General features: G+C 66.4%; 45 protein-coding genes (1 of these 45 running past the window's edge). 22 read left to right on the top strand and 23 right to left on the bottom strand.

Going from position 1 to position 57671, the window contains the following annotated elements; all coding sequences use genetic code 11:
- A protein-coding gene (locus E4L96_RS00380) for an acyltransferase family protein (protein WP_229414158.1) crosses the window boundary here: on the top strand, positions 1–896 show its final stretch. Its footprint begins 1111 nt before the window's first position; the window shows 896 of its 2007 coding nt (coding positions 1112–2007); its start codon lies off the left edge, out of view; the stop codon is at positions 894–896.
- A gap of 9 nt (positions 897–905) precedes the next feature.
- On the opposite strand, the gene E4L96_RS00375 is transcribed toward E4L96_RS00380, so the two are convergent.
- From E4L96_RS00375 to E4L96_RS00340, 8 genes are all read right to left on the bottom strand, one after another.
- Complete coding sequence (locus tag E4L96_RS00375) at positions 906–4091, bottom strand: glycosyltransferase (protein WP_135205260.1); 3186 nt, start codon at positions 4089–4091, stop codon at positions 906–908.
- Entirely contained in the window at positions 4088–5434 is a 1347-nt protein-coding gene (locus tag E4L96_RS00370) for a class I SAM-dependent methyltransferase (protein WP_167758553.1), read from the bottom strand. Before E4L96_RS00370 ends, E4L96_RS00375 begins: the two co-directional genes overlap by 4 nt.
- Complete coding sequence (locus E4L96_RS00365; RefSeq protein ID WP_135205258.1) at positions 5431–6648, bottom strand: ABC transporter ATP-binding protein; 1218 nt, start codon at positions 6646–6648, stop codon at positions 5431–5433. The genes E4L96_RS00370 and E4L96_RS00365 overlap by 4 nt, the downstream gene beginning before the upstream one ends.
- Positions 6648–7442: an ABC transporter permease gene (locus E4L96_RS00360; protein WP_135205257.1), complete on the bottom strand. Its 795-nt coding sequence runs from the start codon at positions 7440–7442 to the stop codon at positions 6648–6650. The genes E4L96_RS00365 and E4L96_RS00360 overlap by 1 nt, the downstream gene beginning before the upstream one ends.
- Positions 7443–7551: 109 nt before the next feature.
- Positions 7552–8298: a Crp/Fnr family transcriptional regulator gene (locus tag E4L96_RS00355; RefSeq protein ID WP_135205256.1), complete on the bottom strand. Its 747-nt coding sequence runs from the start codon at positions 8296–8298 to the stop codon at positions 7552–7554.
- A 9-nt stretch (positions 8299–8307) separates the two neighbouring features.
- Positions 8308–8634 (bottom strand): VanZ family protein, encoded by a 327-nt coding sequence (locus E4L96_RS00350; protein WP_135205255.1) that lies wholly within the window; start codon positions 8632–8634, stop codon positions 8308–8310.
- A gap of 61 nt (positions 8635–8695) precedes the next feature.
- Positions 8696–9937 carry a tetratricopeptide repeat protein gene (locus E4L96_RS00345; protein ID WP_135205254.1) on the bottom strand — a complete coding sequence of 414 codons (1242 nt, stop codon included), beginning with the start codon at positions 9935–9937 and terminating at the stop codon, positions 8696–8698.
- Positions 9937–11763 carry a CHASE2 domain-containing protein gene (locus tag E4L96_RS00340; RefSeq protein WP_135205253.1) on the bottom strand — a complete coding sequence of 609 codons (1827 nt, stop codon included), beginning with the start codon at positions 11761–11763 and terminating at the stop codon, positions 9937–9939. Before E4L96_RS00340 ends, E4L96_RS00345 begins: the two co-directional genes overlap by 1 nt.
- Positions 11764–11986: 223 nt before the next feature.
- On the opposite strand from E4L96_RS00340, the gene E4L96_RS00335 reads away from it, so the two are divergent.
- The 5 genes from E4L96_RS00335 to E4L96_RS00315 all read left to right on the top strand — a co-directional run bounded on the left by E4L96_RS00335 (position 11987) and on the right by E4L96_RS00315 (position 21231).
- The gene (locus tag E4L96_RS00335) at positions 11987–13348 is read left to right on the top strand and encodes a FecR family protein (protein WP_135205252.1); all 1362 of its coding nucleotides are present in this window, start codon (positions 11987–11989) and stop codon (positions 13346–13348) included.
- 379 nt (positions 13349–13727) lie between these two features.
- Positions 13728–16466: a DUF4214 domain-containing protein gene (locus tag E4L96_RS00330; RefSeq protein WP_135205251.1), complete on the top strand. Its 2739-nt coding sequence runs from the start codon at positions 13728–13730 to the stop codon at positions 16464–16466.
- A gap of 198 nt (positions 16467–16664) precedes the next feature.
- Positions 16665–18530 carry a type I secretion system permease/ATPase gene (locus tag E4L96_RS00325; RefSeq protein WP_135205250.1) on the top strand — a complete coding sequence of 622 codons (1866 nt, stop codon included), beginning with the start codon at positions 16665–16667 and terminating at the stop codon, positions 18528–18530.
- Positions 18531–18532: 2 nt separating this feature from the next.
- On the top strand, positions 18533–19888 hold the full coding sequence (locus tag E4L96_RS00320; RefSeq protein WP_135205249.1) for an HlyD family type I secretion periplasmic adaptor subunit: 1356 nt from the start codon (positions 18533–18535) through the stop codon (positions 19886–19888).
- Between the two features lie 2 nt (positions 19889–19890).
- Entirely contained in the window at positions 19891–21231 is a 1341-nt protein-coding gene (locus E4L96_RS00315; RefSeq protein ID WP_135205248.1) for a TolC family outer membrane protein, read from the top strand.
- A 73-nt stretch (positions 21232–21304) separates the two neighbouring features.
- On the opposite strand, the gene E4L96_RS00310 is transcribed toward E4L96_RS00315, so the two are convergent.
- Complete coding sequence (locus E4L96_RS00310; RefSeq protein WP_135205247.1) at positions 21305–22174, bottom strand: sulfurtransferase; 870 nt, start codon at positions 22172–22174, stop codon at positions 21305–21307.
- A 56-nt stretch (positions 22175–22230) separates the two neighbouring features.
- Positions 22231–23766: a class I SAM-dependent methyltransferase gene (locus E4L96_RS00305; protein ID WP_135205246.1), complete on the bottom strand. Its 1536-nt coding sequence runs from the start codon at positions 23764–23766 to the stop codon at positions 22231–22233.
- 150 nt (positions 23767–23916) lie between these two features.
- On the opposite strand from E4L96_RS00305, the gene E4L96_RS00300 reads away from it, so the two are divergent.
- The 3 genes from E4L96_RS00300 to E4L96_RS00290 all read left to right on the top strand — a co-directional run bounded on the left by E4L96_RS00300 (position 23917) and on the right by E4L96_RS00290 (position 29112).
- On the top strand, positions 23917–24546 hold the full coding sequence (locus tag E4L96_RS00300; RefSeq protein WP_135205245.1) for an HAD hydrolase-like protein: 630 nt from the start codon (positions 23917–23919) through the stop codon (positions 24544–24546).
- Between the two features lie 68 nt (positions 24547–24614).
- Positions 24615–28166, top strand: coding sequence for a DNA polymerase III subunit alpha (dnaE, locus tag E4L96_RS00295; RefSeq protein ID WP_135205244.1), 3552 nt, complete (start codon positions 24615–24617; stop codon positions 28164–28166).
- Positions 28156–29112, top strand: coding sequence for a glycosyltransferase family 9 protein (locus E4L96_RS00290; RefSeq protein WP_167758552.1), 957 nt, complete (start codon positions 28156–28158; stop codon positions 29110–29112). Before dnaE ends, E4L96_RS00290 begins: the two co-directional genes overlap by 11 nt.
- Before the next feature lie 16 nt (positions 29113–29128).
- On the opposite strand, the gene E4L96_RS00285 is transcribed toward E4L96_RS00290, so the two are convergent.
- Positions 29129–29947: a glycosyltransferase family 2 protein gene (locus E4L96_RS00285; protein WP_135205242.1), complete on the bottom strand. Its 819-nt coding sequence runs from the start codon at positions 29945–29947 to the stop codon at positions 29129–29131.
- A gap of 61 nt (positions 29948–30008) precedes the next feature.
- Between E4L96_RS00285 and E4L96_RS00280 the strand changes: the two genes are divergently transcribed.
- The 9 genes from E4L96_RS00280 (at position 30009) to E4L96_RS00240 (ending at position 41600) form a co-directional block, all read left to right on the top strand.
- A complete protein-coding gene (locus tag E4L96_RS00280) occupies positions 30009–31259 on the top strand; it encodes an O-antigen ligase family protein (RefSeq protein WP_135205241.1) in 1251 nt (416 codons plus the stop codon).
- Positions 31249–32973, top strand: coding sequence for a lipid A export permease/ATP-binding protein MsbA (gene msbA / locus E4L96_RS00275; RefSeq protein WP_135205240.1), 1725 nt, complete (start codon positions 31249–31251; stop codon positions 32971–32973). Before E4L96_RS00280 ends, msbA begins: the two co-directional genes overlap by 11 nt.
- An 8-nt stretch (positions 32974–32981) precedes the next feature.
- Positions 32982–34001 carry a lipopolysaccharide heptosyltransferase II gene (gene waaF / locus E4L96_RS00270; RefSeq protein ID WP_135205281.1) on the top strand — a complete coding sequence of 340 codons (1020 nt, stop codon included), beginning with the start codon at positions 32982–32984 and terminating at the stop codon, positions 33999–34001.
- A gap of 79 nt (positions 34002–34080) precedes the next feature.
- Positions 34081–35772: an NAD(P)H-dependent oxidoreductase subunit E gene (locus E4L96_RS00265; RefSeq protein ID WP_135205239.1), complete on the top strand. Its 1692-nt coding sequence runs from the start codon at positions 34081–34083 to the stop codon at positions 35770–35772.
- Complete coding sequence (fdhF, locus tag E4L96_RS00260) at positions 35769–38579, top strand: formate dehydrogenase subunit alpha (RefSeq protein ID WP_135205238.1); 2811 nt, start codon at positions 35769–35771, stop codon at positions 38577–38579. The genes E4L96_RS00265 and fdhF overlap by 4 nt, the downstream gene beginning before the upstream one ends.
- Positions 38576–39424, top strand: a complete 849-nt coding sequence (locus tag E4L96_RS00255) for a formate dehydrogenase accessory sulfurtransferase FdhD (RefSeq protein WP_135205237.1) — start codon at positions 38576–38578, stop codon at positions 39422–39424. Before fdhF ends, E4L96_RS00255 begins: the two co-directional genes overlap by 4 nt.
- The gene (locus tag E4L96_RS00250; protein WP_135205236.1) at positions 39415–40122 is read left to right on the top strand and encodes an ABC transporter permease; all 708 of its coding nucleotides are present in this window, start codon (positions 39415–39417) and stop codon (positions 40120–40122) included. Before E4L96_RS00255 ends, E4L96_RS00250 begins: the two co-directional genes overlap by 10 nt.
- Complete coding sequence (locus tag E4L96_RS00245; RefSeq protein ID WP_135205235.1) at positions 40119–40778, top strand: energy-coupling factor ABC transporter ATP-binding protein; 660 nt, start codon at positions 40119–40121, stop codon at positions 40776–40778. Before E4L96_RS00250 ends, E4L96_RS00245 begins: the two co-directional genes overlap by 4 nt.
- Positions 40779–40799: 21 nt before the next feature.
- A complete protein-coding gene (locus E4L96_RS00240; RefSeq protein ID WP_135205234.1) occupies positions 40800–41600 on the top strand; it encodes an ABC transporter substrate-binding protein in 801 nt (266 codons plus the stop codon).
- A gap of 5 nt (positions 41601–41605) precedes the next feature.
- Here E4L96_RS00240 and E4L96_RS00235 read toward each other — a convergent pair whose 3' ends face one another.
- Entirely contained in the window at positions 41606–42253 is a 648-nt protein-coding gene (locus E4L96_RS00235) for a TetR family transcriptional regulator (protein WP_135205233.1), read from the bottom strand.
- Between the two features lie 118 nt (positions 42254–42371).
- Here E4L96_RS00235 and E4L96_RS00230 point away from each other — a divergent pair, with 118 nt between their 5' ends.
- Both E4L96_RS00230 and E4L96_RS00225 read left to right on the top strand, forming a co-directional pair.
- A complete protein-coding gene (locus E4L96_RS00230; RefSeq protein ID WP_135205232.1) occupies positions 42372–42869 on the top strand; it encodes a hypothetical protein in 498 nt (165 codons plus the stop codon).
- Between the two features lie 19 nt (positions 42870–42888).
- Positions 42889–43287: a DUF4345 domain-containing protein gene (locus tag E4L96_RS00225; protein ID WP_135205231.1), complete on the top strand. Its 399-nt coding sequence runs from the start codon at positions 42889–42891 to the stop codon at positions 43285–43287.
- Positions 43288–43457: 170 nt separating this feature from the next.
- Here E4L96_RS00225 and rng read toward each other — a convergent pair whose 3' ends face one another.
- Genes rng through E4L96_RS00185 form a run of 8 tightly spaced genes read right to left on the bottom strand, consistent with a single transcriptional unit; the run spans position 43458 to position 50309 of the window.
- On the bottom strand, positions 43458–44921 hold the full coding sequence (rng, locus tag E4L96_RS00220; protein ID WP_135205230.1) for a ribonuclease G: 1464 nt from the start codon (positions 44919–44921) through the stop codon (positions 43458–43460).
- A gap of 10 nt (positions 44922–44931) precedes the next feature.
- Complete coding sequence (locus E4L96_RS00215; protein ID WP_135205229.1) at positions 44932–45558, bottom strand: Maf family protein; 627 nt, start codon at positions 45556–45558, stop codon at positions 44932–44934.
- Positions 45559–45567: 9 nt separating this feature from the next.
- A complete protein-coding gene (rlmH, locus tag E4L96_RS00210) occupies positions 45568–46038 on the bottom strand; it encodes a 23S rRNA (pseudouridine(1915)-N(3))-methyltransferase RlmH (protein WP_135205228.1) in 471 nt (156 codons plus the stop codon).
- Between the two features lie 9 nt (positions 46039–46047).
- A complete protein-coding gene (gene rsfS, locus E4L96_RS00205) occupies positions 46048–46734 on the bottom strand; it encodes a ribosome silencing factor (RefSeq protein ID WP_135205227.1) in 687 nt (228 codons plus the stop codon).
- Positions 46735–46740: 6 nt separating this feature from the next.
- Positions 46741–47397, bottom strand: coding sequence for a nicotinate-nucleotide adenylyltransferase (locus tag E4L96_RS00200; protein ID WP_135205226.1), 657 nt, complete (start codon positions 47395–47397; stop codon positions 46741–46743).
- Complete coding sequence (hemF, locus tag E4L96_RS00195) at positions 47394–48302, bottom strand: oxygen-dependent coproporphyrinogen oxidase (protein WP_135205225.1); 909 nt, start codon at positions 48300–48302, stop codon at positions 47394–47396. Before hemF ends, E4L96_RS00200 begins: the two co-directional genes overlap by 4 nt.
- 16 nt (positions 48303–48318) lie before the next feature.
- Complete coding sequence (purD, locus tag E4L96_RS00190; protein ID WP_135205224.1) at positions 48319–49587, bottom strand: phosphoribosylamine--glycine ligase; 1269 nt, start codon at positions 49585–49587, stop codon at positions 48319–48321.
- Complete coding sequence (locus E4L96_RS00185) at positions 49584–50309, bottom strand: YebC/PmpR family DNA-binding transcriptional regulator (protein WP_135205223.1); 726 nt, start codon at positions 50307–50309, stop codon at positions 49584–49586. The genes purD and E4L96_RS00185 overlap by 4 nt, the downstream gene beginning before the upstream one ends.
- 205 nt (positions 50310–50514) lie before the next feature.
- On the opposite strand from E4L96_RS00185, the gene E4L96_RS00180 reads away from it, so the two are divergent.
- Positions 50515–52695, top strand: coding sequence for a hypothetical protein (locus tag E4L96_RS00180; RefSeq protein WP_135205222.1), 2181 nt, complete (start codon positions 50515–50517; stop codon positions 52693–52695).
- 41 nt (positions 52696–52736) lie between these two features.
- On the opposite strand, the gene E4L96_RS00175 is transcribed toward E4L96_RS00180, so the two are convergent.
- Complete coding sequence (locus E4L96_RS00175) at positions 52737–53642, bottom strand: prolipoprotein diacylglyceryl transferase (protein ID WP_135205221.1); 906 nt, start codon at positions 53640–53642, stop codon at positions 52737–52739.
- A gap of 45 nt (positions 53643–53687) precedes the next feature.
- Positions 53688–54896, bottom strand: coding sequence for an MFS transporter (locus E4L96_RS00170; protein ID WP_135205280.1), 1209 nt, complete (start codon positions 54894–54896; stop codon positions 53688–53690).
- Positions 54897–55002: 106 nt separating this feature from the next.
- On the opposite strand from E4L96_RS00170, the gene E4L96_RS00165 reads away from it, so the two are divergent.
- Positions 55003–55911 (top strand): LysR family transcriptional regulator, encoded by a 909-nt coding sequence (locus E4L96_RS00165; RefSeq protein WP_135205220.1) that lies wholly within the window; start codon positions 55003–55005, stop codon positions 55909–55911.
- Here E4L96_RS00165 and E4L96_RS23430 read toward each other — a convergent pair.
- On the bottom strand, positions 55869–57671 hold a 1803-nt coding region (locus E4L96_RS23430), incomplete at its 5' end, for an EDSAP-1 family PEP-CTERM protein (RefSeq protein WP_167758551.1). The two genes, E4L96_RS00165 and E4L96_RS23430, sit on opposite strands and share 43 nt — an antisense overlap.

Below are 57671 nucleotides of genomic sequence, written 5' to 3'. Positions count from 1 at the left end.
TGCGCTATTCGTCGTCACGCCGCCGCGTGCGCGTGGGCGGGCTGGTGGCTGCCGTATGTGCGCTCGGTGGTCTGGGTGCATTCATCTACCAGTCCGACGGCCTGCCGCAGCGTTCCGCAGTGGTCGATACGGCCTTGCAGCAGAAGGACCTGGTGCTGGTGGAAGACGTCGAGAATGCGAAGGCTTGCAAGGCGCGCTTCGGGTTCGATTCTTTTTACCGCTACTGTCTGATGGACGACGTGAAGCGCGAGCCGACCGTGGCGCTGATCGGCGACAGTCACGCGTATCACATCGTTGCGGGCCAGATGAAGTATTGGCACTCCCGCGGCGAGAACCTCGTCAAGTTCGGTACGCGGGTGCCGTTCATCGGGCTGCCCGGTACCGGAGACGAGTACCAGCTGGCGACTCCGGGCATGCTGGAACTGGCGCTGAATACGCCGTCGATCAAGACCGTGATCCTGTCGACCGCCCTGTCCCTGCACCAGGGCGCGGACGAGAAGGCGCGTCTGCTGCCGGCGCTGCGCGAAACGCTGCGCCAGTTCACCGCGAAGGGTAAGCGTGTGATCTACGTGGCCGATACGCCCAAGCTGGAATGGGAACCGCGCACCTGCATCGGCCGCGGCGCCGTGCCCACCTCCAAGACCCGCGTCGACTGCGCCATCCCGCGTTCCGCCTACGCCGCGCAGCTGGCGGCGAACGCCGATGTGATGTCTGTGTTGAAGGAGTTCCCGTCCGTGCTGGTGTTCGACCCCTCGGCCGCCTTCTGCGACGACCGCAAATGCCACGTCAAGCAGGACGACATCGTGATCTACCGCGACACCCACCACCTCAGCTACCGCGGCGACCTCCTCGTCGGCGAGGAATTCGCCCGCTGGGCAGCAGACAAGCTGCGCTGAGGTGCCGCGTCAGTGGCCGGTTAGCGCGGCCAGCAGGCGCTGGGCGTTCTCGCGCCAGGTGATGGAGCCCATGGCCTCGGGCTTCGGGTGGCGGGCGGCGTGGAAGTCGTCGAGCCAGGTGCGGATAGCATGAGCCAGGTCGGCGCCGGTGTCGCCTTCGAAGTAGGCGGCGGCAGTGCCGCCAACTTCGCGGAAGACGGGGATGCCACGTGCCAGCACGGGCAGCCCGTGGTGGGCGGCTTCGATCAGGGGGAGGCCGAAGCCTTCGCCTTCGCTCGGGGCGAGCAGGCAGGTGCTCTGGCGGTAGACCTGCTCCAGCACGGCGTCGCTCACGCCATCGAGCCAGAACAGGCGCTTGTCCAGTTCGTGGTGCTCGCGCAGGCGTGACATGATGCGCGGGATCGTACGGCGCTCGTCGTCCGGCAGGCCGCGCCAGCCCTCGCGGCCGACGATCACGAGGTGCGCGTTCACGCCCTCGCGCCAGAGCTGCTCGAAGGCGTCCAGCGCCTGCAAATGCCCTTTGCGTGGCTCGATCGTGCCGACCATGAGGAAGCACGGGGCTTTGCCCATGCGGGCCAGCAGCTCGGCATCGGCCTGGCCCGCGACCGTGGGGGCAGGCGCTTGGCCCAGGTCTGCGCCGTGGTGGACGACGGCATAAGCTGGTGCGTTGTCGCCAGAGTTGGGACGGTCCTTGAACCATGCCTGCGCTTCCTGCCGCACGGCGTCCGAGATGCACACCAGCCGGTCCGCGTTGGCGTGGATGGTGTCCAGCCATGTGGCGTGGCGCGCGTCGGCGCCAGGCGGGAAGAACTCGGGGCGCAGGACGGGCAGCAGGTCGTGGATCAGGAAGGCGGTCTGCACACCGCGCGCGCGCAGGTTCGCGTATACGCCTGCGCGCGCGGCTTCGACCGTGGCGGCAGGTTCATAGTCGGGTGCGTAGAGGATGTCGCCGGGGAGCAGGTCCACCGGGGCGTCGACGCCCACCACCTGCTCCATGCCGAGGATGCGGCAGCAGTACTGCGGCGCGTAGCGGTTGTGCCAGCGGCCGCCCGTACTCGAGAGGTACACGGCTTCGACGCGCAGGCCGGTGGCCCTCTGCGCGAGCAGTTCCAGCAGTTGCATGCGGACCACGCGTTCGATGCCGGTGCCCAGGTCATGGCGTACGATATTGGTCACGTCCACCAGCAATTGACGGGGGCGGGGTAGCGGTGCGCCGGTCGTGGCGAGCAGGGCGCCGGCGGCGCGCACGGAGTCGTCGTCCTGCGGGACGATGGCGGCGAGGTCGCGCAGCAGGGCGGGCAGGGTCTGATCCTGCACGGCCAGCGTTTCGTCCAGCACCTGGGCGTAGGTGCGCGCGGCGTGTTCGGGGCGGTGTTCGCGGGCGATGACGGCCAGCGCGTTCTGCGACAGCGTCGCGCGGCGCTCGGCGTCGCGGTACAGGGCCGTCAGCGCATCCGACAGGTCGGAAGTCTCGAATTCTTCGGCGAGTTTGACCACGGCGTCATTCGGCAGCGCGGCCATGGAGCCGCTGGCGTTGACGATGGTCGGCAAGCCGTAGTTCATGCAGTCCAGGACCGCGGCCGAAGTCTCGCCGCGCGACTGGCTGCGCAGCTGCACGCCGACATCCGCGGCTTGCAGGTACTGCTGGTAGACCGGTTCGTCCGTCCAGCCGGCGATGCGGATGCGCTGGCCGAGGCCTGCGTTACGGATCGTCTCTACCATTCGGTTGCCGAAGGTATCGGCGTGGTTGGAGCCGACGAACACCAGCTCGCAGCGCGGATCCTGTGCCAGCGGGGAGGCAAGGAAAGCGTCCAGCAGGCGGTGGCTTTGCTTGCGGCGGTCGACGAAGCCGAAGGTGCAGATCACGAAGGCATCGGCGGAGATGCCGAGGGCGGCGCGGGCGGCGGCGCGGTCCAGCGCGGGCGGCGTGGAGCGCGGCAGCGGGACCATGTGCCAGTTGCGGTCTGCGCCCGGGCCGTACCATTCGCTGGCCATGGAGCGGGCGTGCTCGGAGTGGACGATGACGGCCGTCGCGCCTTGCAGCACGTCGAGGTTGCAGGGGTAGGCCGCGGTGGCGGCTTCCGTGCCGCCGGGTTGCAGGGCGGCGCGCACGGCGGCGTAGCCGTGCGAGTGGAACAGGGCGTCGGTCCACACGTGCGGCATCGCCTGCGTCATCTGCTCGTACGCCAGGACGCTGGACAGGAAGAAGTCGTGCAGCACCACCACGCCCGGGTGCCGCTGCAGGAGGCCGAACATGTGGGAGTGGAAGGGGCTGTTGCCGAACTGGTAGAGGACCTGGTCGTACTCGTGGGCGTGGGCGTCGAACCAGTCGACGTCACGCTGGGGGAGGTCCTTGCACTCTTCGGGGAGGTCGACTTTGCTCTGCTTGAGTATGAGGTCGATGTCGAACCATTCCATCAGCGCGGGCAGGCATTGGGCCATGTAGTCGGCGATGCCGGTGCGCTCGGGTGGCAAAGGGGAGACCAGCGCGAGCTTGCGGCGGGCGCGGGGCGCGGCGGCTTGCGGGTGCGTGGCGTGCCAGGCGGCGATGGCTTCCAGGGCGGTGCCGGCGGCTTGGGCGTCGTCGGAGGACAGCGTGGTCACGGCGTTCGATGGAAGCTGCCAGCGGTCGGCCAGGGTGTGCGCTGCGGGAGCGCTCGCGGGGGCGGTTTCCAATGCCGGCGAGGGCCCGGCGGTGCTTGTGCTGGTGCTGTCGGTCGGCGTCGCCGCGGCGGCGATGACTTGGCCGGTGGCAGTGCTTTGGGTACGGGCCAGCAGGTGGGCGGCGGCGCCGGGCGCAGCGTGCGTTGACGCGGCGGCCAGCAGGGCGAAGGTGCGGTCGTACCAGGCGGACGAGGTGCGGACAGTGGCGCTGTTCGGCGGTGCATCGAGGCCGGTGGCGATGATCGCGTCCGGCGCGATCGTCGCGAGCACGAAGTCGCGCACACGCTCGTTGGCGCGCGCCTGCCACGACAATGCGTCTGCGGGTGGCGCGATGTAGTCGAGGACCTGGACGCGGGCGTTCGGAGCGACGCGCAGGGCCGCGGTACGCAGGTCAGCGAGGCCTGGAAGGGCTGCGTTCAGAAGAAGCTGGACTTCGTGCGTGTCCGCGGCTGCGGCGATGGCCAGGGCCAAGGTGCGGACATCGTCGGCGCCAGCCAGCTGGGCGCCCTGCAAGTCGATGGCGAGTTTCATGCTTTAGGTTGCTCCTGCTCGGCGACGCGTGGAGGCCTGCCTGCGCTCTGCTGTTCCTGCTGGGCGGCGCGGAGGGCGGCAATCATGCGCGACGTGCGTGGCGAGATGTCACTGGGCGGCGCGGCGGAGGGCATCGTGACGACGGGCGCCTGGAACATGGCGCGGCGCAGTTTTTCTTCGACCGAGGGGAACGCGCGCAGCACGCGGCGGGCGATGCGCTTGGCGGCCGGATTGCGCAACACGACCCGACCGCCTGCGACGACCACGCGCAGCACGCGGCGCTTCACGGCGGCACCCACGCGGCCCTCACGTACGGCAGCACGCAAGCGGTACCAGCGATCCGCCGCCGCGCGCAATGGCTCTGTCACTTTCCACGATGTGCTCTCCAGCAGATCGATCACCCGCTGCGCCATCGCATCGGCGCGCGCGTCGGAGGCCGCCAAGCGGCCATCGAGCCAGTGAATCGCCTTGTCCAGTTCATGGTTTGCCTGCCGTAGCTCGGCGATGTGCTGGCGCTGGTGTTCCAGCTCGTCCAGCACGGACGGGAAGCGCGCGTCCACTTGCGCGATGCGCGCATGCGTCTGCTCCAGGTGGCGCGCCTGCGTGGCCTCCTGCCGCGAGGCCAGGTCGTGCATCGCAATGCCGTAGTGGCGCCCGAAAGCCTCGTCAAATCCAGCCAGCAGCTCCGCAGGACCATCCTTCTGCCCCACCACGCTGTAGTCCGGGCTCGCCCCGCGCAGCACATCGGCCACGGTGACATCCGCCCGCCCGCGCAAGGCCGGATCTTCCTGCAAGCGCATCAAGCTGCGGCGTGGGAAGCCCTCGTACTCCACCGCAAACGACAGCAGTTCCAACGGCACCGGCCGCAGGTGCGACGGGTCGCTGTAGAAGGTGCTGGCGCCCACCACCAGGTTCTCCGGATTCGGCGTCTCCAGCACCAGCAGCCCGCCCGGCACCAGCGCACGGCGCGCCTCCGCAATGAGCGTGCGCACATCGTCAAACGGGATATGCTCGACCAGGTGAAAGGCCGAGACCAGGGCCAGCGACCCATCCGCCGCCGCCCGCAAGGCGGACAGCGCATCCCCGCGCTCCGCCTGCAGCCCGCGCGCGCTGCACGCGGCCAGCATGCCATCGTCCAGATCCACGCCGTGTGCATCGAAGCCGAGCGAGGAGGTCAGCTCCAGCCACTCGCCGCGCCCGCACCCGAGGTCCAGCGCACGCCCTTGCGGGTACGCGGCCACCAGCGGCTCCAGGAAGGGGAGATAGGCGCGCAGCCGCTCCATGATCACCTCGCGCGAGCCGCGGTAGCGGTCCTCGAACGCGCGGTAGAAATTGTCGCTCATCGGATGATCTCCACGGTCGGCTCGATCCAGCTGGAGCCCACGAACTGGCGCCGGTTCAGGTTCACCACCACGAACACGTGGGCCAGGTCGCGCCATTCATAATTGTCGGTCAGGTGGGTCTCGGTGCTGGTCAGCGCCGTGGTCACGGAATAGCTGCCGGGACCCAGGTTGAGCGGGAAGGCGAAGCGGAATTCGATCTCCTCGCCCGCCGGCACGTCGCTCAGCACCTGGTCCATGTGGTGGGTGTTGGTGCCGTACATGGGCTGGCCGAGGCGGTCCTTGATCATGTAGCCCAGCACCAGCCGTGCCACCGGCTTGAGCACCTGCGCGCGCACGCACAGCGTCACCGGCTCGCCCACATTGACGGCTTCCACCGGCTCGCCTTGCGCATTTTCCAGCCACACCTTGCTGACCGTCGCTTCGCCGGTGCCGGAGCTGGTCTGGATGCGCCCATTGGCCTCGCTCTGCACGATGCTGCTGCCTTCGCGCTCCGCGATCAGCGCGTTGTAGTAGTCCATCACCTGCTCGGGTGGGCCCTGGACCTCGACGCGGCCGTTGTTCAGCAGGACCACGCGGTCGCAGATCGCCATCATCGCCGCGCGGTCGTGGCTCACGATCATGAGGGTGGTGCCCTGGCTGCGGAACTGGCGCACACGCTCGAAGCTCTTGTGCTGGAAGTAGGCGTCGCCCACGGACAGAGCTTCGTCCACGATCAGCACGTCCGGCCGGCGCGCGGTCGCCACCGCGAACGCGAGCCGCACCTGCATACCGGACGAGTACACGCGCACCGGCTGGTCGATGTAGTCGCCGATTTCGGCAAAGGCTTCGATGTCCGGCATCGCCGCGCGCAGCTCCTCCACCGACATGCCAATCAGCTGGCCCGCCATGAAGACGTTCTGGCGCCCGGTGAAGTCGGGGTGGAAGCCCATGCCCAGTTCCAGCAGCGCGGCCAGGCGGCCGTGCACCTCCACGTGGCCTTCGGTTGGCTGGGTGGTCCCGGTGATCAGTTTGAGCAAAGTGCTCTTGCCCGCGCCGTTGACGCCGATGATGCCGACCGCTTCGCCGGGCGCCAGCGAGAGGTCGATATCGCGCACGATCCATTTGAGCGAATGGCGCGGCACCTTGCCGGGCACCAGCCATTCGGCCAGCCGCGCCCAGCGCGTGGGGTACTGTTTGTAGGCCTTGCCCAGGCCCTGTACGCGCACGCTGCCCATCAGAGTTCGTCCACCATTTCGCCGACGCGCCCACGGAACAGGCGCATGCCGAGGGCGCACAGCAGCACGCCGAGAATCGCCGCTGGCAGGAGGCCGGACCACTCAGGCCAGGCGCCATCCACCAGCACGCGCTGGAAGCCGGCGATCACGCCGTACAGCGGGTTCCAGGACAGCAGGCCGCGCACTTCCACCGGCAGCGCGGTGGCTACGTAGACCACGGGCGTGAACCAGAACCAGAACTGCAGCACGATAGTGAAGGCCTGTCCCACGTCGCGAAAGAACACGTTGAGCACCCCGAGCACCATGCCCAGGCCGATGGCAAACAGCACTTCCACCAGCAGCAGCGGCACCAGCGCGGCCAGCGGCCAGCCAGGCAGGTTGCCGCTGACGGCGAGGAAGGCGATGAACAGGCCGAAGATGATCCCGAAGTTGACCAGCGCATTGAGCACCACCACCACGGGCAGGCAAATGCGGGGAAAACTGAGCTTCTTGATCAGGTTCGCGTGTTCGATGAAGACGTTGGTGGAGCGCGTGGTGATCTCGGCGAACAGCGCCCAGGTGAAGATGCCCGCGCACAGGTAGATGCTGTAGGCGAAGCCGCTCGCGTGCCCGGCCAGTCGGTTGCCCATCACGCTGGAGAACACCAGCGTGTACACCAGGATCATGGCGAGGGGATTGAGCACGGTCCACAGGGCACCGAGCAGCGAGTTGCGGTAGCGGGTCTGGAATTCGCGCTGCACGCTGCCGGAGATGAAGCCGCGGTACTGCCAGATGGCAGCCAGCATGAGCGGCATTCTCATTGTCGGGCGCGGGGGCAGGGCGCGAATCGGATCATGGCAGGGGCGCGGTGCGCCGGCGAAAAAAAGCGGTCCGGATTATAGCACGCGCACTGTTGCCGCCCGGTCAACTCTGCGCCAGTTTCTTCAGCTCATCGGGCTTGATGATGATGAGCTGATGGGTGCCCTTCTTGATGATCCCTTGCTGGGCCAGCATCAGCAGCGTGCGGGTGACCGTTTCGCGGCTGGTGTTGATCATGTTGGCAATGTCCTGGTGGGTCGGCAGGTTCTCCACCACCGCGCCTTCGCCTTCCTTTTCCTTCTTCATCAGGTCGATGTAGCTGACGATGCGCTTGGCGGTGTTATGGATGCTGAGCAGGGCGCGGAATTGGGAGTCGCGCTGCACCTTCTCGGCCAGGAACTTGAGCATCTGATTAGCCACCGACGGCGAGTGCGAAAACAGGTGCAGGGCGGTGGCGCGCGGCAGCAGGGCCACCAGGCAGGGCGTGAGCGCGACCACCGAGGCCGAGCGGATCGAGCCGGTGATGACGGCGATTTCGCCGAAGAAGTCGCCCGGCTGCAGGATGCGCAGGCCGATGGCGCGGCCGTCTTCGGTGATGTCGATGACCTGCAGGCTGCCGGTGATGCAGAACAGCAGGGCGTCGCCGGTGCCCCCTTTTTGCAGGACGATGTCGCGCCGCGCGTACTCGCGGAAGCGCAGTTCGCCCTTCACCAGCTTCATCTCCTCCTCGCTCAGGTTGGCGAGCAGGGGGATCTTGCGCAGGTGGACCTGGACCTCGACCTGTTGCGGGGTCGGCGCGGCCGTGCCGGAGTCGGCGGGCAGGGCCTCGGGTTGTCGGTTCTCGTCCGTCATGTGTTTCGATTATCCAATGTGCGGAGCGGCGAGGGCCACACCCGCAGCGGCGATGCCAGCTGCGTTGGCGGCCATGTCCCGCCAGCAGAAGGTGCGTCCGGGCACCAGTTTCTGCAAGAGCTCGATACCCCAGCTGGCGGCCAGCACGGCGGCCAGTACGGCCACGGTGGGCCAGAGGCCGTCCACCAGGCGTCCGGCCAGCCAGGCGGCAAATCCGAAGCAGCCGAAGTGCAGCAGCTTGTCATGCGGCAGGATCGGCAGCTTGCCGACCGGCGTCAGGCAGCCGATGGCGATGCCGAGGGCGCTGGCCAGCAGCAGGATCACTTCCCAGCGCATCAGGGCCCGTCCCGGCGCACCGACCGCTGGACGGCGTGACCATGTTTTAAATTTTGACGCCTCACGGTCCGTCCCAGCGCCAATTCAGCTGAACAGCATGGCCATTATATTGAAACAGCGAGATGTTCTCGCGGTTGTGGATGTCCCGCCACTCAAACTGCAGGCTGTTGTGCTTGTTGATCTGCCAGCTGCCGCCCAGGCGCCACTGGCGCGTGCTTTGGTGCCGCACCACATCGATCAGTCCTTCGGAATAGACGGTCTGGCCATGCCAGTCCTGCCTGCTCCAGCCCAGTTCGCTACTGAAATGTTCATTGATACGCCACTGGTACAGGGCCGAGCCGTACCAGCCATGCCGGTTGCCGCCGAGACGCGCGGTGGCACCACGGTCCGCCATCCGCCCCAGGCCCAGCTGCAGCTGCTGGCCCTCGCCACGCCGCTGCAGCATGACGCCCGCCTCGCCATTGTCGGCGTCGAAGGCATGCCGGCTGACGTACTGCACGTGGCCCAGCGCACCCGACAGCGCAAAGTCGAACTGGCCCGGCAGCTTGAACGGCGGCGCCAGCTGACCCTGCACCAGCGCCTGGCTCTGGTACATCTTGCCACCCAGCGTGACGGCGCTGACGCTGCCGCTGGCCCGCGCGCCCCAGTTGCCGATGGTGAACGGACGCAGCACGCCCGCCAGCACGGCGGCGGTGTCCTGTGCGCGCAGCGAGTCGTAGCGGCGGGCCCGCACCTGGGCAAAGGCCAGCGTGCCCTTCTGGCTCAGCTCGCGCGTAAAGTCGAGTGCCAGCTGGGCATAGCCGTCGCTTTGCGGCAGATAGTCTGGCGAGAGGGTCTGCTCGACCTGATTGGACCCGCTGCCGATCACGAACACCGGGTTGCTGGCGCCCTGGTTGACGTTGTCATCGAAGCCACGCGTGAGCACCGCGCCCCAGAAGCTGCGCGGCTGCCACCCGCGGCAGCCGGTCTGGCGGTTGGTATTGATGACTTCCAGGATGCCGACCGAGGGGGCGAAGCGCACTTCGATCTCGCGGAACAGGCGCTCGGCTTCCACCGCGTGTCCCAGCGAGCATTGGCTGATGGCCAGGTCCAGCCAGGCGCCCGCGTGCTGGGGTTCCAGCTCGATCAGGTGCTCCAGCGCCGCGCGGGCCTCTTCCAGCTTGCCTTCGCCCATCAGCTGGACGGCCTTCAGGTACAGCTCCTGTTCCTTTTCCGGCGGCGCCGTCTCGTTGGCCAGCGCGGGCAGGGCGCAGGCCAGCAGCAGGGCGGCGAATCCGGCACGCAGCCGGTGCATCCAGATCATCAGGCCGCCTCCCGCGCCGGGAGGTCGAAGGTGTAGACCGTGACCGGTTTTTCTTTGCCGCGCAGCATGCGCTCGCCCAGCGTCAGGAAGCGGTGGCGCCTGGCGCGCGCCACGGTGCCCTGGCCGATGATGACGTCGTACGGGTAGTCGCGCGCGGCTTGCTCCAGGCGGGCGGCGGTGTTCACGCTGTCGCCGACGGCAGTGTAGATGCTGCGCAGGCTGCTGCCGTAGTCGCCTGCCATGGCGGTGCCGCTTTCGATGCCGATGCGCACGCGCAGGCGCGATTTGCCGTCGCGCTCGCGGGCGGCGGAGAAGCGTTGGACCTCCTCCAGGATGGCGAGGGCGGCGTCCAGGGCCAGGTCGGCGTGCTCGTCCTGCGGCAGCGGGGCGCCCCAGAAGGCAACCAGGCCGTCGCCGGTGTACTTGTCCAGGGTGCCGTGCTTGTCCAGTACCGGGCGGGTCAGGCAGTCGAGGAAGCCGGTGGTCAGGCGCGCGGCCTCTTCCACGGGGAGGGCTTCGACGTGGGTCGTGTAGCCCTCGAGGTCGGCGATCAGGGTGGTGACTTCCAGCTGGCGCGGGGCCAGCGGATCCTTCAGGTCGCGGCGCAGCAGCTCGTCGACCACCGAGGTGGCCACGTACTGGCGCAGCGTGCCCAGCAGCTGGCGCGACTTGCGCTGGGCCAGCTGCCAGTGGAAGGGCACGGCCACGCCCAGCAGGAACAGGGCGGCCAGCAGCGGGCCGGCGGTCGAGAACGTCGGGTCGTGCGGCGCGGCCGCATAGGCCACGCCGAGCCACAGGGCGGCGGCGCCGGCCAGCAGCAAGACATTGGTGACGGCCGAGAAACGCGGCAGGCTCAGGAAGGCGAGGCCGGCCAGGCCGAGGCCGAACAGCATCCCCAGCGTGCGGCCGGGCCAGGGCGTGGGGGCGGTCCCGGCCTGCAGGTCCAGCAGGCCGGACAGCAGTTCGGCGTGAATCAGCAGGCCCGGGGTGTAGGAGCCCAGCGGGCTGGCGACCTTGTCGCCGATGGACAGGGCGCTGGAGCCGATCAGGACCAGCTTGCCAGCGGCCTGGGCCTGGCTCAGGCGGCCGTCCAGGACATCGCCGGCCGAGACGTTGGCGTAGGCTTCGGGCGTGCGCGCCAGCGGCACCCGCATCACGTTGGGGACCTCGGGCACCGGCCCGGCGCAGCAGCCGAGCAGGGCCAGGGTCAAGGTCGGGTAGCGGCGGCCCTGGAACCAGCTGTACATGGGCACGCGGCGCAGGATGCCGTCGCGGTCCGGCTCGATGGTAATGTTGCCCGCGTACTGGGCGTGGGCCAGCCCGGCGTGGTTGGCCAGGAAGCCGGAGGCCGGCTTGCCGTTGCCCGCGGGCGCCGGCTCGCCGCCCACCAGCACGCCGCCGCGCAATGGATCGGGCCCGGGCGCAAAGTCCAGCAGCTGGGCCAGCACCAGCGGGGCGTGTCCGGCCAGCGCGGCCAGGCGGGCGTCGCCCTCGGGGTCGGCCGGTTCCTTGAAGGTGATGTCGAGCGCCACCCCGCGCGCGCCGGCCTGGAGCGTGTTCTCGATCAGGTCCGCCATGCGCGCACGCGGCCAGGGCCAGGGGTGCCGGCCCAGGGTGGCTTCGTCGATATCGACCATCAAGATGCGGGTTTCGGGAGCGGGGGAGGCGTGCAGGCGGATGAAGGCGTCGCGCAGCCACTCGTCGGCGGGACGGGCGAGGCCGCCCAGTTCGGCCCAGGCCGCCAGCAGCACGGCCGCGCTGCAGATGGCCAGCCGCGCCAGGACGACGGGGCCGCGCAGGTCGCGGAAGGTAGCCGGCAGCTTCATCGGGTGCGTGGACGGCGGTCCACTAAGCCTCTCGATACGGTGGAAATGGCGCAGTATACCGGTTTGTGCCGGGCAGAACCACCGTCGGACCAGTCTGGACGAGTCCGTTACATGTGGTGACGAAATTGCTGAAAAGTTCCACACGGGCGCACTGTACAATGTGACGGCGGTCACAGCACCGTAGGGATCAGGCGCGCACAATGCACGCTAGGAGAAAACCACCATGCGCAAGCTCATACTATTGTTCAGCCTGTTTGCCCTCGCGGCCGCGGCGTCCGCCGAAGAGGCGGGCCGGGTCGTGTTCGTGGCCGGCAAGGCCCAGGTCGCAACGCGCCCGGCTGCCCTGGAGGCGGCGGTGCAGGAAGGCGACGAGCTGAGCACCGGTGCGGACGGCTATATCTATATGAAGACCGTGGACAACGGCTTCCTGATCCTGCGCCCGAATTCGCGCGCCAAGGTCGTGGCCTACCACGTGGACAAGGCCGATCCGTCCCAGACCCGCGTCAAGCTGGAGCTGCTGTCGGGCGTGGCGCGGTCGATCTCGGGCACCGCGGTCAAGCAGGCGCGCCAGAATTTCCGTTTCAACACCCCGGTCGCGGCCATTGGCGTGCGCGGCACCGACTTCATCGTCTACACCAATGAGCAGAGCTCGTGGGTGTCGGTGGTGTCGGGCGGCGTGGTCGTCAGCGGCTTTGCGGGCGCTTGCGGGCCGGAAGGCGGCGGGCCGTGCGAAGGCGCCGCGTCGCGCGAACTGTTTGCCGGGCGGCCAGACGTGATGCTGCAGGTGCAGCGCGGCCAGAACGTGCCGCAGCTGCTGCAGGGTGCCGCGGTGGCGCCGGAGCTGAACGTGCCGGCGCGGCCGGACGAGCCGGTCGGCAAGGTTGCGCCGACCCCGTTGACCAAGGGCACCATGGGCGATGTAAGCCTGGATGTGGCCAAGAGCACGGGGCAGGTGCTGAACCAGCAGCTGCCGCCGAAGCCGCCGACCGACCCGATCACGCCGCCGCCGGTGGTGGTGGTCGAGCCGGAGCCGGATCCGATCACGCCGCCGCCTCCGCCGCCGGTGGAGGTGCCGAAGGGGCCGCCGGAGATTATTTGGGGGCGCTGGAAGTCGTTCGCCGGCTTGGCCACCACGCCGGAAGAGATCGCCAAGATCAAGGCGGAGGCGGGGCAGAACACGGTGCTGTACGGCGCCTACCTGATCGGCCGCCCGAACAGCTCTTCGTTCGTCCTGCCGACGGAGGGCAAGGCATCGTTCACGCTGACCGAGAGCGAAGCCTTCCTCCAGCGCGATACGCAGCTGGCGCAGGCGGCATCCGTCAAGGACGCCAAGCTGAGCGTGGACTTCGGAGCGCGTTCGTTCGACACCTCGCTGACTGTCTACAACGACATGGGGCAGGTGAATGTGTCGGCCACGGGCGAGATCGCGCGCAACGGCGTGTTCGGCAGCTCGCTGCTGTCGCAAGGCGGCAAGGTGCATGGCCTGCTGGGCGGGTCCAGCGCCAACGAGGCGGTGTACAGCTTCAGTTCCGCGTCGACTCCTGGTGGCCTGGTGGCCAGCGGTATCACCCGGTGGACGCGCTGAGTGCCGCGCGCCAAAAGCACAGGTTTCTTGACTTATCGTTTCGTCAAACCGACAATGTTCGCCGCCCCACACGTTGGGGCGGCTTTTTTACGTCTAGCAAAAAGTGAGATTTGGTGAGCATCCGTATGCGCTCTGCAGTCGGTAAATGCAGCAATTGCAACCGTACGGATCAGCTCGATTGTAAATATTCAGGCTCGGCGTTTGATGTTTTTTGACGACAGCCGCAAAAAATTCAGATCTTGTGACGGCTGTCACAACATTTGAACAGGGGTGTGGCAAGATACACCCCGAATTCCGCAACCAAGCTCCAGCGGACAAACGGTGGAGCCCGGTAGCGGACTTAAATAACCTGGTAGTTCAATCCTTATAAGGACCCATCATGGCAGCAGCTGATTACACCGCACTCGTACAGGAACTGTACATTTCCTACTTCGGCCGTCCGGCCGATCCGCGCGGTCTGGAAAACTTCTCCAAAGCGCTGGACGCAATCCACGCTCCGACCGACATCGACGCTCTGGTTACTGCCCTGGCATCGCCGGCTGGCCAGAACACCGCCGTCAAGACCCTGATCAACACCAGCTTCAGCAACAGCGACGAAGCCAAAGCCCTGTACAACAACGCCGACAACCTGGCGTTCGTGGGCCAGATCTACAAGAACGTTCTGAATCGCGTTGGCGATGCAGACGGCCTGATCTACTGGGCAAACAAGCTCGACAACCACGAGCTGTCGCGTGAGAACGCCGCGATCGCCATCATGCAAGGCGCGCTGGCAAACGACACCGCACAAGGCCTGAAGGATGCAGCCCTGGTGAACGCCAAGGTCGCAATCGCCACCAACTTCACCACCGGCATCGACACCGGCGAAGAACTGCTGGCTTACTCGGGCAACGCTGCCGCTGCGACCGCACGCGACATGCTGGGCAAGGTCACCTCGACCACCGACGCCACCGCCTTCCAGGCAACCGTGGACGCCACCCTGCAGGGTCTGGTGAACAGCGCTAACCCGGGCCAGACCTACAACCTGACCCAAGGTCTGGACACCATCACCGGCACCTCGGCTAACGACAAGATCAACGCGTTCGCGTTCAACGCCACCACCGGCGCTGACACCACCACCCTGAACTCGGTCGACACGATCGACGGCGGTGCTGGTACCGACACCCTGTTCATCGAAGTTAAAGGCGCAGCTGCGTTCAACGCCAACCTGGTTGGCAAAGTGTCCAACGTCGAGAACATCATCATCGACAACACCGGCAACACCGGTGCAGCTCCGGCTGTGGACGCTTCGAAGTTCGAAGGCGCAACCAACGTCACCCAAGTGACCAAGGCTGGTGCCGTCACCAACCTGGGTTCGACCACCACCGCAACCTTCCAGGGCACCGCACAAGCTCTGTCCGTGGCTTCGGCTTCGGGCACCGCCAACGTCGCGCTGGACGCTGTGGCCGAGACCTCGACCCTGGGCGTGACCGCTGAAACCCTGAACCTGTCGGGCACCGTGGATGACACCAACGGCAACGGCGCTGTGCCGGCCCTGGCCACCACCATGACCATCGGCAAGGACAAGCAGACCGTGACCGTGAACAGCGGCGTGGACGCAGCTGTGACCCTGGTTGAGAACGGCGGTTCGACCAAGCACGTGACCACCTTCGACGCCTCGGCTTCGAGCGGCAGCATCACCTTCGCTGGCGACGTGAACGCTTCGACCATCAAAGGCGGTTCGGGCGACGACGACCTGACCCTGCACACCACCACCAACAAGACCAACGGCATCAACGCAGTTGTGTCCGGCGGCGCAGGCGACGACAGCATCACCGTGACCACCACCGGCGACGGCACCACTAACGTTGATGGCGGCGCAGGCGACGACACCGTCACCGTCACCACCCGTGGCACCGGCAAGCTGACCGTCAACCTGGGCGATGGCACCGACACCTTCACCTCGGCTGTGGCTGTGAATGCTGACGACGTGATCGACGCCGGCGCAGGCAGCGACACTCTGGCCCTGACCCTGGTCGGTGCATCGAACATCGGCGCCTTCGCTGGCTTCGACCTGTTCGACGTGGCCGGTCTGGCAAAGACCCTGGACGTGGATATCCTGGCAACCAAGAACACCGTGACCGAGTTCGTCGGTTCGGACATCCTGGCTGGTAACAGCACCCTGACCAACATCGGTGCCAACGTGGGCTTCCGTGCTACTGGCGACATGGGCACGGCCTCGACCCTGACCCTGACCCAGAAGTCCGCTGGCGCGCTGACCGTGACCATGGACGCTGACCAAGGTGCCGAAGCTGCTGGCGACGACGTCGCAAGCGCAAAAGTGGTGGCCACCAACGCCACCTCCCTGAGCGCTGTGTTCGACACTTCGTATGCTAACAAGGCAGGTTCGAAGACTGGCGAAACCGCTGCTACCGACAACGTCACCACCCTGAACCTGACCGGTTCCGCAGCGACGACCCTGTCCGTGACCTCGGGCGGCACCAACTCGCAGAACGTCCTGGTGTACGACGCAGCGACGAAAGCCACCGCGATCACCGTGACCGGCGCCCAGCACCTGGATCTGACCGTCAACAACGTCGGCACCAAGCTGACCTCGATCGACGCTTCGGCTTCGACCGGTGGTCTGTCGGTCTCGACCGCTTCGGTCTCCGATACCGGCACCATCAAGCTGGGTTCGGGCGTTGACACCGTGACCGTGGCTGCTTCGTCGGCTGGCTCGACTGGCTTCGAATCCGTGGCCAACTTCGAGAAGGCTGCTGCTGCTGCAGTGGGTTCGGACGCAACTGCCAAGGCTGCTGCCCAGGCTGATGCTGACACTCTGTTCTTCGCCGCGACCCGTGGCGTGGCTGATGCTGGTGACTTCACCGCCGGCGGCGTGACCGGTTCGGTCAATGCCAAGGGCGTGCTGGTGTTCTCCGGTGCAGGTCCGGCTGACCTGGCTGCTGCCCTGGCAGTGGCTGATGCAGCCGCCAACGGCGCGGGCGAAGTGGTGGCTTTCGAATACCTGGGTAACACCTTCGTGTTCGATGGCGACAGCAACGCGGTTGTGAAGCTGGTCGGCGTGACCGGCGTCACCCAACTGGGTGAAACCACCGGCGGCGACCACTTCTTCGTGGTCTAAGATTGGATCCAGGCTCTCTCGGGAGCCAGTCTCTTCGCAAAAGCCCTGCGGCCCTGGCCGTGGGGCTTTTTCGTCTCTATCTGTAAAAAAATGTGATGTACGTCACATTTCTGCCCGGTTTTGGTAGATAATGGCGCGTGGCCACAGCCTCGTCTGTAGCGCGCCCGCGCCCAGGCGCTTATCCGACCATCACCGTCAATGAAAAAAACTCCTCAGCCCAAGAACGAAATCCAGCTCGCACTCGCGGGCTTCAAGAAAACGTTCGCCACCGTCGGTGCCTTCAGTGCCGTCAGCAACCTGCTGATGCTGGTCCCGTCGATCTACATGCTCCAGGTGTACGACCGCGTTCTGGCTAGCCGTAACGAGATCACCCTGCTGATGCTGACCCTCATGATGTTGGGGGCCTACCTCCTGATGTCGGCGCTCGACATGATGCGCAGCTTCGTGCTGGTGCGGGTGGGTGCAAAGCTGGACATGCAGCTCAACAAGCGCGTCTACACCGCCGCCTTCGAGCAGAACCTCAAGCGCGCCGGATCCAATGCGGGCCAAGCCCTGAGCGACTTGACGAACGTGCGCCAGTTCTTGACCGGGAATGCCCTGTTCGCATTCTTTGATGCTCCCTGGTTCCCGGTTTACCTGCTTGTCATCTTCGCCTTCGAACCTTGGCTGGGCCTGTTCGCGCTGTGCGGTACGGCGATCCTGGTGCTGCTGGCCTACATCAACGAGAAGGTGACCCACGAACCACTCAAGGCCGCCAATGCGATGGCCGTCATGTCGGGCAACCTGGCCACCAACAACCTGCGCAACGCCGAAGTCATCGAATCGATGGGCATGCTGCCGAACCTGCTGGGCCGTTGGTTCAAGCTACACAGTAAGTTTCTGCACCTGCAGGCGGAGGCGAGCGAACGCGCCGGCATCGTCCAGGCCTGTACCAAGTTCTTCCAGACCTCACTGCAGTCGCTGGTGCTGGGCATGGGTGCCCTGCTGGTGCTCGACAACAAAATCACTCCGGGGATGATGATTGCAGCATCGATCCTGGTCGGTCGCGCGCTGGCGCCGGTGCAGCAGATCATATCCGTGTGGAAAAGCTGGGCGAACACGCGCAGCTCCTACGAGCGCCTGGTCAGCCTGCTGCAAGCCTATCCCGAGCGTGACGCCGGTATGGCCTTGCCCCAGCCGCAAGGTGCGGTCACCGTGGAAGGCGTCACCGCCGCCCCGCCGGGCTCGCAGACCGCCGTCATCAAGGGGCTGACCTTCGCCATCAACCAAGGTGACGTGGTCGGCATTGTCGGCCCGAGCGGCTCGGGCAAGTCGACCTTGGCACGCCTACTGGTTGGTATCTGGCCGGCCTTTGCGGGCAAGGTGCGCCTGGACGGTGCAGACATCTATGCCTGGAACAAGGCCGAACTCGGGCCGCATATCGGTTACCTGCCGCAGGATATCGAACTGTTCGCTGGTTCGGTCAGCGACAATATCGCCCGCTTCGGCGAAGTCGATCCGGAGAAGGTCGTGCAAGCGGCCAAGCGGGCCGGCGTGCATGACCTGATCCTGCATTTGCCGCAAGGTTACGACACCGCGCTGGGCGAAGGCGGCGCCGGTCTCTCCGGTGGCCAGCGGCAGCGGATCGCCTTGGCCCGCGCCATGTACGGTGACCCTGCCTTGGTCGTGTTGGACGAACCGAACTCCAACCTGGACGACGTTGGTGAAGTGGCCCTGGTGCAGGCAATCCAGGATCTGCGTGCTCGCGGCAAGACCATCGTCCTGATCACGCACCGCACCAGCGCGATTGCCGCCACCACCAAGCTGCTGGTGCTGCGCGACGGCGTGGGCGACATGTACGGTCCGACCCAGCAGGTCCTCGCCGCGCTACAGCAGCGCAACGTGCAGGCTCAGCAGCAAATGCAGGCTGCCCGCCAGCAGCAACAGGCCCAGCAGAGCCAAACCCAGCCGGACTCGGGTGTGGACGGTCAGGAGGCCGCCCGCCAGGCTGCAGCAGCTGAAGCCACTCAGATGGCACAACAGACCGCACCGGCCGGGAACGGCTCTGCGGCGGAACAGGAATGAATATGAAGCTGATTGGCAAAGAGTCGCCCGCCGAAGTCGTGTCGCACGATGTCGAGCCGCTGACCGTACACACCGACCCCTCGCGCTACAGCCGTCTCGGCTGGCTGATCGTGCTCGCGGGCGTCGGTATCTTTCTGCTCTGGGCCGCTTTCGCTCCGCTCGACAAGGGTGTTCCGCTAAACGGTTTCGTGACCAAGGAAGGCAACCGCAAGGCGGTGCAGCACCTGACTGGCGGCACCGTGGACGACATCCTGGTCAAGGACGGCGATGTTGTTAAGAAGGGCCAGGTGCTGGTCCGCATGAACGCCGTGCAGAGCAAGTCGCAGGCCGACATTAACCTCGTCCAATACTATGCCGCCCGTGCCGTCGAGGCACGTCTGCATGCGGAACTGGAAGGCAAAAAGACCATCGCCTTCCCGAAAACGCTCGAAGCGTACCGCACTGATCCGCGCGTGAACGACGCCATGTCCTTGCAGAACCAGCTGATGATCTCGCGCGGCCTGGCGCTGCAGAACGAACTGGGCGCCATTGACGAGAACATCGCCGGCCTCAAGATGCAGGCCCGCGGCCTTGAAGAGTCGCGCGACAGCATGAAGCAGCAGATGACCATCATCAAGGAGCAGCTCGACAGCATGCGGGACCTGGCCGCCGAAGGCTACGTGGCCCGTAACCGCCTGCTCGACACCCAGCGCACCTACGCCCAGCTGAGCGGCGCGGTGTCGGAAGCGATCGGCAATATCGGCCGCGCCAACCGCCAGGTGCTGGAGATGGGCCTGCGCCGCGCCCAGCGCGTGCAAGAATTCCAGCGCGATGCCCGCACCCAGCTGACTGACATCGAGAAAGAAGCGGACGCCCTCCAGGCCCGCTTGGCCGCGCTCGAGTACGATTTGGCGAATGCCGAAGTCAAAGCGCCGGTGGATGGCATCGTGGTCGGCCTCAACGTGTTCACCCGCGGCGGTGTGGTCACGCCGGGCTACCGCCTGATGGACCTGGTGCCAGCGGACGATCCGCTGATTGTGGAAGGGCAGCTGCCGGTCAACCTGGTGGATCGCGTCCATCCAGGCCTCAAGGTCGATCTGATATTCTCGGCCTTTAACAGCAACAAAACCCCGCACATTCCGGGCGAAGTCACTACTGTCTCGGCCGACCGTGCGGTGGACGAACATTCCGGCATGCCGTACTACAAAGTGCGGGCCCGCGTGACGCCGGAAGGTGCGCGCCTGATCTCGTCGCATCATCTGGAAGTCCGCCCCGGCATGCCGGTGGAGCTGTTTGTCAAGACTGGCGAGCGCACCATGATGAGCTACCTGCTCAAGCCGATCTTCGACCGCGCCCACAGCTCGATGTCGGAGGAATGACCATGTGCCTGCGATCGCCTCTTCGCCCGCTTCGTTGTCTCGCCCTGGCGGTGGCCGGCCTGGCCGCCGCCGGCCAGGCCGGTGCCGTGACCTTCATGCAGGCCTACGAGGCCGCATTGAAGAACGACCCCACCTACCGCATCAGCATCCACGAAAACGCCTACACCCGCGAGAACAAGGCGCTAGCGCGAGCGGGGCTACTGCCGAATGTGAGCGCCAGCTACTACGCCAATAAGAACCGCGCCGACCTGCAGACCTTCGGTCCCTTCGGTGGCCTGACGCACCCGCAGTACATCAGCCGCGGGCGTTCGGTGTCAATGCGTCAGCCGCTGCTCGACCTGGAGGGCATCATGCGCTACCGCGAGGCATCGGCCCAGGTACGGTCGGCGGATTTCCTGCTTGGATCGCAGACCGACCAGGCCGTGCTGCGCATGGCAAGCGCCTACTTCGACGCTGCGCTGGCGAAGAACACCCTGGCCTTGGCCATCGCCCAGCGCGACATGTACAAGGAACAGGCGGCGGTCAACGCGCGCCTGTTCGAAAAAGGCGAGGGCACCAAGACCGACATGCTGGAAACGGCCGCTCGGCTCGACCAGGCTGAGGCTCAGGTGATCGAGGCCCAGGACACGTTGGCGGCCAATACGCATGCGCTGGCCGAGATCATCGGCATGGAGCCGGGCGAGCTGCAGGAGATCAAACCGGAGTTCCGCTTCGCTCCCCTGGAGCCGCAGATTTTCGAAGACTGGCGTGCCATCGCGCTGCGCAACAACAAGGACGTCCTGGCCGCGCGCGAGTCCGTGGAAGCCGCCCGCATCGACATTCAGCGATCCCGTTCCCAGCATGCGCCGCGCGTGGACCTGGTGGCGCAATACGCCAAGAATGATTCCGAGACCCTCAACACCTACCAGCAGAACAGCTTGAACCGCTCGATCGGCGTGCAGGTGAACATCCCGATTTTCTCGGGTGGCCAGATCACCGCGCAGACCCGCCAGTCGGCGGCAGGATATGAGCGCGCGCAGGCGGACCTCGATGCCCGTACCGGCCGCGTGACCCTGGAGCTGCGCCGGGCGCACGACCTGGTACAGTCCAGTGTCACCCACATCAATGCGCTGGAAAAGGCAGTCAGCTCGGCCCAGCTGCTGGTGACAGCCACCACGCAGAGCATCAAGGGCGGTGTGCGCATCAACCTGGACCTGCTCAACGCGCAGCAGCAGCTCATCAACGTCAAGCGCGACCTGGCCCAGGCCCGCTACGCCTACCTGCTGGCCGTGCTGCGCCTGCGCGTGGCGGCAGGCACTCTGGATACGACCGACGTGAAGACGGTGGCGACGAACCTGATCTGATTCTTCGTTGGCCAGTCAGACAAAAGGCCGGACTGCTCGCGCAGGTCCGGCCTTTTCATTGGGGCAGTGCTGGTTACGCCGCGCTCTGCTTGTCCTTCGCGCAGTGCGGACAGGAGACGCCGACCACGAACTCCGGTGACAGCTGCTCGCGCGGCGTCACGACGGCGCGGCAGGCGAAGCACTGGGTCGTCTCGGTCGGTTCCAGTTGCGGATTGAGCGCGGTACGGTAGTCGAACACGAAGCAGTCGCCCGTGTAGTGCGCGCCGCCCACGTCCTCGAAGTACTTGAGGATCCCGCCTTCGAGCTGGTACACATTGTCGTAGCCGACGTTCTGCATGTGGATCGCCGCCTTCTCGCAGCGGATTCCGCCGGTGCAGAAGGTCACCACCGTCTTGCCCTCGAAGTCCGCCTTGTGCGCCTCGATCACGGCCGGGAATTCGGTGAACTTGTGCAGGCGGTAGTCGACCACATTCTCGAACGTGCCCACGTCCACTTCATAGTCGTTGCGGGTATCGACCATCACCACCGGCTTGCCGGCGTCATCATGCCCCTGGTCCAGCCAGCGCTTGAGGGTCTGCGCATCCACCGCGGGCGCGCGGCCCAGTTCCGGTTTGATGAGGGGCATGCGCATAGTGATGATTTCTTTTTTCAGCTTCACCAGCATGCGCTTGTGCGACTGCTCGGCCGAATAGCTTTCCTTCACCTCGATGTCCGCAAAGCGCTCGTCCTGGCGCAGCCAGGCCAGGTAGCGGTCGATGTTCGCGCGCGTCCCGGACAGGAACATGTTGATGCCTTCGGGCGTCAGCAGGATCGTGCCCTTCAGGTCGAGCTTCTGGCAGATCGCCTGGAATTCCGGGCGCTTCGTCTCCGTGTCATCGAAGGAGATGAACTTGTAAGCGGCGATATTGACGTAGGGGGCGGAGGAGGGTGCTGCGGCTTGCATAATCGTTCACATGGGCGAAACAGGACCCTCCATTATACCTCCGGCTGTGCTGCGGATCACACTATGCCGTGGGTGCGCCACCGCGGCAGATGGGCGTCCAGGATGGGGGCGACGCCAGCCCGTACCAACTCTGCCGCCTTGTCCGGATCGGTGACCGGCACGCCCTCCTGGCGCAACACGCGGCCATTCTCGCGCAGCACCTTGGCCACGTGGCGCCCCAGCTGCTCGCCTTCGGGGGGAACCCCTTGAGACAACCCATCGAAAACCAGCATCTCGAACATCCCTCCGGGCAGCGCACTGCCGGTCAGCGGCGAGGCGAAGCCGCCCAGCAGTTCGTCGGAATAGCGCGCTTCCTGTGCCAGGATGCGGTTGAAGGCCTGCGCGGTCTGAGTAGCTGGATTCGCGCGTACCTGGAATACCATGGCCTGCTGGGTGTCGGCCAATAGGGCCGCGGCCTCCACCACGGCTGCCGCGCTTTCGAAGTGCGGCAGGCCAACCAGCTCACTGAGCCGTTTGGGGCCGGTGGCTAGGGCGTCAAACAGCGCCTGATAGACCTCTTGGCGCCCATTGACCTTGCCCTGCGCCGTCTTGAATTCGGTGGTCATCTTTTCCGGAGGCGTAAGAGGCGCGATGGCGAAGCGGTTCAGCCAAGCCCCCAGCGCGTGCTTGCCGATGCGCCGCGCCCCACGCACGAAGACGTCCTTGCGAAACGGCGTATGCGACATGTAATCCTTGAGTGTCTCGCGGAATGCGCTGTCGGCGACGGCGTCGATCTGCTCGACCGCGGTGTCGGGCAGGAATAGACGGTAGTAGTTGAGGGCTAGTTCGGCCCGGCCCGCATATTCCAGCTTCGCTTCTGCCAATTGGCGCGCCAGATCCATGTGGTAGACCGGCTGCCAGTGCGGGTGCATGTATTCATGGACAAGGTAGTTCGGAGACGCCTTTTGCACCGCCTGAAGGCGTGCTTCGAGCGCTGGATTGTTGGCGAAGAAGCCACGTTTATGCTGTGCCAGGGAGACCGCGAAGTCGACCCCCGACTGCACGTTTTGGTCCGCCTTGCGCACCTGAAGCTGCGCGTGTTCGTAGAGCAAACGCTGGAGCGGCGCCATGCTCGCCCAGCCGGGCATGCTGTTATAGCTCACGTAGACGATCCCACCTGGCTTCACGTACCGGTTCAGGAAACGCAGGATCTGCTGCTGGACCTCTGCGTTCACCCAAGTGTAGATGCCATGCAGGGTGACGAAATCGAACTGGGGCAAGTCCGGCACGGCGCCCGCAGCCAGCTCCTCGAAGCTGTTTTCCAATAGGGTGAGGTTGGCCAGCCCGGCGCGGTCGGCAAGGCGCTGGGCACCCGCCACGTGCGCCGGGTTGAAGTCAGTGGCGTAGAAGCGCGCATGCGGATTGGCTGCCGCCAGCAAGCTGACGGTCAGTCCGCGGCCGAAACCGAGTTCGCAATAGTTGAAGGGAGCGCTCGTATCGATCGGCTCGATCCCGTTCATCAGGCAGGCGAAGGTGAGCAGGTCCGGACCCTGCTCGCCGTAGTAACCGGCGACGTATTCGACATCCGAGGCATAGCCCTCAGTCCATCCCATCTCATTCTCCTTATCCGGCCAAGACGGCCTCGCGCGGATGATAGCGGTTTGCACAAGATTGTCGAGCTTAATTGAAAGTTAACCGCTGCGGTGGCGGGACATTGGCGGCGGCTATAAATGCGGCTAGCATGGAACTTTGACCAGCCCCCGATGAGCTACCGCCTCGCCATTTTCGACTTCGACGGCACGCTGGCCGATTCCTTCCCGTTCTTCCTCAGCGTCTTCAACCAGATCGCGGACCGGCACGGGTTCAAGCGCATCGACGTGGCCCGCGCGGACAGCCTGCGCCACCACAGTGTGCGCGAGATGATGCGGCTGGTCGGCATGCCGGCCTGGAAGCTGCCCACCGCCTCCGCCAGCTTCATCGCCCTGATGCGCGAGCACGCGGACGACATCCCTCTGTTCGACGGCATCGGCCCAACTTTGCGGGCCCTGATGGACGGCGGCGTGCGGCTGGCGATCGTCTCTTCGAATTCGGAGCACAACGTGCGCCGCATCCTCGGCCCGGACATGGCCGCGCTGCCCGGCGTGTACGAATGTGGCATGTCGATCTTCGGCAAGGCTGGCCATATCCGCGCCGTCCTGCGCCACACTGGCGTGCCCGCCGCGCAGGCCATCTACATCGGCGACCAGGATACGGACGCCGCCGCGGCGCGCAAGGCGGGTGTCGCTTTTGGTGCAGTCGGCTGGGGTTATGCACCTCTGGACGCACTGCGCCGGTGCAGCCCCGATATCGAATTCGCAAGCGTGCCGGAACTCGCAAAACTGGGCAAAAAATGACCGGCCCGGCCTGCGCCTGAGGGTAGAATAGAGGATCGTCTGTCCCTGCATTTCGCACCGCCACCACCATGAGTCTCGACGTCCTGGAAGCCCCGCCGGAAGCCGCCCAAGTCCCCGCCAAGCCTGCAGGTCCCGGTTTCGTCCACCTGCGCGTCCACTCGGAGTATTCGATCGTCGATGGCCTGGTGCGCATCGACGACCTGGTGGCCGCCGCCAAGAAGGACCAGCAGCCCGCGCTCGCGGTGACCGACCTGGCTAACATGTTCTGCATGGTGCGCTTCTACAAGGCGGCGCGCGGCAAGGGCATCAAGCCGGTGGTCGGCGTGGACGCCTGGATCACCAACGACGACAACCGCGACAAGCCGCACCGCCTCCTGATCCTGGCGAAGAACCGCGCCGGCTACCTGCAGCTGTGCGAACTGCTGTCCAAAGCCTGGTTGACCAACCAATGGAAGGGCCGCGCCGAGATCCGTACCGAGTGGCTGGAGGCGCTGGCCACCAGCACCTCGACCCTGTACCCGGACGAGCCCCAGGCCAACGCCCTGATCGTGCTCTCGGGCGCCCACTTCGGCGACATCGGCCAGGCCATCGACAATGGCGACCTGGCCAAGGCCGAAGCGGCCGCGCGCCGCTGGGCGACGATTTTCCCCGGCCACTTTTACGTCGAGATCCAGCGCGCCGGCCAGCCGAACCAGGAGCAGCAGGTGCGCCACTCGGTGGCGCTGGCCGCGCGTCTTGGCCTGCCGGTCGTCGCGACCCATCCGGTGCAGTTCCTGGCCAAGGACGAATACATCGCCCACGAAGCCCGCGTGTGTATCGCGGAAGGCGAGATGCTCGCCAACGCCAAGCGTGTGAAGCGCTTCAACGAGGAGATGTGCTTCAAGTCCCAGGCCGAGATGGCGGAGCTGTTCGCCGACCTGCCGGGCGCCCTGCAGAACTCGGTCGAAATCGCCAAGCGCTGCAACGTCACGCTCACGCTGGGCAAGCCGCAGCTGCCGAACTTCCCGACCCCGCCGGGCATGACCATCGAGGAGTATCTGGTTTCAGAGTCCATGAAGGGTTTGGAGATGCGCCTGCAGCAGCTCTACCCGGACCCGGTGGAGCGCGAGAAGCAGCGCCCGCGCTATGAGGAACGGTTGAAGTTCGAGACCGATACCATCAACAAGATGAAGTTCCCGGGCTACTTCCTCATCGTGGCGGAGTTCATCCAGTGGGGCAAGGATAACGGCGTGCCGATCGGCCCGGGCCGCGGCTCCGGTGCCGGCTCGCTGGTCGCGTACTGCCTGCTGATCACGGACCTGGACCCGCTGCGCTACAACCTGCTGTTCGAGCGCTTCCTGAACCCGGAGCGCGTCTCGATGCCCGACTTCGACATCGACTTCTGCCAGGAGAAGCGCGAACTGGTGATCCAGCACGTGAAGGACCTGTACGGCCGCCAGGCGGTCTCGCAGATCGCCACCTTCGGTACCATGGCCGCGAAAGGCGCGATCCGCGACGTCGGCCGCGTGCTGGACATGGGCTACAACTTCTGCGACGGCGTCTCCAAGCTGATTCCGTTCAAGCCGGGCAAGCAGGTCTCGATTGCGGAAGCGATCGAAGAGGAACCGCTGCTCAAGGAACGCCAGGACAACGAGGAAGAGGTCAAGCAGCTGCTCGACCTCGCGCAGCAGGTGGAGGGCATTACCCGTAACATCGGCATGCACGCCGGCGGCGTGCTGATCGCCCCCGGCAAGCTGACCGACTTCTGCCCCCTGTACACTCAGGGCGGCGACGCGGGCGTGGTCTCGCAGTACGACAAGGACGACGTGGAAGCCGTCGGCTTGGTGAAGTTCGACTTCCTGGGACTGACCACGCTGACCATCCTGGACCGCGCCGTCAACTACATCAAGGCGCTGGATCCGGCCGAGAAGGACTTCGACCTTGCCAAGCTGCCGCTGAACGACAAGCAGTCGTACAAGCTGCTCACCGACGCGAAGACCGTCGCGATCTTCCAGCTGGAGTCGCGCGGCATGCAGGGCATGCTGAAGGACGCGCGGCCCGACCGCTTCGAGGACATCATCGCGCTGGTGGCGCTGTACCGTCCGGGCCCGATGGACCTGATCCCGGACTTCTGCAAGCGCAAGCACGGTGAAAAGTTCGACTACCCGGATCCACGCACCGAGGGCATCCTGTCCGAGACCTACGGCATCATGGTCTATCAGGAGCAGGTGATGCAGATGGCGCAGATCATCGGCGGCTACTCGCTCGGCGGCGCGGACATGCTGCGCCGCGCGATGGGCAAGAAGAAGGCCGAGGAGATGGCCGAGCACCGCGAGATCTTCCGCAAGGGCGCGGCCGAAGGCGGCCTGACGACCGAGAAGGCCGACGAGATTTTCGACCTGATGGAGAAGTTCGCGGGCTACGGCTTCAACAAGTCGCACGCCGCCGCGTATGCGCTGCTGTCGTACCACACGGCCTACCTCAAGGTCCACCACACCGCCGCGTTCATGGCCGCCAACATGTCGCTGGCCATGGAAGACACGGACAAGATCAAGATCCTGGTCGAGGACAGCGTCGACGTCTGCAAGCTGACGGTCCTCCCGCCGGACATCAACGAGTCGCAGTTCCGCTTCGTGCCGGAGGGTGAACCGAAGTCCGTGACGGGCAAGCAGGTGTCGAACATCCGCTATGGCCTGGGCGGCGTCAAGGGCTGCGGCCAGAACGCCATCGAGGCGATCATCGCGGCGCGCGCGGAAGGCGGCAAGTTCAAGGACCTGTTCGACTTCTGCAAGCGCGTAGACCGCAAGCAGATCAACCGCCGCACCATCGAATCGCTGATCCGCGCCGGTGCCATGGACTGCTTCGGCGTGGACCGCGCCATCCTGCTGGCCTCCGTCGCCTTTGCGATTGAGTGCGCGGACCAGGCGGCGGCATCGGCCAACCAGGTGAGTCTCTTCGGCGGCGACGATTCCGACCTCGTGGCGCCGCCCGAGTACGTGAAGGCCACTCCGTGGACCCAGAAGGAGCGCCTGGCGGAAGAGAAGGTGGCGCTGGGCTTCTACCTGTCCGGTCACATGTTCGACGCCTACGCGGGCGAGGTCCGCCGCTTCGTGCGCGGCAAGCTGGCGGACCTGGAGCCGTCGCGCGAACCGCGCATGCTCGGTGGCGTGATCACTGGCGTGCGCACGCAGATGACCCAGCGCGGCAAGATCCTGATCATCACGCTGGACGACAAGTCGAGCGTGGTGGAAGTGACCATCTACTCGGAACTGTTCGAGCAGCACAAGAACGTGTTCAAGGAAGACGAATTCCTGGCGGTGGTGGGCAAGGTGTCGGAAGACCGCTTCAACGGCGGCCTGCGCATCACCGCCGAGAAGGTGTTCGACCTCGTGTCCGCCCGCATCCACTACGGCCAGCGTCTCAACATGCTGGTGCAGGCGCCCATCCCGGCGGCCAAGCTGAAGGAAGTGCTGCAGCCGCACCGCCACGACTTCGGCATGCCGCTGGCGCTGCGCTACCAGCCGCAGGGCTGCAATTCGGTGATCCAGCTGGGCGACGACTGGAAGGTGGCGCCGTCCGATGCGCTCAAGCTGGCGCTGGAACAGGCGCTGGGGGCGAAGGAGGTCGCGGTTGAGTATTAAGGTCCTGTTCTTCTCCCACGATTCCAAACTGGGAGACGCGATCGTCAACACGGCGTTCGTGGCAGGCCTGAAACGGCTCGACCCTGCGTGCGAGATCCATGCCACCGTCGCCGGTGTTACCGATGCCTTCTGGGCGCAGGACGCTCGCGTGGCCAGGCGCTGGACCTACGCAATTCGCAGCTGGAAGCACGCCATCCAGCTGGCGCTGGCGCTGCGGCGCGAACGCTTCGACTACATCGTCACCTGGCTGCGCCCGCGCAGCGAAAAAAACAAGCTGCTGCTGTGGCTCGCGCGGCCCGGCCGCGTGATCGATTTGGATGAATTCAACCGCGGCCCGGTGCAGCACAAGGTGGCCGCCTGCCGCGAGGCGCTGGCGCAGATGGGCCGGCGCTGCGACGGGGAACTGGCGTATGACGTGCGCGCCGAGGCCCGCTGCGCGCAGCTGGACGCAGCCTTCGCCAGCGGACAGGAAGTCATTGTCGTTAACCTGTTCGCCGCGGACGCGGAGCGGAATGTGAGCCTCGCCGATGCCGTGACCCTCGTACGTGGGCTGCACGCGCAGGCGCCGGATGCGGCGCTCTGCCTGCCCTGCTGCGGCGCCCATGAGGCCCAGGCCCGCGAGGTGGTTGCGCAGAGCGGGGTGGGGGAGGTGGTCAGCTGCGAGGGCAATCTCGCGCGCCTGTTCCGCCTGTGCCAGCGCGCGGATCTCGTTGTCAGTCCCGATACGGCGGTGGTTCACATCGCCTCCGCCTTTGACCGGCCGGTCATCGGCATCTACCAGAACAATGGCATCAAGCCGGTCCAGTGGGGGCCGCGCAGCCGGGCCTCGGCGATCGTCCTGTCCAAGTCTGCGCAGACTCTGGACGGCTTCTCGATCGCAGAAGTCCTCCTCCATGCCCGCCACCTGCGGGCCGCCAGCGACACCCGCGAACCCGCGACGGCCTAGCGCGGAAGCGCGCAGCTCAATGCTGCGCGAGGCCCTGCGTGGCGACGATGGTGCCGTCTGCGGCCCGCTGCAGGACGACCTTGCGGTTGCTGCTCTCCTGGTCCCGCTGCGCCTCGCGGTGCCACAGGTGAAAGACCTCGGTGGCGAACGCGCCATCCTTGCGCATCACGCCTGCGTTGAACAGGCGGACCACCAGGTCCGAGTCTTCATGCCCCCAGCCGGTGAAGCTCTCGTCGAAGCCGTTCACCGCGATCAGATCTCGGCGCCACACGGCCAGGTTGCAGCTCTTGATGCGGCGCCAGGTAAAGCGTTTGCTTTCGCGCCCCACGTCCGGCACCTTGGCCAGCAGCTGCAGCACCTTGTTGATGTCGCCGCGTGCGCGCAGGCGCAGCTTGTCGCCCGCGCTCAGGGACTGCAGGTCGATCCGCTCGCCCAGTACCCGCGCCGTGTACCCGGGCGAAAGCAGCACGCGGCTGCCGGACACCAGGTACCCCGGGCGCGCCAGCGCGCGATGGCGGGCCACGAAGTCCCGCTGCGGCACGCAGTCCCCATCCAGGAAGATGACGTAGTCGCCGGCCGCCGCCAGCGTCCCGCGGTTGCGCGCCATCGCCGCGCGAAAGCCTTCGTCGGGCTGCCACACATGCTTGAGCGGCACCGGTGCCTCTGTTTGCAGCCGTTCGAGCAGCTCCCTCGTGTTGGCACCGGAACCGTCATCGGCGATAATGATTTCGTAATGGCGGTCGTCCTGCGCGAACAGCGCGCGGATCACGGCCTCGAGAGCGTCCGGTCGGTTGTAGGTCGTGACCACGACCGAGATGATTGGGCCTTGCTGCATGTGATGTTCGGTGCCGTCTTCGTATTGCTCCAGATGGCAAGCATAGCCCACAAAAACATGAATGAACAATAAACCGCAAGAAAAGACCGGCCTGCCCCAGACCATTGGCGGGCTGCTGGTCTTTCTGCTGCCCCTAGTGTGCCTCACCACCCGCAACGGGGTCAGTATCAGCAGCTTCACCTTCCTGATCGCCGCCGCCGTGCTGTTCCAGCCCGCGCGCGCCGCACTGCTGCGCGTGTGGCCGCAGGTGCGCTGGGTGGTGCTGGGCTTCGGCGTCTGGTTCGTCTTCAATGCCGCGCTGGTCCTGCTGCGCGCTGCGACGCCGCTGTCCGAACTCGAAAAGCCTGCGCGCATGTTCTTCGCCTTCACCGCGCTGCTGGTGGTGCTGGTACTGCAGCCCAGCCGCCGCGCGCTATGGTGGGGCATCGTGGCCGGGCTCGTGATCGCGGTGCCGATCGTGGCCCACGAGCGCTTCCTGCTGCTGAACGACCGGCCCGGCGGCCCGCTCAACCCCATCACCTTTGGCGACCAGGCGCTGATGCTCGCGCTGATGGCGATTGCCGCTGCCACCGAACTGCGCACCGCGCGCCACGCAGCCCTTCTCGGCATCGGTGCCATCGCGGGCATCGCCGCCTGCGTCATCTCCGGCACGCGCGGCGCCTGGCTCGCGCTGCCCGCCGTGGGCGTGGTCTTCCTCGCCAACAGCCGCCTGGTGCGCAACCGCGTCGTGATTTTACTGGCTGGCGTGGCTGGAGCGCTGGCGCTGGCCGCCTTCGCGGTCCCGGAGACGGGTGTGCAGGAGCGCGTCGACCAGGGCCTGGCGGATGTGCGCAACTACTTCAACGGCACCCAAAAGTTCACCAATGTCGGCACCCGCCTCGAATTGTGGAAGGCCGCGTCGATCCTGATTGGCGAGCACCCGTGGACAGGGCAGGACCTCGCGTCAGCCCACCGCCGCGTGCGCGCGCTGGCCGCCGAGGGCCGCCTGGACCATGGCATCGTGGACTTGCCGCACTTCCAGAACGACGCGGTGCAGGTGCTGGTCGCGGGCGGCGTGCTTGGCCTGCTGGCCTGGCTGCCCGTGCTGGTGGCGCCAATGGTATTCTTCGGGCGCCAGTTGCGCCGCAGCGCCCAGCCCGGGCGGCAACAGGTCGCGCTGGCACTGGCCGGGCTGGTGGTGGTCACCAGCTACATCTGCTTTGGCCTTACCGAGGTGATATTCTGGTCGGTTGGTGGAGCCCTGCTGTATGCGCTGCTGGTCTTCCTGCTCATGGGACTGTGCCTGAACGCGAAAGACAACGATGGAAAATAGTGTGATCGTCAAGCGGCTGCTTGGCATCGTCAAACCGTACAAGGGGCGTGCTGCGCTGTCGCTGGTGGCGATGGCCGTCACCGCGGCCACCCAGCCCATGCTGACCAAGTCCCTCGAGCTGCTGATCGACCGCGCGTTCAATGCGCGCGTGCCATTCAGCCTGTGGCTCGTGCCCGCGATCCTGCTCGGGATCTTCCTGCTGCGCGGCGTGTCGACCTTCGCTACCGCCTATCTGAATAACTGGGTCATGAGCCGGGTCCTCAACGACATCCGCCGCCTGGCCTTCCACCGGCTGCTGCGCTTGCCGGTGTCCCACTTCCACAAGGAGTCATCGGGAAAGCTGATCAACACCGTCATCGGCGACGTGCGCCAGGTGGTGGACATGATCAACTCCGTGTTCCTGGCCGTGGTGCGCGATGCGATGACCGTCGCCGGGCTGATGATCGGCCTCCTGCTGACCAACTGGCGCCTCACGCTGGTGGCGCTGGTGATCGTACCCGTCACCGCGCTGGTGGTGCGCACCACCACTGGCCGCCTGCGCCGCCTGAACCGCGACAACCAGCGCGTCACCGCCGAGATGACCCAGGTGGTGGATGAAGCCGCGCGTGGCCACCAGGTGATCCGCGTCTTCAATGGCCAGGACTATGAACTGCGCCGCTTCGAACAGCGTAGCGACGCCCTGCGCGGCTTCTCGCAGCGCATGACGGTGGCCTTTGCGGCCACGGTGCCGATCACGCAGATCGCCACCGCCGGCGCGGTATCGGTAGTAATCGTCCTGGCCCTGCAGTCCGGGATGACGTCCGGCGAGTTCTCCAACTTCATCGCCATGATGCTGATGCTGCTGCAGCCGCTCAAGTCCCTGGTCGAGGTGAATGGGCCGATCCAGCGCGGGCTGTCCGCTGCCGAAACGGTATTCGACACGATCGACGCGCCCGCCGAGCCGGACCCCGGCCACGTCACGCTGGACAAGCCGGCGGGCCATGTGCGCTTCGAGGACGTGAGCTTCCATTACGGCGACGAGGAACGTCTCGCGCTCAACCACGTCACGCTGGACGTCCCGGCCGGGAAGACCGTCGCGCTGGTGGGCGCCTCCGGCGGTGGCAAGTCCACCTTCGTCAATCTGGTCACACGCTTCTACAAGCCGACCGAGGGCCGGTTGCTCCTGGATGGCGTGCCGTACGAGGACATCAAGCTGGCCAGCCTGCGCGCCCAGCTGGCGATGGTGAGCCAGAACGTGGTGCTGTTCGACGACACGCTGGCCGCCAACATCGCTTACGGCGTGGAGAAGATCGACGCAGCCCGCCTGCAAGCCGCGATCCAGGCCGCGCATCTGGCCGACGTGGTGGCCAACCTGCCGGACGGCGTGAATACCAGCATCGGCGAAAACGGCATGCGCCTGTCCGGCGGTCAGCGCCAGCGCGTCGCCATCGCCCGTGCCATCTACAAGGATGCGCCGATCCTGATCCTGGACGAAGCCACGTCCGCGCTGGACAACGAGTCCGAGCGCGCCGTACAGGCGGCGCTGGACACCCTGATGGCCGGCCGCACCACCATCGTCATCGCCCACCGCCTTTCGACCATCGAGCGCGCCGACAGTATCGCGGTGCTGGACCAGGGACGCATCATCGAGACCGGCACCCATGACGAGCTGCTGGCGCGCGGCGGCATGTACGCCAAGCTGTATCGCCTGCAGTTCAGCGAGGATGCGGCGTGACCTCGCAGGTGAAGCGCACGCTGGTCATCTCCCCCAACTGGATCGGCGATGCGGTGATGGCCCAGCCGCTGCTGCAGCGCCTCAAGCAGGCCCACCCCGAGCGCCCCATCGATGTGCTGGCACCACCCTCCTGCGCACCAGTGTGGCGTGCGGTGGAGGATGTGGCCGAGGTGCTGGAGACGCCGTTCCGCCATGGCCCGCTGCAGCTCAAGGAACGCTGGCGCTACGCCCGCCAGTTGCGCGCCCGCGGCTATGCGGATGCCTACGTGCTCCCCAACACCATCAAGTACGCGTTGATCCCCTGGCTGGCCGGGATTCCGAAACGCGTGGGCTACAAGGGCGAGATGCGCTACGGCCTTCTCAACGTGATCCATCGCGACGATGAGCCGCCGCGCCCCATGGTGCCGTTCTACGCGGCCCTCGCCAACGATCCGCGCGCACCCCTGGCCGTCGCGCCGCGCCCCCGCCTGCACGTGGATGAGGAAGCGCAACGTGCCGCTTGCGCCAAGGCGGGCGTGCGCAGCGATGCCCGGCTGGTGCTGTTTGCGCCCGGCGCCGAATTCGGCCCTGCCAAGCGCTGGCCCGCGCGTCACTTCGCCGAACTCGCACGCATGGTCCGCGAACGCGACCCGCACGCGGTGGTCGGCATGCTCGGCTCCCCGAAGGACCGCGAGGCCTGCGACGAGATCCTGCAGATCACGGGGACGGAGCGCATGCTCAACCTCGCAGGCGCCACGCGCCTGGACGAAGCCATCGCCCTGATCGCCCACGCGGATGCCGTGGTAGCCAATGACTCCGGCCTGTTGCACGTCGCCTCGGCGCTCAACCGCCCCGTGATCGCGCTGTACGGCCCCACGGACCCGGACCACGCGCCACCATTCTCCGACGTCGCCCGTTCGCTCTCGCTGCGGCTCGACTGTTCGCCCTGCCGCCAGCGCATTTGCCCGCTGGGCCACCACAACTGCATGGAAAAGCTGGAACCCGGCGCCGCGTGGGATGCGCTGGTCCCGATGCTGGACCGGCGCTGACTTTGCTTTTCCCCGGCCGGTGGGAGACTTATACTGGCCATACCGGCCCAGCCGCCCGACGTCTTTGCGTCCGCACCTCATGAATACAGTGATTCCGATTGCCGTCGATGGCACACGCCAGCGCAAGCGCCAGGCACCGCGTGGGCGCCGGGTCGACCCTGCCGCCCTGGACGAGGTGCGCACCGTGCTGGGCCACGCGCCGCGCCGCCGCGACCTGCTGATCGAGCACCTGCACGCGCTGCAGGACAGCTTCAAGTGCCTGCGCGCCGAGCACCTGGCGGCGCTGGCCTCCGAGATGAACGTCCCGCAGGCCGAGGTCTACGAGGTCGCGAGCTTCTATCACCACTTCGACATCGTGAAAGAGGGCGAGGACGCGCCCCCTGGTTTGACGGTTCGCGTGTGCGGCGGCCTGTCGTGCGAGCTGGCCGGCGCCAGGGCGCTGCTGGACAAGCTGCCGGGCATCCTCGGCACGGACGTGCGCGTGCTGGAAGCTCCCTGCGTCGGCCGCTGCGAACAGGCCCCCGCCGTGGTGGTCGGCCAGCATCCGGTTGCGCAAGCCACGTCAGAGAGCGTGCTGGCCGACGTGCTGTCGGGGCAAACGAAGCATGAACCACACCCATACACAGGTCTGGAAGAGTATCTGCGCGACGGCGGCTACGCCTTGCTGCGCGCTTGCCTCGCGGGTGAGCATAGCGCCGATGATGTAATCCGCACGATGGAAGATTCCGGCTTGCGTGGCCTCGGCGGCGCCGGTTTCCCCGCAGGGCGGAAATGGCGCCTGGTGCGCGCCGAAGCCGGCCCGCGCCTGATGGCCGTGAACATCGACGAGGGCGAACCCGGCACATTCAAGGACCGCACCTACCTGGAACGCGACCCGCACCGCTTCCTGGAGGGGGCGCTGGTCGCCGCCTGGGCGGTCGGCATCGATGCCATCTATATCTACCTGCGCGACGAATACCACGGCTGCCGCGCCATCCTCGAACGCGAGCTGGCCCTGCTGGCCAAGGCGCCCCCGGTAGCGGGCCTTCCTGCCATCCACCTGCGCCGCGGCGCAGGCGCCTACATCTGCGGCGAGGAGTCCGCGATGATCGAATCCATCGAGGGCAAGCGCGGCATGCCGCGGCTGCGGCCACCGTACGTGGCACAAGTGGGTTTGTTCGGGCGCCCCACGCTGGAGCACAACTTCGAAACCCTGCACTGGGTGCGCGACATCCTGACTCACGGCCCGGAATGGTTCACCCAGCACGGCCTCAATGGCCGCCAGGGCATGCGCTCGTTCTCGGTATCTGGTCGCGTGCGTGACCCAGGTGTCAAGTACGCGCCTGCCGGGATCACGGTGCGCCAGCTGATCGACATGTATTGCGGCGGCATGCAGGACGGGCACACGTTCTATGCCTACCTGCCGGGCGGCGCCTCAGGCGGCATCCTGCCTGCATCTCTAGGGGACGTACCCCTGGACTTCGACACGTTGCAGCCCTACGGCTGCTTCATCGGCTCCGCTGCCGTGATCGTGCTGTCGGACCAGGACCGCGCCGTCGACGCCGCGCGCAGCATGATGCGCTTCTTCCGCGACGAATCGTGTGGCCAGTGCACGCCATGCCGCGTGGGCACCGCCAAGGCGCTGGCGCTGATCGAGCAGCCACGCTGGAACACGGCGCTGCTGGGCGAGCTGTCGCAGGTGATGCGCGATGCGTCCATTTGTGGCCTGGGGCAGGCGGCGCCGAATCCGGTCGACTGCGTGATCCGCTACTTTCCGCAGGAGCTGGCATGACCACCGTGACGAACTGCGTGACCTTTGAACTGAATGGCCGCAGCGTCACCGCGCAGCCGGGCGAAAGCCTGCTCGAAGTCGCGGACCGTGAAGGCGTCGCTATCCCGCGCCTGTGCTACAAGCCCGGCATGGAGGCAGTTGGGAACTGCCGCGCGTGCATGGTGGAGATCGACGGCGAGCGGGTGCTCGCGCCCTCCTGCTGCCGCGCGCCCGCGCAGGGCATGAAGGTACACAGCGACAGCCCGCGCGCTCTCGCCGCCCAGAGCATGGTGCTGGAGCTGCTGCTCTCCGACATGCCCGAGCAGGAGCACACCCTGCACAACGAGGTGGACGAATGGGCTGCGAAACTCGGCATGGGCAAGCCGCGCTTCGACTCGCGCCCGCAGCCCAAGGCCGACCTCTCGCACGCCGCCATCGCCGTCAACCTGGACGCCTGCATCCAGTGCACCCGCTGCGTGCGCGCCTGCCGCGACGAGCAGATGAATGGCGTGATCGGCCTGGCCTACCGCGGCGCGGGCGAGCAGATCGTGTTCGACATGGACGACCCGATGGGCGCCTCTACCTGCGTGGCCTGCGGCGAATGCGTGCAGGCCTGCCCGACCGGGGCACTGGCACCCGCGCGCGACGCCGCGCTCACGGTGCCGGACAAGCAGGTCGATTCGGTCTGCCCCTACTGTGGCGTGGGCTGCCAGCTGACCTACAACATCAAGGACAACCGCATCCTCTATGTCGAGGGCCGCGATGGTCCGGCCAACCACGGCCGCCTGTGCGTGAAGGGCCGCTACGGCTTCGACTACGCGCACCACCCGCACCGCCTCACCAAGCCGCTGATCCGCCGCGCCGACGCGCCGGCCAAGCGAGGCGACTTCACCATGGACCCGGAACGCGTGTACGACGTGTTCCGCGAAGCGACGTGGGACGAAGCGCTGGACGCCGCCGGCCTGGGCCTGGCGCGCATTCGCGATACGCACGGCCGCAGGTCGCTGGCCGGTTTCGGCTCGGCCAAATGCAGCAACGAGGAAGCCTACCTGTTCCAGAAACTGGTACGCACGGGCTTCGGCAGCAACAACGTCGACCACTGCACGCGCCTGTGCCATGCCTCGTCCGTGGCCGCGCTGCTGGAGGGGATCGGTTCGGGTGCCGTCTCGAACCCGGTGATGGACGTGACCCGCGCCGAGGTGGTGATCGTCATCGGCGCCAACCCCACCGTCAACCACCCGGTGGCCGCGACCTGGATGAAAAACGCAGCCGCCGCAGGCACGAAGCTGGTCGTGTGCGATCCGCGCCGTTCGGACCTCGCGCCTCACGCGCACCGCTACCTGCAGTTCAAGCCGGACACCGACGTGGCGCTGCTGAACGCGATGATGCACACCATCGTCACCGAAGGGTTGGTGGACCGCGCCTTCATCGAGAGCCGCACGATCGGCTACGACGAGCTGGAACGCAACGTCGCCGATTACAGCCCGGAACAGATGGCGCCCATCTGTGGCATCGACGCCGACACCATCCGCTACGTCGCCCGCCTGTATGCGACCTCGAAAGCCTCCATGATCCTGTGGGGCATGGGCATCTCGCAGCACGTGCACGGTACGGACAACGCACGCTGCCTGATCGCGCTGGCCCTGATGACGGGACAGATCGGCCGCCCCGGCACAGGCCTGCATCCGCTGCGGGGCCAGAACAACGTGCAGGGCGCGTCGGACGCGGGCTTGATCCCGATGATGTACCCGGACTACCAGCGCGTGAACACGCCGGGGGTACGAGACAAGTTTGCGCAGGCCTGGAACGTGGATCCGGCCACGCTGGACGACCAGCCCGGGCTCACGGTGGTCGAGGTGATGGACGCCATCCTTGCCGGTTCGGTCAAGGGCATGTACATCATGGGCGAGAATCCGGCGATGTCGGACCCGGATGCGAACCACGCCCGCGATGCGCTGGCCGCGCTGGACCATCTGGTGGTGCAGGACATCTTCCTGACCGAGACGGCCTATTTGGCGGACGTGATCCTGCCCGCCAGCGCGTTCCCGGAAAAGACGGGCACCTTCACCAACACGGACCGCATGGTGCAGCTGGGCCGCCAGGCTTTGGCTCCGCCCGGCGACGCGCGCCAGGACCTGTGGATCATCCAGCAGCTTGCGCGCCGCCTGGGGCTGGCCTGGAACTACGGCCACCCGGCCGAGGTGTTCGACGAGATGCGCGGCACCATGCCCAGCATCGCCGGTATCACGTGGGACCGGCTTGAGCGCGAGAGCAGCGTGACCTATCCGTGCACGGAGGAGGGCGCGGCCGGGGAACCGATCGTGTTTACCGAGCAGTTCCCGCTGCAGGGCGGGCGCGCACGCTTCGTCCCGGCGGACATCATCCCGGCCGACGAGCGGCCGGACGACGAGTATCCGCTGGTGCTGATCACGGGCCGCCAACTGGAGCACTGGCACACCGGCAGCATGACCCGCCGCACCGTGGTGCTGGACGCGCTGGAACCGGATCCGGTCGCCCTGGTGCACCCGCTGGACCTCGCCGCCCTGGGCGGCCAGCCCGGCGACGTGGTCACCATCGAATCGCGGCGCGGGCGCGTGGCCCTGTATGCGCGGGCGGACGACAGCTCGCCGCGCGGCGCCATCTTCGTCCCGTTCTGCTATTACGAGGCGGCCATCAACAAGCTGACCAACCCCGCGCTGGATCCGTTCGGGAAGATCCCTGAATTCAAGTACTGCGCGATCCGCGTGCGCCTCGGTGGCACGGTGGCGGCCCAGGGCTCGTTTGGTGGCGGCCAGATATTGCAAGGCATGGCAGAATTGCCGCCATGACCGCGCGCGACCCGACCCGTTATCTGCCCGAGCTGTCCCAGGCCCAGGCCAGCCTCACGCACGAAGTGACGGCGCTGGATGAACGCGGCCGCCTCTCCACGCTGCACATCCCGGCCGAACGCCCGCTCACTGTGTACGTGGACAAGCGCGAACTGGTCACGCTCATGACGCTGGGCGGCGCGCCGGAGGCGCTCACTCTCGGCTACCTGCGCAACCAGCGCCTGGTGCGTGCGCTGGAGGATATCGTGTCCGTGCAGGTCGACTGGTCGGTCGATGCGGTGGCCGTGGTCACGCGCAGCGGCATCGTGGACGTGGAGGAGCGCACCGCGAAAAAGGTCGTGACCACCGGCTGTGGCCAAGGCTCCGTGTTCGGCGGCTTGATGGACGAGGTGGACCGCATCACGCTGCCCGCCGATGCCCGGCTCGATCAAACGGTGGTCTACCGCATCGTCGAAACCATCCGCGCGCAGCAGTCCATCTACAAGCAGGCCGGGTCCGTGCATGGCTGCGCGCTGTTTTCGAATGCTGGCGAGCTGCTGTACTTCATCGAGGACGTGGGCCGCCACAATGCGGTGGATGCTATCGCGGGCCGCATGTGGCTCGATGGCCTGGGTGGCGAGGACAAGGTGTTCTACACCACCGGGCGCCTGACGTCCGAAATGGTGATCAAGGGCGCGCAGATGGGCATCCCCTTCCTGCTCTCGCGCTCCGGCACCACGCAGATGGGGCATATGGTGGCGGAGCGGGTCGGCATGTCCCTGCTGGCGCGCTGCACGGGCAAGCACTTCCTGCTGCTCACCGGACGCGAGCGGCTGGTCTTCGACGCGATGCAGGAATGGCGCTGACCGACGCCATCGTCGCGGCGTTCACGATGCTGTTCTCGGGCGATCCGGGGCTGTGGCGCATCGTGTGGGTGTCCCTGTTCACGAGCCTTGTCGGCCTCACCATCGCCACCCCGGTCGCGGTGCTGCTGGGGTATGCGATCGCCATTCATCGTTTTCCTGGCCGCCGCTTTGCCATCTGGCTGGCGCAGGCCGCGCTGTCGATGCCGACGGTGCTGATCGGCCTTCTCCTGTATCTCCTGCTGTCGCGCCACGGCGCCCTTGGCCCGCTGCAATGGCTGTTCACGCAGCGCGGCATCGTGGCGGGGCAGGTGCTGATTGCGCTGCCGGTGCTGGTGGCCTTCACGCTGGCGGCGGTGCAGGCAGCCGATCCGCGCTACGCCGAAACGGCCATCGTACACGGCGCCTCGCGCTGGCGCGTGATGGCCACGCTGCTGTACGAGGTGCGCTTCGGCGTCATGGCCGCCGTGATCAGCGGCTTCGGGCGCGTGATCTCGGAAGTCGGCTGCGCGCTCATGGTGGGCGGGAATATCGAGGGCGAAACGCGCACCATCACCACCGCCATCACGCTGGAGACCAGCAAGGGCGAGTTCGCACAGGGCATCGCACTGGGCATGGTGCTGATCGTGGTGGCGCTGGCGATGAACGGCCTGCTGGTGCTGGTGCAGGGCGATGCGCCGTCCGCCGGAGCACGCACGTGACCGCGCTGCTGGCCATCGACCGGCTGCGCAAGGCCTACGGCCAGCGCGTGCTGTTCGACCTGCACAATTTTGCGCTGGACGCCGGTGCGGCCTACGTGCTCACCGGCGTCAATGGCGCGGGCAAGAGCACGCTGCTGCGGGTGCTGGCGGGGCTGGATGCGCCGAGCGAACCGGCGCACGTGCGCTTCCACGGCAGCACGCTGCCGCTGCACCCGTATCCGCGCCAGCTGCGGCAGCATATCGTCTACGTGCACCAGGACCCCATCATGTTCTCCACCAGCGTGCCGCACAACGTGGGCTACGGCCTGCTCGCGCGTGGACTGCACGGCGACGAGGTGCGCGAGACCGTGGAGCAGGCAATGGCCTGGGCCGGCGTGGCCCACCTGCGCGACAGCGATCCCACGCGCCTGTCCGGGGGCGAAAAACAGCGCGTCGCCCTGGCCCGCGCCAAGGTGCTGGAACCGCGCCTGCTGCTGCTGGATGAACCGACCGCCAACCTCGACGGGCCTGCGCGCGAGCAGGTCATCGCTCTTATCCCGACGCTCGTCGCCGAGGGCAGGACCGTCGTCATGGCCTGCCACGACCGCGACTTGATAGGCCTGCCCGGCATCCGTCGCCTCAAGCTGCGCGACGGACTACTGGAATCACGTACCTGACCATTCCTTGGGAGACCTGCCATGAAACGACGTTCGCTGTTGACACTGTGCCTCGTCCTCGCCACGCCTTTCGCTTTCGCACAGCAGCAGGCGATCCGCCTGTCCACCACCACCAGCACCGAGAACTCCGGCCTGCTGGCCTACCTGCTTCCGATCTTCGAAGCCAAGACCGGGACCAAGGTGAACGTGATTTCAGTCGGCACCGGCAAGGCGCTGGAGCTGGCCAGGAACGGCGATGTGGATGTGACCCTCGTGCACGCCCGCGCGGCCGAGGACAAGTTCGTGGCCGAAGGCTGGGGCGTCGACCGCAAGGATGTGATGTACAACGACTTCGTCATCGCCGGCCCATCCAGCGACCCGGCGAAGATCGGTGGCGGCAAGGACGTGCTGGCAGCCTTCCGCAAGCTGGCCGCGTCGGACGCCAAGTTCATCTCGCGCGGCGACAACTCCGGCACGGACATCATGGAGAAGGGCTACTGGAAGGCCATCGGCACCCAGCCCACGGGGCCGCGCTACGTGTCGGCAGGCCTGGGCATGGGTGAAGTGCTCAACATGGCGGCCGAGATGAACGCCTACACGCTGACCGACCGCGCCACCTATGCCACCTACAAGGCCAAGACCGGGCTGGCGATCGCCGTCGAGGGCGATCCCAAGATGTACAACCCGTACGGCATCATCGCCGTCAACCCGGCCAAACACACAGGCGTCAACTACAAGGGTGCGAAGCTGCTGATCGACTGGATCACGTCGCCGGAGGGGCAGCAGAAGATTGCGGCCTTCCGTCCGCAGGGCCAGCAGCTGTTCTTCCCGTCCGCGAAGTAAGTTGGTCAGGCAGCCGGTTTTGCGCGGATCTTGTTTGATTCCCTGCGCGCGGCCGGCTCGCCAGCCACAAACTGCTCCACCATCGCGAGAGCAGCGGTCGTCGCATACCCCTTGGGCATGACGTCGCGCGCGGCGCTGGTCATCTGGAATGCGCCTTCGATGAAGGTGACCAGCGTGAGTGCGAACTGCGCCGCATGCTGGGTCGCACGGCCGGCCGCCATCAGCACCGCGCACACCAGCTCGTGCACCAGCTGGATCTCCGATTCCATGACATGCTGGTACAGGCGGCGCACCTCCGGCTGGCGGACCGCTTCCGTGCCGATCATCACCCAGGCTGCCGCCGCTTCCGGATTGGCGCCGCTGTTCAGGTCCAGGCGGGCGTTGATGTAGGCCGTCAGGCGCTCGGCGGGCGTGCGCGTGTCCTCGGCCATCGAAAGGAAGCGCTGCCGCGCGGCGTCTCCCAGCGAGCGCACCAGATGCAGCAGGATCTCTTCCTTGCACTTGAAGTGATAGTGGATCAGTCCAGGCGAGAGCCCCGCGTTGCGGGCGATGGACTGGATGGTCGCCTTGTCGTACCCATGTTCCGCGATACTGGCGAGAAGTCCAGCCGTGATCTGTTCCCGGCGCTGTTCCGAGTTGGATTGGCGCGGCATGTGGAAGTGTTTTTATTGGTTGACCAACCAAATATACTTGAAAACTCTCATGTTTAACGCTAATGTGACGTTAAATAAGTTGTCTTGACAACAAAGTCCCACCCAAGAGGAGGTCAGTATGTCGAAACTGAAGCTCACGTCCCGCAATGCGCGTTCCGCGCTGGCCTGCGCCGCTTTTGCCGCAGTCAGCGTTCCGATGGCCGCCGAAGGATCGGCGTCCTGGCTGTGGGTGGTCTGCGGGCTGCTGATGGCCGCGGCCCTGGTGGTGGAGCGCCGTCCGGACGACTATGTCGATGAACTGGAGATTTCGGATACCGCGCTGACCCGCCGCTTCGGCTACCAGCACGGCGAGCGCCAGCAGGAGTCGGTGGCGTGGAGCGACATCGAGCGCATCGTCATCCGCACCGCCGATGGGTTGTCGAGCGCGGACTTCTACTACATGCTGTTCGGGAAGGACCAGAACGGCGTGATCGTCACCGAGGACGTCGCCCGCCGCCAGCGCCTGCTGCCGGAGCTGGAGCGCCGCTTCCCCAACTTCGACCACCACAAATTCCTGCAAGCCGCGGGCAGCCGCTACACCAGCGCCTTCACGGTCTGGGAGCGCAGCGCCGCCTGATCGGACGGGCGCTCACGCCATGAGCCGTAAAGCCTTGCAGGTGACGACGGCCGTTCTCGGCCTCGTCCCGCTCCTGACGGGCGCTGTCGGGATGATGGGACTGAGCGATCCGCTGTACGCGCCGCTCGGGCTGCCGAATGCGCCTGTCCTCGACAGCAACATGCGCTTCTTCAGCGGCGTGTGGATGGGGCTCGGCATCGCCATCTTATGGATGGTCCCGCGCATCGAAGTCTCCACCGTGCTGTTTCGCACCGCCTGGGGCATGATCTTCATCGGCGGGATCGGCCGCGTACTCTCCATGCTCGGCTCCGGCCTACCGCCCATTCCCTTCCTTGCCTTCACCGCCCTCGAACTTCTCGGCGCGCCGCTGTTCATCTGGTGGCAGGCGCGCGTCGCTCGTACCGCTTCCGCTTACTGACTCTTGGCAGCAGATTGATTTCCGGTCGTGGAATGGGACGGCTTCCCGCTTGCGGCTTTTTCTTCCGAGGTCAAGTCCTTGCTGTGCGACCGCCGCACCCAATACCCGTCTGATTCCAAGAGCGATCCGACGAGGTTCTCAGAAGCGTCCATGTGGTGTATCGGTTCCATTCACATCAGGATCACGTCGTACTGCTCCTGATGATAGGTGGACTCCACCTGCAGCGAAATCTTCTTGCCGATGAAGTCCCCGAGCATCGCGAGGTGCTGGGATTCTTCTTCCAGGAACAGATCGACCACTTCCTGCGAGGCGAGGATGCGGAATTCGCGCGGGTTGAACTGCTTGGCCTCGCGCAGCAGCTCGCGCAGGATCTCGTAGCAGATGGTGCGCGAGGTTTTGACCTGGCCTTTGCCGCTGCACGCGGGGCAGGGCTCGCACAGGATATGCGCCAGCGATTCGCGCGTGCGCTTGCGCGTCATCTCCACCAGCCCCAGCGCCGAGAACCCGCTCACCGACACCTTGGTCCGGTCCTTGGCCAGCGCCTTCTTGAGCTCCGCCAGTACGGCATTGCGGTGCTCCAGGTTCTCCATGTCGATGAAGTCGAGAATGATGATCCCGCCCAGGTTCCGCAGCCGCAGCTGGCGCGCGATCGCGTGCGCTGCCTCCAGGTTGGTCTTGAAGATGGTGTCCGCAAAATTGCGCCCGCCCACAAAGCCGCCGGTGTTGACGTCGATGGTGGTCATGGCCTCGGTCTGGTCCACGATCAGGTAGCCGCCGGACTTGAGGTCCACGCGCCGCCCCAGAGCGCGCAGGATCTCTTCCTCCACGCCATACAGGTCGAACAGCGGCCGCTCGCCGGTGTAGTGCTGCAGCCGCGCCAGCACGCTGGGCGTGTAGACCTGGCCGAACTCCTGCAGCTTCAGGTAATTCTCGCGCGAGTCCACCTGGATGCTCGCAGTCTCGTCATGCACGAAGTCGCGCAGCACGCGCTGGGCGAGGTTCAGGTCCTGGTACAAAAGACTGGTCGGCGGCCTGGTGCGCGCGCCTTCGCGGATCGCGCTCCAGGTCTTGCGCAGGTATTCCACGTCCGCGGCGAGGTCCTCGTCGGACGCATCTTCCGCCATGGTGCGTACGATGTAGCCGCCTTTTTCCTCCGGCGGCAACAGCCCTTGCAGGCGCGCGCGCAGGTGCTCGCGCTCGGACTCCTTCTCGATCTTTTGCGAGATGCCGATATGGCTGTCCTGCGGCAGGTAGACCAGCATCCGCCCCGCGATCGAAATCTGGGTGGACAAGCGGGCCCCCTTGGTGCCGATCGGGTCCTTGATCACCTGGACAGTCAGCACCTGGCCGTCGAACAGGATTTTCTCGATGGGCGTCGGCGGGGCGGTCGAGCCGTCGTGCGGGCGCGCTTCCCAGATGTCCGCCACGTGCAGGAAGGCCGCGCGTTCCAGGCCGATGTCAATGAAGGCCGACTGCATCCCCGGCAGCACGCGCACCACCTTCCCCGAATAGACGTTCCCCGCCAGCCCGCGCGTGAGCGTGCGCTCGATGTGCAGCTCCTGCACGGCGCCCTGCAGGATGAGGGCCACGCGCGTCTCCTGCGGCGTGATGTTGATGAGGATATCTTCGTTCATCGTGCCCCCTTCACAGCAGGGGCAGGCCAGTGCGCCGCAGCAGCTGCGCGGTCTCGAACAGGGGGAGGCCCATGATGCCGGAATGGCTGCCGTCGATATGTTCAATGAACAGCGCGGCCAGACCCTGGATGCCGTAGGCCCCGGCCTTGTCGTAAGGTTCGGGGGTGCTGCAATAGGCCTTGATGGCGCTGGCCGAGAGGCGGGAAAACCGCACGTCCGACACTTGCGTGATCTGCTCGGCGATGTCGGTGTAGTGCACCGCCACGGAGGTCAGCACCTGGTGGGTGCGGCCGGACAGGCGGGCCAGCATCTCCTCGGCTTCGTCCTGGTTGGCGGGCTTGCCGAGGATGTTCCCGTCGATGGTGACGGTGGTGTCGGCCGTCAGCACGGGCCGCAGCAGCAGGCGGCGCTGCTGCACGATGTTCCAGGCGAAGGCCGCCTTCTCGTTGGCCACGCGCGCCACGTAGTCCAGCGGCGGCTCGCCCGCATGCACGTCTTCCGGCACGTCCGCCCCGCGCGGGCCATCACTGCGCAGCATCAGCAGCTCGAACTCCACGCCGACCTGGCGCAGCAGCTCGCGGCGGCGGGGACTCTTGGACGCGAGATAGATCTTCTTGTCGAGCGGGCGGAAACTCATGGCGGGCGGTCAGACGCGGTGGTAAGGATGGTTTTGGGTGATGGACCAGGCTCGGTACAGCTGCTCCGCGAGCATAACACGCACCACGCCATGCGGGAGCGTCATGCTGGAGATGCGGATGAGGGAATCGGCACGCGCCTTGAGCTCGGGATCGAGGCCATCCGCCCCACCGATCAGGAAGGCGACGTCGCGCCCGTCCTGCTGCCAGCCTTCCAGCTGCTGGGCGAGGCCGACGGAAGTCAGATCCTTGCCACGCTCATCGAGGGCCACGATGCGCACGCCCTTGGGCAGCGCGGCCTCGATCCGCTCGCGCTCCAGTGCCATCGCGGTGGCCGCGGTCTTGCTGCCGGAGCGCTCGACCGGCTTGATCTCCTTGAGCACGATGCGCAGCTCGGGCGGCATGCGCTTGGCGTACTCCTGGAAGCCGGTCTCGATCCACGCCGGCATCTTGTGGCCGACCGCGGCGATGATGAGCTGCATGGAAGGTGCTTACTCTTCCGTCTTCTTGATGCGCTTGATGACCTTCTTGGCCGGCACCGCGGCGGCTTCCGCCACCTTGGCTTCCTTGGCCTTCTTGGCCGATGCGGCAGCGGCCTTCGGTACCGCGACCTTCACGGTCTTGCCGGTCGGGGCGGCGGACTTTGAGGCTGCAGTCTTGCGGGCGGCCGGTTTTTTCGCCGCCGGTGCCGCGTCAGCGGAAGCTGCGGTCTTGCGCGCGCGCGGCTTCTTCTCGACCACCGGCTCGGCTTCCGCCTCGTTCTTGTTGGCCGAGAGGTGCTTGGACTTGGAGCGCGGAGCCGCGGCTTCCGCGCCTTCCGTGGTCGACTTGCGCTTGGCCGCGCCCAGCTTGACCGGCTTCTCGCCCCAGATTTCTTCCAGGCGGTAGTACTGGCGGATGGCCGGCTGCATGATGTGGACGATCATGTCGCCCAGGTCCACCAGCACCCACTCGCCGGTGTCTTCGCCCTCGACGCCGACCACGTCACCGCCGTTTTCCTTGACCTTGTCGCGCACCGATGCGGCCAGCGCGCGGGTCTGGCGGTTGGAGGTACCGGCGACCACGCAGATGCGGTCGAACAGGGACGTCAGGTGCGTGGTGTCGAACAGCTGAATGTCCTGGCCCTTCACGTCTTCCAGCGCGTCCACGACGACCGCTTGCAGTTTCTTGATATCCATTCGTTTCTACTTATATAGGTTGTGTTGTTGAATATAGTCTAGCACTCCGCCCGGAACGGGGGCTTTTGCGTCGCCGTCGCGTGCCAAGGCAGCCCGGATCTGCGTGGCCGAGATGTCGACCGCCAGCTCGGGCGCCAGCAGTACGCGCCCGGCCGCGGAGTCACGCAGCTGGTCAGCCGTCGCCAGCCGCGGGGTGATTTCCGCCTGCACCGCATCCGGCAGCGCGGTCAGCGAGTAGCCCGGCCGCGCCGCCACGCCGAAGTGGGTGAGGGCGAACAGCTCGCGCCAGTCGCGCCAGGTGTCCAGGTGCTGCAGCTGGTCGGCGCCCATCAGGAACACCAGCGGCACCTCCGGCCCCAGCTCCGCGCGCACCTTGCCCAGCGTCTCGATGGTGTAGGTGGCGCTGGTGCGCTCGATCTCCTGCCGGTCGATGGTCACCGGCAGGCCCGCCTCGGCAAAGGCGATGCGTATCATGTCGACCCGCTGTTCGGCCGAGGCCTTGAGGCCATTCGTTTTCTGCCACGGGTTCCCGGCCGGGAGCACGCGCAGTTCGGTGGGGTGCAGGAGTGAGTCGAAGAGCGCGGCCAAAGCCACATGGCCATTGTGAACCGGGTCGAAACTCCCGCCGAGCAGCGCTACCAACGCTGTGGCGCGCGCGGTCACGTCGCCAGCCAGTCTTTGTGGACCAGGAAGTCGGTGTACAGCCGCTCTTCCGCGCTCCCCGGTTCCGGGTGCCAGTCGTAGCGCCACTTCACCAGCGGCGGCATCGACATCAGGATCGCTTCGGTGCGTCCGCCCGACTGCAGGCCAAACAGGGTGCCGCGGTCGAACACCAGGTTGAATTCGACATAGCGCCCGCGCCGGTACAGCTGAAAGTCGCGTTCGCGCTCGCCGTAGGGCTGGTCCTTGCGCCGCTCCAGGATCGGCAGGTAAGCGGGCAGGAAGCTGTTGCCCACGCTCTGCGTCATGGTAAAGGCGTGCTCGAAGCCCTGGGCGTTGAAGTCATCGAAGAAGATGCCGCCCGCTCCGCGCGGTTCCTTGCGGTGCTTGAGGTAGAAGTATTCGTCGCACCAGGCCTTGAAGCGCGGGTGCAGCTCGGCGCCGAACGGTGCCAGCGCATCGTGGCAGCTGCGGTGGAAGTGGACCACGTCCTCCGTCTCGCCGTAGTAGGGCGTCAGGTCCATGCCGCCGCCGAACCACCACACCGGGTCCTTGCCTTCGGCCGTCGCGGTGAAGAAGCGCACGTTCATGTGCACCGTGGGCGCGTACGGATTGCGCGGGTGGAGTACCAGGGACACGCCCATCGCTTCCCACGCGCGGCCCGCCAGTTCGGGGCGCGCCGCCATCGCGGACGGGGGCAGGCTCTTGCCCGTCACGTGCGAGAAGTTCACGCCCCCGCGTTCGAAGACATGGCCTTCCTCGACCAGGCGCGAGATGCCGCCGCCGCCCTCGGGCCGCGTCCACTCTTCACGCAGGAATGCCTTGCCGTCCACCTGCTCCAGAGCAGAGACGATGCGCTGCTGCAGGTCGAGCAGCCAGGTCTTGACGTCTTGTGGGCGGGTGGTCATGCGTTCAGCGATCGCTTCAATGCTTCAGGCCACGCCAGCCGATGTCGCGGCGGTACTGTGCGCCCGCGAACGAAATCTTCTCGACCGCCTCGTAAGCCTGCTTCTGCGCCATCTTGATTGAGTCGCCCAGGCCCACCACGCACAGCACGCGGCCGCCCGAGGTCAGCAGCTGGCCATCGCGCTCGATGGTCCCCGCGTGGAAGGTCACGCACTCCGGCGTCTCGGCCGGGATGCCGTCGATGACGTCGCCCTTGCGCGGCGTCTCCGGGTAGCCTTCAGCAGCCATCACCACACCGACGGCGGTGCGGCGGTCCCAATCCATCTCCGCCGCGTCGAGCGTGCCGTTGACGGCGTGCTCCATGATGGTCACGAGGTCGCTCTTCAGGCGCGCCATGATCGGCTGGGTCTCGGGGTCGCCCATGCGGCAGTTGAATTCCAGCGTCTTCGGGTTGCCCTTATCGTCGATCATCAGGCCCGCGTACAGGAAGCCGGTGAACGGAATCCCGTCCTTGGCCATGCCCTGGATGGTCGGATTGATGATCTCGCGCATGACGCGCGCGTGCATCGCCGGAGTCACGATCGGCGCGGGCGAGTAGGCGCCCATGCCGCCCGTGTTCGGGCCCTGGTCCGCGTCCTGCAGGCGCTTGTGGTCCTGCGAGGTGGCCAGCGGCAGCACGTTCTTCCCGTCGCACATGACGATGAAGCTCGCTTCCTCGCCCGCCAGGAATTCCTCGATCACGATGCGCGCGCCGGCGTCGCCGAAGCGGTTATCGGAGAGCATGTGGTCGATGGCCTGGTGCGCTTCGTCCACCGACATCGCCACCACCACGCCTTTGCCGGCCGCCAGGCCGTCGGCCTTGATGACGATCGGCGCGCCGTGCATGTTGACGTAGGCGTGCGCGTGGTGCGCATCGCTGAAGGTCTGGTACTGCGCGGTCGGAATGCCGTGGCGCTGCATGAAGGCCTTGGCGAAGTCCTTGGACGATTCCAGCTGCGCGGCCTCGCGCGTGGGGCCGAAGATCTTCAGGCCGCGCGCGCGGAAGATGTTGACGATGCCCGCGGCCAGCGGCACTTCCGGGCCGACCACGGTGAGGGCGACGCCATCCTGCTGCACGAAGTCGGCCAGCGCGGTGGGGTCGGTGATGTCGATGTTCTGCAGCCGGTTGTCGCGCGCGGTCCCGCCGTTACCGGGGGCCACGTACACCAGCTGCACGCGTTCGGACTGGGCCAGTTTCCAGGCCAGGGCGTGTTCGCGGCCGCCGGAGCCGACTACCAGGATCTTCATTCTTCGATAACCGCGTTGGTATAGACTTCCTGCACGTCGTCGAGGTTTTCGATCGCGTCGAGCAGCTTCTGCATCTTCTGCGCGTCCTCGCCGGTGAAGGTGGTTTCGGTGGCGGGCTTCATGATGATCTCGGCCACTTCGGCCTTGAACCCGGCTTTTTCCAGCGAGTCCTTCACCTGCGCGAATTCGTGCGGGCCGCACAGCACTTCAAAGCCGCCTTCCTCGTCCGCGATCACGTCCTCGGCGCCGGCGTCCAGCGCGGCTTCGGTCAGCTTGTCCTCGTCCGTCCCCGGCGGGAACAGGAACTGGCCGCAGTGCTTGAACATGAAGGCCACCGAGCCCTCGGTGCCCATGTTGCCGCCGTATTTGCTGAAGGCGTGGCGCACTTCGGCCACGGTGCGCACGCGGTTGTCCGTCATGCAGTCGACGATGATGGCGGCGCCGCCGATGCCGTAGCCTTCGTAGCGGACCTCTTCGTAGTTCGCGCCTTCCAGGCCGCCGGAGCCGCGCTGGATCGCGCGGTTGACGTTATCCTTCGGCATATTGGCGTCGGCCGCCTTGTCCACGGCGAGGCGCAGGCGCGGGTTCGAATTCATGTCGCCCCCGCCCATGCGCGCGGCCACGGTGATTTCCTTGATCAGGCGAGTCCAGATCTTGCCGCGCTTGGCGTCGGTGGCGGCTTTCTTATGCTTGATGTTGGCCCATTTGCTGTGTCCAGCCATGTCGCAGGTTCCTTGAACGGGGAATTTGGAGTGGGCGACATTCTAGCATATGGCCCTCGTGGCTTCGGCGGCCAAACGGTGCGGCAGACCGCTCTCCGGGCGGCGGCGGCCATGCGGATTCCCTTCCGTGATTATTGGTGAGTTTGTTGACGGTTTTGCGCTTTATATTGGCGGAGCGGTGAACAACAATAACTGAGGGAGTTTCATGAAAGCGATCCTGGTAGCGTTGATGGTCCCGTTGTGCGTCGGAGGCTGCGGGAATTTGAGCAATTCGATTCAAACCCGCGTGGAAGTCGCGGAGAAGTGCCGGCAGGCGCTGCAGACACCGACCCCGGAGAGTTCGGCGATTCATCCCGACCTCCTGACCCTCAAATTGGGCGATGTCGGACGCTGTTCGGTGCAATTGGGGGAGGGCGAACAATTGCTGTCCATGTGTTCGTTCGAATCCATCTATGCCAAATATGGGTGGCCCAAGACCAAGTTCACCGCCGTGCAAGCGGCCAGGGATAAGGTGCGCGACAGCCTGACCGCATTGCGGGCGAAGCTGAAGATTTTCAGCGGGCAGATTGAGAACGCAAACAATGAGATGAAGCTGGCCGAGATTGAGCTCAGGAAGAGCGCAGCTCCCGATGGCGCCCGCTTGACGCCTGAGCAGCGGTTCATGGCTTTGTCCTCGTTGGCGAGGACCATGCACGAAAACGTCGATCAGGTGAAAACTGAATTGGCAGCGCTGCGTGAAGCCATCATCGAATTCCGCAGTGCTTTGACCGCGGCGTACCAGGAGATGGGAGAGCAGGGGGCCATCGAGCTCACCGCGTGGGGCAGCAATCTGGAAGCCCAGGTCTCGCAAATCGAACAGCTTCTTATGGGGGATTATCGAATCGTGCTGGCGGACACTCTGCGCGACCGTGTCATTCATCATGTCGCGAAGCGCAGCCTGGAGCTGTTGCACAATTCGCTCAAGCCGGCGCAGGCAGTGATCAATCGCCTCGACGACAAATATTATGGGGCGGCCAGCATCAGTTTCCTGGCGTTCGAGCCGCAATTGCAGGATGCCGTCAATCGCTCGTTCGCGCAGGTTCGGACAGTGTATGAGAAGCGCATCGCCACCGCGGGGCTATCGTCCAATCCCGCCGTGAACCTGCCGGCCTACCTGACCGAATTGCGCCGGGCCGCATGTGAAAACCTTTCGAATGATGGAGACCTTCCGATGCTGTCGGAACTGGTCGATACCATGCTGATTCTGAACATTGAGAAGGACGGACAATTCCAGCCGGCCAGGAGCGAACCCGCCAAAGCCGAACCTGGCCTGCTCGAGGGCTGGACGAAACGATTCCGCTCTGCCAGTACAGTGGCCCCGCAATCCCAGGCCACTGCGGAAAGCCTGGATGGCTATTGGGTCAATGCGTCGCAGTCCGGAAGCGAAACGCGGCAGACCACACCTCTGAACGTGTACACGGCGAACCAGTGGGCGTCCCGTCAACAGCTCCTGGTCGATGCGTTGACGGCCCAGCGCCAGGCCCTGCGTGACGAGGCCCGCAAGGCCGCGCCGGTGCCGATCAGCGTTGACGAGCGAAAGGTTCGCCAACTGGCTGATATCGCGACCGCGAAATCAGTGGATGATGCGGTCCGCGAGAGCCCGGCGCTGTTAGCAGCAATGCCTGGCGATGCGGTGCTGACATCGAGCCTGGTGAACAATGTGAACGTCTCAAGTGCGGCCAATGCGGTGGCCCAGGCGTCGGCCACGCTCAATGCCCAGCTGAGCATGCAGAACGTGAACACGTTCAGCCCAACCAATACGATTGCCCCTGTATTCAATGTCAACACCGCGCCCGCACCGCAACCGGACAGCGCTTCGCTGTGCTCCGAAAGCGGCATGGCGCAGCCGGGGGTGACCTGTTTGAAGGATGGTGCGACCTACGTGATCAGTTTCGCTCCGCCGGCCAGCTATGGGGACGACTCCTGTACCGACAAAGCCATGGAGGACACGTTCACTGGTATCGGCAAAACGGTGGCGGGATATGGGTCCCGCAACGGCGTGGGATTCCTGGCCCAGGTCAGCGGCTATGCGTCCCAGCCCGTCGCGCGGTTGAGGAACTGCGCGGCAAAGCCTTCCGCAGCTGCCTTTTGTTCCTATCGCAACCGCGCCTGGCAGCAGGTGCCGGTCGCCGGCTGCCGCGAGGGCGAGCGTGATCTCAATCGGCTGCTGTCGGCCGGACGCGCCCAGCATGCGGCGTCCACTCTGGAACGCGCCGCGGGAAGTGCGGCCCTGGTCAAGGAACTGGTGGCCTCCGGCGCCGGGCGGCCCTCCTTGTTCCCCCAATATGAGGATGCGCGCGAACGAACGGTCGTGCTCCGTCTGCGACCAGTGGTGACGCTCATGTAGCGAGAGCTCGGGCGGGCCTGGTAAGGGGCCGCTGTGGCGTTTCAGCCCATGGGGTATGCGCCGACCTTGCGCCGGACGGGCTGGCGCAGCAGCGTCATGCCCGCGATTCCGGCCGCGATGAACCCGACGGCGATGAACTCGGCCTGGGTGAAATGCAGGCCCCAGGCGCTGAATTTCACGTTCACGCGGATCTGTTCGATCAGCAGGCGCTCCGCGCCCGCCAGCAGCAGGTAGACGGCGAACAGCCAGCCGGTGCGGAAGGGGTGCTTGCGGATCGCCCACAGGAGGGCGAAGCAGGCCAGCGCCATCAGGGTTTCGTAGACGGGCGTCGGATACACGCCCGGTGCCGCGATGACTGCGCCGTAAATATTGTGCTCATAGGTCTGGGCCCACAGCCAGGTGGGCAGCCAGGCCGGTTTCAGCGCCATGTTGGCCACCGTGCCCCAGTCGCCATCGCCCGAGACCTGGCAGCCGAGGCGCCCGATGGCGTAACCGAGCATCATTGCCGGGGCGATCGCGTCGAGGAAGGGACGCAGCGGGATTCTCCAGCGCCGCAGCAGGATGGCGCCGGCGGCGGCGCCCAGGATCAGGCCCCCGAACACGCTCAGGCCCGAGCGGCTGAAGATCATGCCCGCCGGATCCGCGAAGAACGAAGGAAGGTTTTCGAGGATGTGAAAGAGGCGGGCACCGATCACGCCTGCGACGAGGACCACGATGGTGAAGTCGCTGACCAGGGTGTCCGGCGCCACCTCCGTCATGACGCCCCGCACCCGGCGCTGCGCGGCACCGATGCGGCCTTCACGGTGCATGCGCCGCAGTTCGCGCGCCAGACACGCGCCCGCGGCCAGCATCGCGCAGGCGACGAAAAGGCCAAACATCGCAAAGGGCAGCGGCAGCATGTAGCCGGTGAGGTAGAAAATCAGGTCGCTCAGGTAGGGGAATGACATCGGCACGGTCCGTTCGAGGCACAGCCCCGAAAGAGCCGCACCGTTCTACATGCCCGCCATGGTAACCGGTGAGGCGGCGCAGCGCCGGTCCGCCTTCTCGGCGCGGTCCAGCCGCCCGGAGAGGGTGGTGAGGGCCAGGGCGCCGAGGACGACCAGGGCGCCGATCCAGGGCGTGGCCATCAGGCCCAGATGGGCCACCACCAGACCGCCGCCGCTGGCGCCGATCGCGATGCCGACATTGAAGGCGGCGATGTTCAGGCCCGAGGCCACGTCCACCGCCTGCGGCGCATCCTGTTCGGCGCGGCGCACCACGTAGACCTGCAGTCCCGGCACGCTGCCGAACGCGAAGCCGCCCCACAGCAGCACCGTGGCCACGGCCAGCCAGCGGTGCGGCGCGGTGAAGGTCAGGACCAGCAGCACCAGCGCCAGCGCGGCGAACACCCACTGCAGCGCGCGCACCGGGCCCACGCGGTCCGCCAGCTTGCCGCCCGCGATATTTCCGATGGCGACCGAGACGCCGTACACCAGCATCACCAGCCCGACGCTGGCGGCCGGGAAGCCGCTGACTTCCTGCAGGATGGGCGCAAGGAAGGTGAAGGCGGTGAACGAACCGCCGTAGCCGAGCGCCGTCATGGCGTACACCAGCAGCAGGCGCGGTTGGCGCAGTACGGCGAGCTGGGTGCGCAGCGGGGCCGGCGCGCTGCCGCGGATGTTGGCGGGGATCAAGCGCCAGCTGCCCGCCACCGCGATGGCACCCAGCAGGGCCACGGCCAGGAACGTGGCCTGCCAGCCGAAGGTCTGGCCGATGAAGGTGCCCAGCGGGACGCCGGTCACCAGTGCCACCGTCAGGCCCGAGAACATCAGGGCGATCGCGCTGGCCGCCTTCTCCTTCGGCACCAGGCTGGTGGCGATGGTGGAACCGATCGAAAAGAACACGCCGTGCGTGAGGCCGGTGAGGACGCGCGCGGCCATCAGCGCGCCGTAGCCCGGCGCCATCCAGGCCAGCAGGTTCCCGGCCGTGAAAAGGGCCATGAGGCCGAGCAGCAGCGCCTTGCGCGGCAGGCGGCCGGTGAGGGCGGTCAGCACCGGCGCGCCGACCGCCACGCCGAGCGCGTACATGGTGACCAGCAGCCCGGCCGAGGGCACCGAGACATGCAGGCTGCTGGCGATGGTCGGCACCAGGCCGACGATGACGAATTCCGTGGTGCCGATGGCGAAGGCGCTGAGCGCCAGTGCCCACAGTGCGAGGGGCATACGCATGGAGAAGCTCCTGGTTGTTGTGCGAGTCCCGCAGTCTGGAGCGTGCGCGTGCAAAGATTAAGCCGTCTCCCTACAATTGATCTTTGCCTGGGAGTCAAGAATGCTGAATGTGGAAGCGCTGTCCGTGTTCGTCGCCGTCGCCGATGGCGGCTCGTTTTCGGCCGCCGCCGAGCGGTTGGGGCAGACCACGTCCGGCGTGAGCCGCACCATCACGCGGCTGGAGACGCAGCTCGGCGTGGCCCTGCTGACGCGCACCACGCGGCGGCTGGACCTGACGGCGGAAGGCGAGTGGCTGCTGGAACGGGCGCGGCGTACGCTGGCGGACCTGCAGGACACCGAGGAGCAGATGGCGACGCTGCTGTCCCAGCCTGCCGGGCCGCTGCGCATCAACGCCTCCACGCCTGCACTCACGCACATGATCGCGCCATTGCTGCCCGCGTTCCTGGAGGCTTATCCGCTGGTGCGGCCGGAGCTCACCGCCGCCGAATCGGTAGTGGACCTGATCGAGGAGCGGGCCGACGTGGCGGTGCGCATTGGCCCCCTGGCCGATTCCACGCTCAATGCACGGCGGCTCGGTACCAGCCAGGCGCGCATTCTCGCGTCGCCGGACTACCTGGCGCAGCTTGGCACGCCGCGCAGCACAGCGGATCTGACGGACGGCGCCCACCGCCTGCTCGGCTTTTCGCAGCCGGAGTCGCTGAACCTCTGGCCGCTGCGCCACGAGGGCGGCGAAGGCCTGAAGGTCACGCCGCACGTGACCTCGTCCAGCGGCCAGGCGCTGCTGCACCTGGCGCTGGCCGGGGCGGGGATCGTGCGGCTGGCGGACTTCCTCACGCGCACGGAGGTGCGAGCCGGGCGCCTGGTCGAAGTCCTGCCCGCCGCGCGCCTGCCATGGGGTGAACCGGTGTGGGCGGTGTTCTACAAGCAGGGCGCGCTGCCGCCGCGCGTGGCCGTCTTCGTGCGCTTTTATGCCGAGCAGCTGCAGCGAAGCGGGGTGCTCGATCCGTGACGGCGGGCGCCCCAGCGGACGGCCCACATGGCCAGGCCGGCCAAATACAAAGCCGCGGACGGCGGCTCCGGCACCTCGGGAATCGGGCCGTCGGCGGCGACCCGGGTGGCTTCCGCCAGCGCCTGCTGGTCGATGTGCAACGTGTAGACATGGCTCGGATCCAGCAACGGGGTGACCGCCTGGTAGCGGACGGTCAGCGGGTCCACCGTGGCCAGCGTATCCGGCCAGTCCAGCGCCAGGCTCTGGTTCAGCGCCTCCGGCGCCAGCCGGAACACCTCCTGGCCGGTGGTGGCATCGTCCACCCAGAGCTGGAACACGAGGGTGACGCGGGCCCGGCTGCCGGGGCCGCTGTCCTCGGGCGTGATGGCCAGGACCGCCACCGGGCGGCCGGCAAAATCGAACGCGACCTGGCCCGCCTGTGCCAGCTGGAACGGCAGCGTGAGCAGGCTGGTGGAACTTGCGGATCCGGACAGCTCCCGGTTCAGCACCGATACCGTGGCCACCGTGGCCTGGTCGGCGTGGTCGATCGGGGACGTCAGGTTGCGTGCGTCATGGCTGGCGAGGGCATAGTCCCCATGGAAGCCAAACGAGCAGTCGGCCGGTAGACACAGCCGGGCATGCTGGAGCGGACCCTGCGCGATCGTGCTCGATTCGTTGCCGCTGGGCCCCCAGATCGTGTACAGGCGCCCGACCACGTCCCCGCGTGGCGCCGTGGCGGGCACGAAATCGTCCAGCGCGAACGGCGTTCCGTCGGGGTGGGTGAGCTGGAAGGTGGAGATCTCAATGCTGGCGTTGGCGCCCACGCCCGCCCACGCCGGGCAGCAGCAGGTCCAGGCCAGCCCCACCATGGCCGCAGTCCAGAATCTCGCCCGGCGTGGTCGCTGCCCTCGCCGGGACTGCCCGGGTCTCCAGAGAAGGCGCACGGCCAGCAGCGGCAGCCCGGCCGCCAGCATCGCCCAGGCAGCCGGTTCCGGAATCGACGAGACCTCGGTCAGGGCGGCCTGGTCCAGGCGCAGGTAATACAGGTGATCGGCCTGCAGGGCCGGTGTGCTGCCCGAAAACGCGAGTGTGCCCGGAGCATAGTCCAGGGCACCGTTCGCCGTCAGGACCAGATTCCGGTTCAGTTCCGGCGGCGCCAGCGACAACAGGTTGCCCGCGACCTCGCCGTCCCAGATCTCGAAAGTGAAGCGGACCCGCGCGCTGGCCAGGCTGGTGTAGCCCTCCGGTGCGCCCAGCACGGCGCTGAGGTAGGGCGTGGCCTCGACCGAGAACGCCAGCGGGCCGTCGAAGGCGGGGCGGAAGAAGATTTCCACGTAGCCGCTGGAGTGCCCGGTGCTGGGCTGGATCGCGTGGCTGACGCTGGAGTTAGCGCGCACATCCTCGGAGGCATCCGGACGCAGCAGGGTTTGCATGCCGAAGCTGTTGCGCTCCGCATAGCCCAGGTCGCCCGTGTCGAGGCGTTGCGGGCCGCGCGGCGGGAAGCCGACCGGGAACAGCGGACAGGACGGGCCGCTGCAGATGGCATGCTCGGTGTACGCCTCCAGGTTGTTGGAGCCGCCGGTCAGGTTGTACTGCCCCTCGGCCAAGGTCTGCAGGCCACCTGCCGAGTAGGTGTTGAGCAGGGTGAAGTCGGCCGGAGTCAGCAGCGAGCCGTCGGCGCGGGTCAGCAGCGGGGCGTGCACCTGCAGGATGGCGGTGGCGCTGCCATCCGCCCAGGCCGGGCCGGCCACCAGGGCCGCCAGCGCTGCGCCGGCCTGCAC

This window comes from Zemynaea arenosa, assembly GCF_004614185.1.
Lineage (GTDB): Bacteria > Pseudomonadota > Gammaproteobacteria > Burkholderiales > Burkholderiaceae_D > Telluria > Telluria arenosa.
Note: the sequence above shows the minus strand (reverse complement) of the source record. Positions and strands in the feature narration are given on the sequence as shown.

Excerpts from the sequence above, each read along its gene's own strand:
- E4L96_RS00375 (WP_135205260.1), bottom strand. The coding sequence starts at position 4,091 with ATGAAACTCGCCATCGACTTGCAGGGCGCCCAGCTGGCTGGCGCCGAC.
- E4L96_RS00370 (WP_167758553.1), bottom strand. The coding sequence starts at position 5,434 with ATGAGCGACAATTTCTACCGCGCGTTCGAGGACCGCTACCGCGGCTCG.
- E4L96_RS00365 (WP_135205258.1), bottom strand. The coding sequence starts at position 6,648 with ATGGGCAGCGTGCGCGTACAGGGCCTGGGCAAGGCCTACAAACAGTAC.
- E4L96_RS00360 (WP_135205257.1), bottom strand. The coding sequence starts at position 7,442 with ATGCCGCTCATGCTGGCTGCCATCTGGCAGTACCGCGGCTTCATCTCC.
- E4L96_RS00355 (WP_135205256.1), bottom strand. The coding sequence starts at position 8,298 with ATGACGGACGAGAACCGACAACCCGAGGCCCTGCCCGCCGACTCCGGC.
- E4L96_RS00350 (WP_135205255.1), bottom strand. The coding sequence starts at position 8,634 with ATGCGCTGGGAAGTGATCCTGCTGCTGGCCAGCGCCCTCGGCATCGCC.
- E4L96_RS00345 (WP_135205254.1), bottom strand. The coding sequence starts at position 9,937 with ATGATCTGGATGCACCGGCTGCGTGCCGGATTCGCCGCCCTGCTGCTG.
- E4L96_RS00340 (WP_135205253.1), bottom strand. The coding sequence starts at position 11,763 with ATGAAGCTGCCGGCTACCTTCCGCGACCTGCGCGGCCCCGTCGTCCTG.
- E4L96_RS00335 (WP_135205252.1), top strand. The coding sequence starts at position 11,987 with ATGCGCAAGCTCATACTATTGTTCAGCCTGTTTGCCCTCGCGGCCGCG.
- E4L96_RS00330 (WP_135205251.1), top strand. The coding sequence starts at position 13,728 with ATGGCAGCAGCTGATTACACCGCACTCGTACAGGAACTGTACATTTCC.
- E4L96_RS00325 (WP_135205250.1), top strand. The coding sequence starts at position 16,665 with ATGAAAAAAACTCCTCAGCCCAAGAACGAAATCCAGCTCGCACTCGCG.
- E4L96_RS00320 (WP_135205249.1), top strand. The coding sequence starts at position 18,533 with ATGAAGCTGATTGGCAAAGAGTCGCCCGCCGAAGTCGTGTCGCACGAT.
- E4L96_RS00315 (WP_135205248.1), top strand. The coding sequence starts at position 19,891 with ATGTGCCTGCGATCGCCTCTTCGCCCGCTTCGTTGTCTCGCCCTGGCG.
- E4L96_RS00310 (WP_135205247.1), bottom strand. The coding sequence starts at position 22,174 with ATGCAAGCCGCAGCACCCTCCTCCGCCCCCTACGTCAATATCGCCGCT.
- E4L96_RS00305 (WP_135205246.1), bottom strand. The coding sequence starts at position 23,766 with ATGGGATGGACTGAGGGCTATGCCTCGGATGTCGAATACGTCGCCGGT.
- E4L96_RS00300 (WP_135205245.1), top strand. The coding sequence starts at position 23,917 with ATGAGCTACCGCCTCGCCATTTTCGACTTCGACGGCACGCTGGCCGAT.
- dnaE (WP_135205244.1), top strand. The coding sequence starts at position 24,615 with ATGAGTCTCGACGTCCTGGAAGCCCCGCCGGAAGCCGCCCAAGTCCCC.
- E4L96_RS00285 (WP_135205242.1), bottom strand. The coding sequence starts at position 29,947 with ATGCAGCAAGGCCCAATCATCTCGGTCGTGGTCACGACCTACAACCGA.
- E4L96_RS00280 (WP_135205241.1), top strand. The coding sequence starts at position 30,009 with ATGAACAATAAACCGCAAGAAAAGACCGGCCTGCCCCAGACCATTGGC.
- msbA (WP_135205240.1), top strand. The coding sequence starts at position 31,249 with ATGGAAAATAGTGTGATCGTCAAGCGGCTGCTTGGCATCGTCAAACCG.
- E4L96_RS00265 (WP_135205239.1), top strand. The coding sequence starts at position 34,081 with ATGAATACAGTGATTCCGATTGCCGTCGATGGCACACGCCAGCGCAAG.
- fdhF (WP_135205238.1), top strand. The coding sequence starts at position 35,769 with ATGACCACCGTGACGAACTGCGTGACCTTTGAACTGAATGGCCGCAGC.
- E4L96_RS00255 (WP_135205237.1), top strand. The coding sequence starts at position 38,576 with ATGACCGCGCGCGACCCGACCCGTTATCTGCCCGAGCTGTCCCAGGCC.
- E4L96_RS00250 (WP_135205236.1), top strand. The coding sequence starts at position 39,415 with ATGGCGCTGACCGACGCCATCGTCGCGGCGTTCACGATGCTGTTCTCG.
- E4L96_RS00240 (WP_135205234.1), top strand. The coding sequence starts at position 40,800 with ATGAAACGACGTTCGCTGTTGACACTGTGCCTCGTCCTCGCCACGCCT.
- E4L96_RS00235 (WP_135205233.1), bottom strand. The coding sequence starts at position 42,253 with ATGCCGCGCCAATCCAACTCGGAACAGCGCCGGGAACAGATCACGGCT.
- E4L96_RS00230 (WP_135205232.1), top strand. The coding sequence starts at position 42,372 with ATGTCGAAACTGAAGCTCACGTCCCGCAATGCGCGTTCCGCGCTGGCC.
- E4L96_RS00225 (WP_135205231.1), top strand. The coding sequence starts at position 42,889 with ATGAGCCGTAAAGCCTTGCAGGTGACGACGGCCGTTCTCGGCCTCGTC.
- rng (WP_135205230.1), bottom strand. The coding sequence starts at position 44,921 with ATGAACGAAGATATCCTCATCAACATCACGCCGCAGGAGACGCGCGTG.
- E4L96_RS00215 (WP_135205229.1), bottom strand. The coding sequence starts at position 45,558 with ATGAGTTTCCGCCCGCTCGACAAGAAGATCTATCTCGCGTCCAAGAGT.
- rlmH (WP_135205228.1), bottom strand. The coding sequence starts at position 46,038 with ATGCAGCTCATCATCGCCGCGGTCGGCCACAAGATGCCGGCGTGGATC.
- rsfS (WP_135205227.1), bottom strand. The coding sequence starts at position 46,734 with ATGGATATCAAGAAACTGCAAGCGGTCGTCGTGGACGCGCTGGAAGAC.
- hemF (WP_135205225.1), bottom strand. The coding sequence starts at position 48,302 with ATGACCACCCGCCCACAAGACGTCAAGACCTGGCTGCTCGACCTGCAG.
- purD (WP_135205224.1), bottom strand. The coding sequence starts at position 49,587 with ATGAAGATCCTGGTAGTCGGCTCCGGCGGCCGCGAACACGCCCTGGCC.
- E4L96_RS00185 (WP_135205223.1), bottom strand. The coding sequence starts at position 50,309 with ATGGCTGGACACAGCAAATGGGCCAACATCAAGCATAAGAAAGCCGCC.
- E4L96_RS00180 (WP_135205222.1), top strand. The coding sequence starts at position 50,515 with ATGAAAGCGATCCTGGTAGCGTTGATGGTCCCGTTGTGCGTCGGAGGC.
- E4L96_RS00175 (WP_135205221.1), bottom strand. The coding sequence starts at position 53,642 with ATGTCATTCCCCTACCTGAGCGACCTGATTTTCTACCTCACCGGCTAC.
- E4L96_RS00170 (WP_135205280.1), bottom strand. The coding sequence starts at position 54,896 with ATGCCCCTCGCACTGTGGGCACTGGCGCTCAGCGCCTTCGCCATCGGC.
- E4L96_RS00165 (WP_135205220.1), top strand. The coding sequence starts at position 55,003 with ATGCTGAATGTGGAAGCGCTGTCCGTGTTCGTCGCCGTCGCCGATGGC.